Origin of the sequence: uncultured Jatrophihabitans sp., from assembly GCF_964252635.1 — a bacterium.
Taxonomy (GTDB): Bacteria; Actinomycetota; Actinomycetes; order Mycobacteriales; family Jatrophihabitantaceae; genus Jatrophihabitans.
This window is the reverse complement of sequence record NZ_CAXUNP010000008.1, coordinates 55,859-112,079: the sequence shown is the minus strand read 5'-3', so window position 1 is coordinate 112,079 and position 56,221 is coordinate 55,859. Positions and strand designations below refer to the sequence as shown.

Genomic DNA, 56,221 nt, shown 5'->3' with positions numbered 1-56,221 from the left:
TTCCACGTCACGCACGTGATCACCGCCGGCTCGCCGATCGGGCGCACCGCCGGGGAGCTGCCCCGCTCGGTCAAGGTGCTCGCCCTGGAGAACGCGCGCGACGTCGTCCCGCATCTCGACGGGACGGCCAACCCCGACCGGCCCAACGTCACGACCGTCACCTCGGCGAGGGGCGACGGCACCGTCGAAGGCGACCACTCCCTGGACACGGCCTACCACCGGGTGGCGCTCGACGCCCAGGCGAGCGGCAACGCCTCGGTCCGTGACTTCCTGGTCGGTGCCGACGACTACTTCCGCGGCACCCACGTCACGACCCACGTCTACCAGGTCGTGCGGCACTACTGAGCGCCTCGGCCCGGGCCGCGTGACCGATTCGCGGACTATCGCCTACCTTCCGAGGGACTTTCGGGCGTGTCGCACCACGAGTAACACTTGTCTCAGCCGTAACGTGGATGGTTTGATCGACACGACCGTGTTCCCCCGACACGGTCGGGTTGGCTGCTGAAGACAAGTACGCCGATCCTGTTGACTCGCGGCTCCCCCGGCCGCCGGCCGAACTGGATCACCGCTGATGTGCCCTGCTCCCCCGCGCGCCCGATCTGCGCGCCACGCTCTCCGTACCGCCGCCGTCGTGACCACCGTGCTCGCCACCGTGCTCACCGGCTCCGCCGTGGTCAGTCGACAGGTCAGTGCGTCCGCCGCCGCGCCGGCCCGGCAGGCGGCTGTTCCCGCCGGGTCGCCGACCGGTCATGTCGACGTCATGAACCGCACCGCCGGCGGCCTGTGGGTCAAGGGCTGGACCTTCGACCCCAGCGCACCGACGACGGCCAACGCCGCCTACGCCTGGGTGGACGGGCGCAACGTGCACTCCGGCGGCCCGGCCGCCAACAACCGGCCCGACGTCGCCGCCAAGTACCCCGCCGCCGGCCCGCTGCACGGGTTCAGCTGGCGCATCCCGGTACCCCAGGGCACGCACACCGTCTGCGTCCGGGCCGGCAACCTCGGGGCCGGTGGGCCCGTCACCCTGAAGTGCCGCACCACCGTGTTCAACTACGGACCCAAGGGGTCCTTCGAGTCGTTGACGACCACGCCCGGCAGCATGCGCCTGCGCGGCTGGGCCATCGACGGTGACGCCTGGACGACGCCGCTGACCCTGCAGCTGACCGTCGACGGCCGCGCGTCGACGATCGTGGCGGACAAGCCGCGGTCGGACATCGCCGCGAGCTACCCGAACACCGGAACCCTGCACGGCTTCGACGAGACCTACCGGGTCGCACAGGGCACGCACCGCGTCTGCGTGACGGCCCTCAACATCGGGTACGGGTCGAACGCGTCGTTCGGCTGCCGCACCCTCGTCGTCGACGACCGCCCGGTGGCCGCCCTGGACACCCTCGGCGAGTCCGGCGGCAAGCTGCAGATCCGCGGGTGGGCGTTCGACCGTGATCAGCCCACCGCGCCGCTGACCGTCTCGGTCGCCATCGACGCGGCCGCGCCGTTCACGCTCAAGGCCGACCTCGCACGCAGCGACGTGGCCATGGCCAACCGCGGGGTGGGGTCCGCGCACGGGTTCGCCACCGCCCGGGCCCTGGCCGAGGGCCGGCACACCGTCTGCGTGGTCGTGCGCAACGTCGGCTACGGCTCGGACCGCTCGCTCGGCTGCCGGTCGATCACCGTCGACTTCACCCCGAAGGCGTCACTGACCGCCCCGAAGCCGACCGCCACGGGCATGACGGTCGGCGGTTGGGCCTACGACCCCGACACCTCCCGGCCGGTGTCCACCCGCATCCTGCTCGACGGCCGCACGGTGACAACCGTCCTCGCGAACCGCAAGGGCAGCACGCGCAGCGGGCACAACTTCGCCGCCACGCTGGTCAGCCGGTCCGGCCGCCACACCGTCTGCGTCATCGCCGACAACCTGCTCTGGGGCACGCGCAACTCGAAGGCCTCGTGCCAGTCGACGTCGTTGGCCCTGTCGCCGCTCGGATCCTTCGAGTCGCTGACCCGTGCCCCCGGTACGGACGACCTGCTGGTCAAGGGCTGGGCCGGGGACCCGGACTCGTCCGCACCCACGACCGTCACCGTCACGGTCGACGGGCGCGCCGTCCCGGCCCTGCGTGCCGACGCCGCGCGCACGGACATCGCCCGCACGTACCCCTCGCTGGGGACGCACCGCGGGCTGTCGGCCGTGCTGGCGACCGACGACGGTGAGCACCGCGTGTGCCTGACCGCGAAGAACGTCGGGGGCGGCACCGATCGCAGCCTGGGCTGCCGGCTGATCTACGCGGTGCACCCGGTCGGTCCGTCGGCGCCCCGATCGGTCAAGGCGGTCCCCGGCTTCGGCGGCGCGACCGTCAGCTGGACGCCGCCGAGCTCCGACGGCGGCGCCCCGGTCACCAAGTACGTCGTCACCTCGTCCCCGGGCTCCGCGTCGGTCACCGTCGCGGCCGGTGCGACGTCCGCCGTGCTCGTCGGGTTGAAGTCGAACACGACGTACAGGTTCAGCGTCCGCGCGTCGAACGTCGCCGGCTCCGGGGTCCCCGCGGTGTCGGCCGCCATCCGCACCGCTGCCGGGCCTCCGGCCCAGCGCACGCCGGCGCCGGTCTCGACGAGCCGCTACATCCGCAACGTCCGCGGGTCGTCGGCCGCCGAGCTGGCCATGATGCGCAGGGAGGGCGCCACCGACGCCAAGAACAACCCCTCGGGCCACGGCTACATGGTGCTGCTCGACATCGGCGGCCAGGACTACTACGACAACGGCGTGGTCCTCAGCGCCACCACGCGCTTCGTGAGCAACCGTGATCTCGTCCGTGACGTCCAGGCCTACATGGACGGGTACGCGAGCGCGCAGCGCCCGAGTGCACCCGTGGTCGTCGCGATCGGCACGAACAACGACATGGACGTGTCCGCGGCGTCCGGTCGCCAGTGGGCCACGAACGTCGTCAACCCGCTCGTGTCCTACGCCCGACGGCACCTGGGCATGTCCGTCGCCGGCGCCAACGACATCGAGCCCGGCTTCCGCGCGTCCTACTCGGCGACCCGGAGCTGGCTGGGCGGTTACCTCAGCGCCACCAAGGCGCCGTTCGTCTTCAACGGCTCCGCCGACGGCTGCGCCTGGACGACGACGAACCGCCGGTGCAACAACGGCTGGACGATGGCCGGCCTGCACTACCTCGCCGCCGCCGCCGCGCCCACGCGGATGCTCAACCTGCCGCAGATCTACAACAACACCATGGCCGACCAGTGGAAATACATCTCGCTGACCGGCGTCGTCAACCACCTGCCGCGCATCAACTTCGCGGGCGTGCTCACCGAGTACACCGCCTGTGCGCAGTCCGGTGGTTGCGGCAGCATGGGTGGGCGCAGCGCCTGGTCCCGGATGTGGAACGACCTGCAGTCCGACTCCCGGTTGCGGGTGTCGAGCCTGCCCTACGCGACCGACCTGCGGGTCGACAGGTGACGCTCCGCCTGCTCGCCGGGGTTGCTGCCGCCGTGGCCGCGCTCGGCATGGTCGGGGCGTGCTCGTCGGCCGGTCCGGCGCCGGGGCGCTCGGGGCAGCCCAGCCAGGCCTCGTCGGCGGCGGTGTCGGCACCGGGCACGACGTCGGCCGCCGCGACGGACGCGACCCCGGCGCCGGGCACGACGCCGGCCCCCAGCGCCACGGCCTCGTCGGCACCGTCCGCGTCGTCGCCGCCCGCGGCCGGCGCGCCGGGCCCGCCGTCCGCGACGTCGAGCGGCCCGCGCTCGACCTGCCGGAGCCTGATGGTCCGGGTCATCCGCGGGTCGGCGGCACCGGGCTTCGAGTTCGCGGCGCTGCAGTTCGTGAACACCGGGCAGACGCGCTGCGTGCTCTACGGATACCCGCAGGTGCGCCTGCTGAGCGCGGGTGCGGTGATCGGCACCCCGTCACTGCCCGCGAGCACGGCGTCCTCGCGGTTCACCCTCGCCCCGGGTGCCGTCGCCGAGAGCCGGCTCAAGGACTACTCCTCGTGCCAGGCCTCGCTGTCGGACGAGATCCAGGTCGTCGCCCCGAACAGCTCGATCACCATCACCCGCCCCGGGCAGCTCCGCGCGTGCCGGTTGCGGGTGTCGGCCCTCGCCACCCCCGAGTAACCGCCGCGCGGATCGGGCCCGGCAGACTCACGCCCTGTGCGCGACGTGGACGAGCAGAGCGGTTCGTCCCGAGCGTTGCTCGTCGGCGCCCTCGGCCTGACCGGCCTCACGATGCGCGTGGGGGCCACCAGCATCGGGCCCGTGCTGCACGATCTGCAGCGCGACCTGCACGTGTCCGGCGGGGTCGCCGGGGTGCTGACGACCCTGCCCGTGCTCGCGTTCGCGTCCATGGGCGCCGTCACCCCACGGGTGGGTCGCCGCTTCGGGCAGCACCGTTCGCTCGCCGTCGCCCTCGGGCTCAGCGCGACCGGGCTCGCGCTGCGGCCGCTGGCCGGGTCCGCACTGGTGTTCGCGCTGCTGACGATGCTGGCCCTGTGCGGGGCCGCGGTCAGCAACGTCCTGATGCCCAGCCTGGTACGGCGCCACTTCGCGGCACGGGTCGGCCCGATGACCGCGGTCTACAGCACCGCCCTGGCCGTCGGCGCGACGTCGGCCGCGGCGCTCACCGTCCCCATCGGCGACGTGGCCGGCGGGTGGCGCGGCGCCCTGGCGGTGTGGGCGGTCCTCCCGGCGCTCGCGGTGCTGCCCTGGCTGGCCACGCTCGGTCGCGACCGACAGCCCACCGTGGACCCGGTCGGGACCTCGACGCTGTCGATGGGCGACCTCGCCCGCAGCCGGACCGCCTGGGCGCTGACCATCTTCTTCGGCGCGCAGTCCATGCAGGCCTACATCGCGTTCGGCTGGTTCGCCCGCTTCCTCGGTGACCACGACATCTCCGACGGCACCGCGGGGCTGATGGTCGCGCTGTTCTCGGCCGTCAGCATCCCGGTGTCGCTGCTGGCGCCCCGCGTGGCGCGCGACCGGCAGCGCGCCGTCATCATCGGGCTCTGCGTGACGACGCTGGTCGCGTACGCCGGCATGGCCGTCGCCCCGCACGACCTGGCCTGGGCGTGCATGGCGGTGGCCGGAATCGGCAGCGGCACGTTCCCCATGGCCCTGACCATCATCGGGCAGCGCAGTCGGTCGGCCACCGGGACGGCGTCGCTGTCGGCGTTCGTCCAGGTCATCGGCTACCTCATCGCCGGCACCGGGCCGTTCCTGTTCGGCGCCCTGTTCGGGGCGACCGGGTCGTGGGGGTTGCCGTTGACCGTGCTGTTCGTCGCAGCCGGCGTCACGCTCGTAATGTCGTGGCCGATCACCGCCGACCGGTTCGTCGACGACGAGGTGGCCGCCGGGCTCAGCGCCCGATGTCCTCGTTCCACAGCTGCGGATGCCGGGCGATGAAGTCGGTCATCATCCGTACACATCCCGGGTCGTCGAGCACCACGACCTCGACGCCGTTGTCGGCAAGCCATTCGTGGCCCCCGACGAACGTGCGGGCCTCCCCGACGACCACCCGCGAGATGCCGAACTGCCGCACCAGGCCGCTGCAGAACCAGCACGGCGACAGCGTGGTGACCATCGTCGTACCGCGGTAGCCCGGGCGTCGTCCGGCGTTGCGGAAGGCCGCGGTCTCGCCGTGCGCCGAGGGGTCACCGTCCTGCACCCTGCGGTTGTGCCCCCGGCCGAGCACCGTCCCGTCGGCATCGACCAGGGCGGCGCCGATCGGGATGCCGCCCTCGGCCAGACCCGCCTGCGCCTCCTCGACCGCAACGGCGAGCCAGTCCCGGTCGCTCACCGCGGCTCGGTCTCGAGCTGTGGCAGCTCGGCCGGACGCGACCGGCCCAGCCGGAACATGCCCCAGTAGAGCGCAGCGGCGATGAGGAAACCGGCCTCGAAGGTCAGATCGCCGAACGCCGGGTGGTTTCGTGGCAGCAGACCGGTGTAGTCGGTCTGGCTGGCGAACACGTAGATCGACACGACTGTGGCCACGACCATCGGGAACGCGCCGGGTTGCTCCGGTGAGCCGCGCCGGCTCGCGCCGATGATGGCCTCGTCCACCGACGTGCCGCGGCGCAACCAGCGGTCGGTCAGCACGACTCCGAGCCACGGCCCGATCCAGTAGGAGATGACCAACAGGAAGTTCTCGTAGTCCTCCCCGGCGTTGGACAGCCCGTGATGGGCGACGAAGTAGCCGATCACACCGAAGACCACGGCGACGAGACCACGGGCGAGGTGCGTGGGCAGCCGGATGCCGAGGGCGAGGAAGGAGATCGACCCCGAGTAGATGTTCAGGGCGTTGGCGGCCACCGCCCCGATGCAGATGCAGGCCAGCGTCAGCTTGCCCAGCCAGGTGGGCAGCAGGTCGGTGAGCGAGCTCGGCGCCACCTGGGTGCCGCCGGCGGTGACCACGGCCGAGCCCGTGACCTCCAGCAGCACGCACGACAGGAACACGCCGAGCCCGGCGTACATCCCGACGGCCCGCTTGGAGGAGGTCGGCGCCAGGTAACGCGTGTAGTCCGAGCCGTAGGGGTTCCAGCCTGCGGCGTAGCCGAAGGTCGCCCCGACCATGACGAGGAACCCGCCGATGCCCGCGTGGTGACCACCCGCGTTCGGGTGCGACTTCGACAGCGCCCACACGCAGGCGATGACGAACACGACGGTCAGCACCGGGAAGGCGAAGCGCTCGAAGGCGTGGATCAGGTTGTGGCCGAAGAACGCAATGACGAGTTGCGCGGCCACGACCAGCAGCAGGCAGACGGTCGCCGACAGGCGGTCGAACAGGGTGTGCAGCGCGAGCGCGCCACTGACACTGTTCACGGCGAACCACCCGATGCCGGCGACGAGCGAGTTCACGGTCGCCGGCACGTAGTTGCCGAAGAAGCCGAACGCGCTGCGACTGATGATCATCTGCGGCAGCCCGTGGCCGGGCCCCCACGACGACAGCACGCCGTGCGTCGCCGACCCCAACGCCGTGCCGAGCACGATCGCGGCGACCGACTGCCAGAACGTCAGCCCGAAGAACAGCGGGCCCAGGATGCCGACACCGAGCGTCGCGAACTCCATGTTGGGCGAGACCCACGTCCACAACAGGCTGCGGGGGCTGCCGTGCCGCTCGTCCAGGGGGATGAACTCGGCCCCACCGGGCTCGACGGCGACGACCTTGCGCCCGTAGTCGCGCGACGGGTCGGCGACGAACGGATCGATGCTGGCGACCATGCGATCACCCTGGCACACGCCCGTGTCACCGGTATTACGACCGTTCTGGCAGGCTGCCGGGCTATGACCCGCTGGTACCCGCTGGAGCCCACCGACGCCGAGTTCTTCACGACCGCCCAGCAGGTCCACCGGTACCAGCTGCACCTCGACGCCCCGCCGGGAACCGTGTGGGAGTCGCTGGCGTCCGACCGGTCGATGGCGGACTGGGGCCCTGCCGTCAAGACCGTCACCTGGCTCACACCGCGGCCCTTCGGCGTCGACACCGAACGCGAGGTCGTCCTGGCCGGAGGGCTGGCGCGCGTACGCGAACGCTTCACCCGCTGGGACGAGGGACGTGGGTACTCGTTCTCCGCCTACGAGGCGAGCTTTCCGATGCTGCGGCGCTTCGCGGAGGACTACGTCCTCGAGCCCGACGGCGACGGGACGTTGTTCACGTGGGTCGTCGCGATCGAGCCCAAGCCCAAGTTCGCGGTGCCGGTGCGGGTTCTCGGCCCGGTCAACAAGGTCGTCTTCGGGCGCATGGCCGCCGACGGCAGGAAGCTCTTCGCCCACGCCCGCTGAGCCGGCGCCCGGTTGAGTACCGGTACTCAGGTGCCGGACCTGCGCGCCCGACAGGGTTGGGGCATGACGAACTCACCGGCATCCAAGACCACGTCCGCCTTCTACATCCAGTCGATCGTCGCGTTCTCCGTCGCGCTCGGCGTCGTCGTCATCGGTGAGGTGTACCTCCCGGTGTCACCCTGGGTCCGGGCCTTCCTCGCCCTCGGCACCGTCTTCCTCGTCAGCGCCACCTTCAGCCTGGCCAAGTGCGTCCGCGACCAGCAGGAGAGCGAAACGGTGGTCAGCCGGATCGACCGGGCGCGCATCGAGCGGATGCTCGCCGACTACGACCCGTACCGCGCTCCGACGCTGCCGCAGGACCCCGCCGCCCCCGACGCCCAGCGCGGCGAGATGCAGCAGCCGCCCGCGCCGTCGTACCCCTCGTACCCCGTCCACTCGTCACTGCACGCCTGACCTCGACCCTCGTCCACCAGGCCCGGTCCGCACCCGCGGACCGGGCCTGCTTCGTCGCGTGGCATCTGGCGGCCCAGCCGTCGACGCAGGCACCATGCAGGCGTGTGGTTCCACCTCACCGACGATGCGATCGACCGTGCCGTCGATCGCATCGCCCGGGAGGTCTCGGAACCGCTACGCGTCCACCGGGCGCTCACCGAGTTCCGCAGCCCCAGCCGCACGATGACCTGCACGGTCGGTCGCGACCCCGACCGGAGAGGACAGCGGGGGCCGCAGTGGCAGACCGGCCGCGCGGTGATCACGCCCGGACACTTCGTGTTCCTCGCCGCGCCCGGTGGCTCTGCGCTGTATCGCCTCGACGTGCACGCCGTCGTCGAGACCGATGAGACACGGACCAGTGACGAGGAGGCGCCGGGCCCGCGCAGGCTCGCCGTCTGGAAGCTGCTGACCACCGACGGGACGCTGTACTGGGCGGCCCACAGGCGCGTGCTCACCGAGGCCACCGCCGTGCTGCGCGGTACGGGTCGGACCTGAACGTCGAGCCGGTGCTGCCGGGCAGTTCGCCTGCGGCCGTCGCCGATCAGCGCAGGGCGGCCCGGGACCAGTTCGGGGCGGATCCGCCCTTGATCACCCGGCGTGGCTGAGGGGACGAGCAGGCCGCCGCGGCGCGCTTGACGTAGATGCCGTCCACACTCGCCCAGGCGAGCGCGGTCCCGTCCGGCGACCACGTCGGCGAGGCGTGCCGCGCGTCGCCGTTCGTGTAGCAGGTGTACGTGGGGACCGACGGCGGGTTGCCGGTTCGGGCGCTGCCCGAGACGCGGTACCAGATGATGGCCGACGTCGTGCCGTAGCCGCGGATCTCGGCCAGCCAGCGTCCGTTGCGGGAGAGCTCGCCGTCGGCGAGATCGGTGCTCGGGAAGGTGTAGTCGCTGTCGTCGAACCAGTGCCGCGGCGCGGAGTTGATGTCGTGGATCATGACCTGCGACCCGGAGCCGCCGGTCTGCAGCGTGCGGGTGTTCGTGACCCACGACGGCGCCCGGTAGTAGGTCGACCGGCCGGCGCGGGCGTACCGCGTCGAGCGGGTGTAACCCGTCGTGTAACGCACGAGGCAGTCCGCGGCGACCGGGCAGCTGTAGCGCACGAAGGACCACGCGATACGCCTGCCGTCGGGAGAGATGGCGACGTCGTTGACCGCTCCGTCCATCGGTTCGCCGGCACTGTTCCAGAGCCGCGGCGGATTGATGGTGTTGAGGACCTTGCCGCGTTGGGTCATGCGGACGATGAGCGAGCCCCGGGCGGCGGCGATGACGCCGGCGTCGGACTCGGACGGCGAGTGGAAAGGACTGGTCCGTGTGCCGCCCCGGGTGACGGCACGAGCGTGACTGCCGTTGCCCGCCGCGATCCAGACGTTGTAGTTCTTGACGAAGACGATCGTCCCGGACGTGCCGGCGGCGGCCGCCGGGCGGGCGGGAGCCGCCGAGGCGGGAACGGTCGTGACGCCCGTTGCGGTAGCGAGCAGCGCGGCGGCTGCGGAGAGGGTGATGCGGGTCTTCATGGTGTGCTCCTGGTCGAGGTCGTGATGGGTGGTCGAGGTCGCGATGGGTGGTCGAGGTCGTGACGGGTGATCGGGGTGGTGCCGGGTCCTCGTGTGGGGCTCCGGCCGCCGGTCAGGGACGGGCGGTGCCGTGCACCTGGCGCGCGCGGCGGGCGTAGGCCCGTGGGCCGATGCGCGGGACCACGAAGCGGGGGACGGCCGGCGCGTGGCTGAGCATCGTGCGCAGGACGGCCGGGTCGCCCTCGTAGGCGAACATGCCGATCGCGAGGACGAGCGCCGGTTTGGACATCGACGCGGCGGCGGCTGCGCCGACGGCACCCCATTCGGCGTCGGTCAGCACACCGGCCGCGACGGGGAGCACGGCGCTCTCCTCGAGGTCGAGGTGCGCGGCGAGGAGGGCGTGCAGCCGTTCGAGGGTGAGCGCCAACGTCTCCCGCCGTTCGGCGTCCGGCGTCGCCGCCCATGCCTGGCGGGTGTAGGCGACCCGGTCCAGGGCGGCGTCGATGTCGGCGTGCTGGCTCTCCACCTGGTCCAGCACGGCCGCAGCCGCCGGAGCGCGTTCACGCAGCAGCGGCCAGAGCAGCTCGTCCTCTCCCTGGTGGTGGTGATGCAGCATGTCGCACACGAACGCCAGGTGCCGCTCCACGGCGGCGGCGCCCTTCGCCGAGCCCGGTGCGACGCGGCGGACCGCGGCCGGGGCGAGCCGGAACTCGCGCAGCATCGCGGTGTGGACGACGATCATGTCGCGGACGTCGACGAGCGGTGCCGCGGCGTCGTGAGGACAGACCCAGCGGGCCTCGTCGCTATTCCACCAGCAGGAGTTGGTGTGGGTGTGGACTGCGTCGGAGTGCGTTGTCGGTGTCATGGGATGAGCATCGAGATCTGCCGGCCTCGCGAACATCCCAGAAAGGTGGGTACTTCGCCGCGGGCGGCTAGCCTGCGTGCTGTGCAGCTCGACCTGCGGACCCGGCCTGCTCGGGTGCCGGTGACCGGCATCCGGCTGTCGCTGTGGCGAGCCGTCACCGTGTTCCGCGTCGCGGCGCTGCTCATCGATCTCGTGCTGATCGTGCGGTGGCAGCACCTGTACGAGCGCCCGAGCCTGGCGCTGGCGACCGGCGCGGCGATGATCGTCGTGACCCTGGCGGTCGGCACCGCTGCCGTGCGGGGTCAGGCCCACCGCAGCGGGTTGGTCGTCGCCGACGTGATCGCCACGGCGGGGCTGACCCTGCTCAGCATCCCGGTGCAGACCACGACGCAGCACCACGGCGGCATGATCACGCTGACCAGCATCTGGGCCGCCGGCCCGACCCTGGAGGCGGCGTTCGTCGCGGGTCCGCTCGGCGGGATCACGGCCGCGGTGCTGCAGTACCTCGTGACGGTCGTCGTGGCCGACAACGGTGCGGGCCGCACCCTGTACAGCGGCGTCCTGCTCGTGCTGGCCGGCACGGTGGTCGGCGTGGTGACCCGCCTGGCCGTCCGTGCCGAGGACGAGCTGCGCGTGGCGTCGGCCGCTCGGGCCGCGGTGGCCGAGAGGGAGCGCCTGACCCGCCAGATCCACGACGGCGTGCTGCAGGTGCTCGGTCTCGTGTCACGCACCGGGCACGACGCCGCACCGCCCTGGCCGGCCATCGCTGCCGCGGCCGCCGAGCAGGAGTCCGCGCTGCGCGGGTTGATCACGTCGCGGCCCGTCGACCCTGCCGTGGAGCCGGGCGCCGGGCCGGGCGTCGAGCTCGGCACGGCATTGCGGGCGCTGCGCTCCAGCCGAGTGACGATCTCGACGCCGGCCGACCCGGTGGATCTCGCTCCGACCGCGGCGGCCATGGTCGCCGACGCCGTCCGCGCGGCACTTCACAACGTCGACCAGCACGCCGGTCGGGACGCGCACGCCTGGGTGCTGCTCGAGGACATCGACGAGACGATTCGCGTCACGGTCCGCGACGACGGTGCCGGCATGCCCGAGGGTCGCCTCGCCGTCGCCGACGGGCAGGGCCGCATCGGGGTCAGCCGCGCCATCCGTGGCCGCATCGAGGACCTCGGTGGCACCTGCGAGATCGTGTCCGCGCCCGGCGAGGGCACCGAGATCGCCATGACCGTCCCCGCGACGGCGACCGCCCGATGACGCGCGACGACGGCCGTCCGACGACCCGCGTCATGGTCGTCGACGACCACCCCATCTGGCGCGACGCGCTGGAGCGTGACCTCGTCGAGGCGGGCTACGACGTCGTGGCCACCTGCGCCGACGGCGAGGCCGCGGTGCGGCTCGCGCCGGCCACCCGGCCGGATGTCGTGCTGATGGACCTGCAGCTCCCGGGCATGTCCGGGGTCGAGGCCGCTGCGGCGCTCGTCGCGGTCGACCCGTCCGTGCGCATCCTGATGTTCTCCTCCTCCGGGGAGGACGAGGACGTGCTGGCGGCGGTCAAGGTCGGCGCCCGCGGTTACCTCGTGAAGTCGGCGAGCCGCACCGACCTGCTCGCCGCCGTCGAGCGCACTGCGGCCGGCGAGGCCACGTTCTCCCCGGGTCTGGCGGCGCTGGTGCTGGGCGAGTACCGGCGCATCGGCCGTGACGAGCCGGCGGCGGCTGCCGTGCTGACCGACCGCGAGACGGAGGTCCTGCGGATGGTCTCGACGGGGCTGAGCGCCAAGCAGATCGCGAGCCGGCTCACGGTGTCGCACCGCACGGTGCAGAACCACATCCAGAACACCCTGCAGAAACTGCAGTTGCACAACCGCGTCGAGCTGACGCGGTGGGCCCTCGAACAGGGCATCACCGAGTAGGTCCCCGCCGGCTCTCGCCGAGAGCGCTTTCGCCCGGCACAGCACGTCCTGGGCCGTTACGGAACACAACGTGACCTACGACCGCACAGCGGCACTCAGTAGCACACCGACATAGGCCCGTCGATACGGTGTGGTATCCGTGCTCGGCTGGGTCCAGTGACAGCAGGCAACAGCAGGCAGTGCCAGTGATGGGAGCGAAGACAGAGTGGTCGACGTCGAATCCGAATTGGACCGTGCCGGTCTCACCAACCCCCACGTTCGCGAGTACGTGACGTACTGGGCGGGGGTGACCCAGCCCGACCGGATCGAGGTCGTGAGCGCCGCGGACGACGCGCGCCTGCTCGAGGAGTCGCTCGCCGCCGGCGAGCTCCTGCCTGCCGGCGACGGGCTGTACTACTCACGCAGCCACCCGAAGGACACCGCTCGCTCCGAGGAGCGCACGATCGTGGCCACGGCCGACCCGGCCGACAAGGGCGTCTACGACAACTGGCGCCCGTCGTCGGAGATGAAGCCACTGCTCGAGGGCCTCATGAAGGGCCAGTCGCAGGGCAAGACGATGTACGTGGTGCCCTACCTCATGGCGCCGCCCGGGTCGCCGCTGGAGGCCTACGCCGCCGGCGTCGAACTCACCGACAGCCGCAACGTCGTCACCCAGATGATCCGCATGGCGCGGGTCGGCGCGAACCACGTCGAGTCACTCGCCGACCCGGCGTCCTTCGTCCGCGGCGTGCACGTCACCGGTGACCTCGACATTCTGGGCCAGGGCACGCCCGACGACAAGCGTTACTTCGTCACCGTCGCCGACGAGCGGACGATCCTGCACTTCGGGTCGTCCTACGGCGGCAACGCCCTGCTCGGCAAGATTGCGCACGGTCTGCGTCAGGCCGCGTACGACGGGTGGAAGTCCGGGAAGTTCCTTGCCGAGCAGTTCATGCTGCTGGGCATCACCGACAAGCAGACCGGCAAGAAGTACCACATCTGCGGCGGGTTCCCGAGCGCGTCCGGCAAGACCAACCTGGCCATGATGCTGCCGCCCGAGGGCATGGGCGATCGCTACCACGTCGAGTTCTACGGCGACGACATCGCGTGGCTCCGCGTCGATCCGGCGGACGGCAAGATCTACGGCATGAACCCCGAGAACGGGGTGTTCGGCGTCGCGAAGGACACGAACGAGAAGACGAACCCGACGGCTATCGAGTCGGTGTTGCCCGGCACCGGTGCGATCTTCACCAACGTCGCCTACAACGAGAAGACGCACGGGGTCTGGTGGGAGGGCAAGACGCCGGACGCCCCGACCGACCTCGAGGGCTGGCGCGACTGGCAGGGCCGACTCGTCAGCGAGCGCGGTGACGACTCCCAGGGCGAGCCGTGGGCGCACCCGAACAGCCGGTTCACCACCACGCTGGCCAACGTCCCGAACGTGGCGCCGGACTTCGAGGAGCCCAGGGGCGTCCCGATCGACGCGATCATCTTCGGCGGCCGCACCAGCGACCGCGAGCCTCTGGTGCGCGCGATCACCGACGTCGCGGAGGGCGTGTACGACGGCCTCACCCTCGGCGCCGAGGCCACCTTCGCGGCGGAGGGTGTCGACGGGCAGCTGCGCTACGACCCGATGTCGATGCGCCCGTTCATGAGCTACCCCGAGGGCCCGTACGCGGCCCACTGGCTGAAGATCATCGGCGAGGCCACCGAGAAGCCGATCTTCGCGCACGTGAACTGGTTCCAGCGCAGCCCCGTCGACAAGCACTTCCTGTGGCCCGGGTACCGCGACAACCTGCGTCCGCTGCTCTGGCTCATCGCGCTCAAGAACGGCGACGTCACGGGCCGGCCGACCGCGGTCGGCATCCTCCCCACCGAGGACGAGCTGGACCTCGACGGTGTCGACATCACCCCCGAGGACCTGAACACGATCCTGACGATCGACGTCGAGCGGTGGAAGCAGGAGATGACGTTCCGCGAGGCGCACCTGCGCGAGTTCCCGAACCTGCCGGACGAGATCTGGGAGGCGCACCGTCGGGTGAGCAAGGCCCTCGACGAGAGCTGAGCACATCGCACGGCCGAGACGCACGCGTCCTCACCGGGAGAGCACGTCCTCACCCGGTGAGTGCAGCCTCGGCCTCCGGTGAGTCGTAGAAGCGCGCGAGCTGGCGGCGGACGAAGACCTCGAGGTCTCCGGACGCCGCCAGCGCTGTCAGGGCCCGCGGTCCGAAGCGGACGGCCTCCTCGACGAGGTCGGCACGCGTCACCCCGAACTCCTCGAGCAGAGCACTGAGCGGGTAGGCGCCGTAGGTGTCGAAGACGTAGTCGACGCCCAGCTCGATGAGCGCCGGAACGTAGGTTCCGTCGCGCAGCTCCATCCAGGTCTCGAAGACCAGCACGATGAGATCGATGAGGTCGGCGTCGTCGGTCGCGTCGAGCAGCTCGCGGATCGACCGGTCGGCGACCTGGTCCCACACCGAGAGCAACGCCTCCGCGAAGTCGTCGTCGTCGACACCGTCGGCCAGTCCCTGGCCCCACTGCTGCAGCAGCGTGGCCGCGACGTTCTCCGACAGCTCGCGGGCCCGCTGGTCGGCCTCGGTGAGCGCTCCGCCGGCCAGCCGGCCACCGACCCGCTCGCCCAGGGCCAGGGCTCGGTTGACGCCGGGGACGCGGCCGGCGATCCGGCGGTTGGTCGCCACCGGCCACAGCGCGATGGTGCGCAGGTAGTCGGCCAGCCAGACCTGCACCACCGGGCTCTCGGCGACGAGGGTGGCGACCCGGCGCCGCATCGGGCCGAACTCGGCGAGCTTGGCGACGAGCGCCTCGACCCGCGGACGCGGGAGCACCTGGTCCAGGCGCTGGTCGTTGGCCGGGTGCGTACGCAACCGCGACGCGATCTCGCCGGCGACGTCGGGGATGGCACCGGCCAGGAACACCTGCGTCGCGTACTTGACGGCCACCGCGGCGACGGACGAGCGGTCGATCACCTGGTCCAGGGTGAGGTCGTCGGCCCGGTCGACCGCCCAGTCGATCTCGCGACGGACCAGCTCGGTGAACCCGTCGCCGGTCAGCTCGCGCAGGACGAAACCGACGTGGGCATCCAGCAGGCGGTCCTGGGTTCGCATGACGCCATTGTCCTGCAGCGGCGTCACTGCGGCCGAATGCCCTTGTCACCGCCCGATCGCGGTCGGGTGCCCGTGCCAGCCGCGACCACCGGGTGACGAGCGAGGCGGGCACCCGTGCGCGGAGGCCCGGCGGCGGAGGCGGACGATGGACGTCATGAGCGAGCAGCACGACGGGGCGCAGCCGGCGAACCCTTTCGCGACCGCGTCGGTGCTGTTCGGCCTGGCCGCCCTGCTGCTGGGGGCGTTCATCCGCTTCGGCGCCGCCGTCGGCCTGGCCGCGCTCGTGCTCGGCGCGCTCGGGACCCTGCGTGCCGAGAAGACGGACGTGGGCCTCGCGGCGTCGCTGTTCGGGCTGGCGCTGGGGGTCATCGCGGTGCTCTGGACCGCGGTGTCGGTCGTCTCCGGGTCCTGACCGTCACGTCGTCAACTATTGTTCCTGGTACCCCCACAGGAAGAAGCGCGCACCACATGTCCGAGGCAGCCGAGGAGTCGCAGTCGCGTGCTGCGCTGTGGACCGAACTCACCGAGGCGCGGGCGCGGTTGCGCGAGCTCGAGGTCGCGAACGACACCACGCGGCGCATCGACATCGCGGTCGGCATGCTGATGGCCCGCCGCCGCTACTCCGAGGCGCAGGCCCGCGGTGCGCTGCAGCAGATGAGCCTGGGCAGCCAGCGGATGATCCGCGACATCGCCGAGGAGATCATCCGTACGGCATGACGTAGCGGCGTCCGCGGTCCGAGGCGGGCCACGGACGCCCTCCCGACGTCAGCGGTCGCGCGTCGGGTTCTCGGTGCCCTGACCGCCGGCGGGCTGTTCCTCGATGATCTGCTCCTCGACGACCGTCGCCTGCACGTCCTGCCCGCCGTCCGGCAACGGCGTCACGATCTCCTCGACCACGACGTAGCGGCGCAACCGCGGCCGGGCCCGATCGGTGGCATGCCGGCCCGCGGTGCCCTCGTCGGCCTCGCGAGCCCGCTCGCCCTCGTACCCGGCCGCCGCGCCGGCTGCGACGCCGGCCTCCTGGCCGCGATCGTCCTGTTCCGCCGCGGCGTGCCGCGAGCCCGAGTCGTCCCGCGAGCCCGTGTCCTCCCGTGCGTCCGTGTCCTCCCGCGAGCCCGGGTCCTCCCGCGAGCCCGGGTCCTCCCGTGCGTCCGTGCCGTCCCGTGCGCCCGTGCCGTCCCGTGACCCTGCGTCGTCCCGCGCACCCGTCCCCTGCGGAGCCGCGTCGGCACGGTCCTGGTCCCCGGATCCGGCCGCGCCGCCGACGTGCGCCGCGTAGTAGCGGTACAGCTCGTCGACGTCGCTCTCGTCCAGGTGCCCGTCGTCGTCCACGTTGGGCGCGCCCTTGACGACGTCCTTGTCGACCGCCAGCTGGAGGTCGTCGCCGTGCTGGGACGACCCGCGGACCGGTGCGAACGACTCCTTCGTGCCGAGCAGGCCGGTCTTCACCGTCACCCACTGCGGTTCGTCGGTCTCGTCGTCGAGGTAGACCTGACCGATCTTGCCGATCTTGTTGCCCTCGGGGTCGAGAGCGTGCTTGCCGACGAGGTTCTGCACGTTCTGGGTCATCACGGCCTTCCTTCGAGACGTCGGCCAGGCGGGTTGCCCGGCCGTCCTGGTGGCACCCCGGTGGCGGTCGAAGCTGCGGCCGGCGTCCGTACGTGCTCCCGATCCGGCAGCGGAGGCGGCCTGCGGAGTTCGGCTGACACCCTCGGCACGTGCTACCCGTGAACCGATCGAGCTACACCGACGCCGCCCGGCGAACACCACGCCGTCGTGTCGCGAACGGTCACCAGGTTGTCGTTTCCGACCTGCTTCGGACGCTGGACCCCGGGAAGGCCACGTAGCGGGAGGGCTACTCCTCCCCGACGAACGACGGCCCTCAACCAGAAAGGCCCGCTCATGACGCGCAACACGCTCGGCCCCGTCGGCCGCAGCAGACGAGGTGGGCCCCTCAACGGCCTGCTCCGAGGAGCGGCCGCAGGAGCCGCTGGAACGACTGCCCTCAACGCCACGACCTACCTGGACATGGCGATCCGGGGCCGGGGCACCAGCTCGGCGCCGGAGGACCTCGTGGAGAAGGGCGCCGGCAAGGCCGGCCTGCCGATCCCGGGTGACGGCGAGGAGCGCGACAACCGGTTGGCCGGGCTCGGCCCGCTGTCCGGCATCGCGGTCGGCACCGCCGTGGGCGCGGTCGCCGGTGGCCTGCACCGCGCGTTCGCGAATCGCGGACGGTCGGTACCTGCGCCGATTGCCGCGGTGCTCATCGGTGCTGCCGCGATGGCCCTGTCGGATGTCCCGCTCAAGGTGCTCGGCATCAGCGACCCAGTGGACTGGGCAGCGCCCGACTGGGCCGCCGACGCCGTCCCGCACCTGGTCTACGGCGCGGTCACCTACGCGACCATCCGCGCCACCGATGCCGACGCACCCTAAGCCGCGCCTCCTCGGCCACGCCGACACCAACGAAACCCATCGTTCGACGAAGGACGGACTTCCCGTGCCCAGCCCCACGCCCACGCCCTACAGCGACGACGTCGAGACCGAACTGCCCCACGAATCCGAGATCGTCGACGAGACGATCTCCACGATGAAGAACACGATGGCGCAGGGTTTCGAGGTGACCCGGCACGCCACGTCCGGCACGCACGCCAAGAGCCACGGGATCGTGACCGGCACGCTGCGCGTCCACCCGGACCTGCCCGCCGAGCTCGCGCAGGGCCTGTTCGCGGAGCCCGGCCAGTTCGAGGTCGTGGTCCGCTACGCCAGCGAACCGGGTGCCGTCGACCCCGACACCGCGCCGCGCGCCCGGGGCCTGGCCCTCAAAGTGCTCGACGTCCCGGGCGTGAAGCTCAAGCCGGGATGGACCAGTCAGGACTTCCTGTTCAACACCTGGCCCATCATCCCGCAGGGCGACGCCAGCACCTACCTCGACGTCATCAAGCAGCGCGACCAGCACTTCGGCCACCACCTGCGCACCGTGCTGGGTACGGCGGTGCAGCACCCGGTGGCGAAGGAGACCATCTTCGACCGCACGCCCAACATCCACCCGGTCGCCTTCACGTACTACTCCCAGTCGGCGTTCCGCTACGGCGACTACGTCGCCAAGTTCGCGATCGCGCCGGCCGACCCCGAGCAGCAGTCGCTTGCCGAGCGCACCGTCTCCAAGAGCGATCCGCCCGGCATCCTGCGTGACTGGGTGCAGGAGTTCTACCGCGCCCACACCGCCCGCTACGACTTCCAGGTGCAGGTGCAGACCGATCGGGACACGATGCCCGTCGAGGACGCCTCGGTCGAGTGGCCAGAGGCCGACAGCCCGTTCCGCACCGTGGCCTCCCTCGAACTGCCGGTGCAGGAGTCGTTCAGTCCGGCGCGACGCGTGTTCGCCGAGGACGTGATGTCCTGGCGGCCCTGGAACGGCCTCGCCGCCCACCGCCCCCTGGGTTCGCTCAACAGGTTGCGGCGCCGCGCCTACGACGAGCTCGGCGCGGTCCGGCGCATAGTTGCGGAATGCAGTCGCGCATGACCTTGCAATCGTTTCAGGAGCGTCGGCCATGACAGTGGAATGCGAGGAACAGGACAGTGTTCTAATCATGCGCATCGCCCGTGTCTCTAAACGCAATGCCATCAACGCCGTCACCACCCTCGCCCTGGACGCGGCAATGAACCAACTCGAAGACGACCATTCGCTCAGGGTCGGAATCCTGACCGGCGCGGGGGAGGTGTTCTCGGCCGGAACGGATCTGCGTACGGGTTCGGGTCCGGCGACGCCGCGCGGAGGTGAATACGGAGTCGTCCGTCGGAAGCGCACCAAGCCATTGGTGGCAGCCGTCGAGGGGCCAGCATTCGGTGGCGGGTTCGAGCTGGCGTTGGCGTGCGATCTGATCGTCGCCTCCCGTACGGCGCGGTTCGCCCTGCCGGAGACGCAACGGGGCGTCGTAGCAACGTCGGGCGCATTGTTCCGGGCGATGCGGGCGATGCCGTTGCACGTCGCCAAGGAGCTGCTCGTCGCCGGTGGCGAGCTGGATGCCGAACGTGGCTACCACCTGGGCTTCGTGAACCGGGTCAGCGCACCCGGCGAGGCCCTGACCGAAGCGCTCGCCCTGGCCCGGTCGGTCTGCCGGGGCGCGCCGAGCGCGGTGGCCGCGAGCCTGGCGGCCGTGCAGCAGCAGCTCGACGCGGCCGACGACCTGGGGTGGGCGGCCACCGCCACCGCCGTGGACGTCATCCGCGACCACCCCGAGGCCGCCGAGGGCATCGCGGCGTTCCTCGAGCGCCGGCCGCCCGCCTGGTTGTGAGCAACGACTCGCGGACCGCCGCCGCGCCGCACCCGAACCTCGATAAGGTCGCAGGCGTGACCGTCGAACTCGTCGAGGTCCGTGCCCGGATCTCGACGGACGTCGTGGGCCGTGACCGCGAACTGGACCTCGCTCTTGCTGCTGTCTCCGCCGGCCGGGACCTGCTCCTCGAAGGTCCACCCGGTACGAGCAAGACCACCCTGCTGAGCGCGATCACGGCGCAGTGGCACATCCCGCTGGTGTTCGTCGAGGGCAACGCGGACCTGACCCCCGCACGACTGGTCGGGCACCACAACCCGTCGCGGGTGCTGCGCGAGGACTACAGCGTGGACAACTTCGTCGACGGGCCGCTGCTGGATGCCATGCGCAGCGGGGGTTTCCTCTACATCGAGGAACTCAACCGCGCTCCCGAGGACTCGCTCAACACGCTGCTCACGGCCATGGCCGAACGCCGCATCACCATCCCGCGGGTCGGCACCGTGCACGCGCTGCCCACCTTCCGGGTCGTGGCGTCGATGAACCCCTTCGACAACATCGGCACCAGCCGGTTGTCGACCTCGATCCTTGACCGACTGTGCCGAATCGCGATCGGCTACCAGGACGCCGAGGCCGAGCGTCGGATCGTGGCCCTGCGCACCGCGGAACGCACCGCCAATCTCGACCCGCAGCTCGCCGAGCGGATGCGGCACGACGCCGTGGCCCTGACCCGGCGCACGCGCGAGTCCGAGGACATCCGGCAGGGCAGCAGCGTCCGAGGGGCGATCGACCTGATGCTCGTGGCGTCCGAGCTGGTGACGATGCGCGCGATCTCCGGTGACGACGACCGGTACGCCGAGACGTTCTACGACGCCCTCACCCTTGCCCTGTCCGGGCGCATCGTGCTCGAACAGACGCTGGACACCACCCCGGAGGCGGTGCTGCGGGTGCTGTGGGAGGACCACTTCCTGCTCGACCCGGCACGCGCCGCGCCCGGTTGAAGAGCCGTCGACGTCGACTCCCCCGTGCGGCGACGCGTGCCCACGACAACCCGGCCACGGCCTCTGACGCGTCGACCCAAGGTGCTGGATCGTGCCCCGTCGCTGTACCTACCGCCGGGTTCGGCCGGCGGCGGCGCGCCCGCGCTGGGGGCGCGCGGTCGCGGCCGTGAACGACCCGCGCCCGGAGCGCCGACGCAGTTTACCGACGAGGACGGGAACGTCCTGCACACCGACGACGGCGAGCCGGTCGACCCCGAGGTGCTCGCGCGGGTGCACCAGATCGCGGCCCGGCTCGCCCTGCCCCGACCGCGCCCGGTCCGACGGGCGCGTCGCGGCCCCGGCGCGCTGGTGTCCCGCCGTTTCACCGGCGTCGGTGACGAGTTGGACCTGGACGCCTCACTGGAACAACTGGCCGGCAACCCGGTGCCCGACGACGACGACCTCGTCGTCCGCGAGCGCGCCGGCACGCGTCGCTCGGTCGTGCTGGTGGTTGACGCGTCCGGCTCGATGCGCGGTGAGCGCATCCGCACCGCCGCGGCGACGGTGGGAGCCGTCGCCGGAGAACTCGCGCGCGACGACGTCGGCGTCGTCGCGTTCTGGTCGGACGCGGTGGTGCTCCAGGCTCTGGGCGCCCGACTCGACCTGGAGAGGCTGCTCGCCGACCTGCTCCGCCTTCCCGCGCGCGGCCTGACCAACGTCAGCCATCCGTTGGCGGTGGCCGCGAGCCAACTCGCGCGCGTCCCGAGGCACGACGCACGGGTGGTGCTGCTGTCTGACTGCGTGCACAACGCCGGCCCCGACCCGCGGACCGCCGCAGCGCGGCTGCCCCGGCTCGACGTGCTGTTCGACGCGACCGGCGAGTGCGACGAACAGCTCGGGCTCGACCTGGCGAGGGCCGGTCGAGGGCGACTCGTGCGGGTGACCGGGCATCGCGGTGTCGCACCGGCGCTGCGCACGATCTTCGAACAGTGAGCGCTGGCGGTGCAGCGCGCCGCTCATCGCTCGCGCCCGGCGGTCAGTCCTTCGGTACCGGCTTCGTCCAGAACGCGGCCAGCTGTGCGGCAGCGCCACCGATCCCTAGCCCGGCGGCGACCAACGCACGTCGGGCGGGGGTGCCGACCTCGTCCCACCCGAGCAACCGGTCGACGCTGAACCGGCCGCTGCCGAGTGCCGACAGGGCGATCGCGGCGGCGCTGAGGAAACCCACGTACTCCCAGCCCTCACCGGTGATGAAGTAGCCGTTCGGCTGGTGGACCGTGCGGTACGCGACGGACATCGTGCCGACGACGGCCGAGGCCGCCAGCGGAGTGGCCGCCCCGGCGAGGACCGCGGCACCCGCGCCGACCTCGACCGCGGCGCTGAGTTGCGCCTGCAACCGGGGCTCGCGGAACCCGATAGAGCCGAACCATCCGGCCGTCCCCTCGAGCGACTTCCCGTGCCGGACGCCGTGGGCGACGAACGTGCCGCCGACCGCGCAGCGCAGCACCAGCCTGGCCAGCTCGGCGGGGTCGGACGAAGACGAGCGGCGAGAACGACGAGACATGTCCCGACCCTAGTGCGCAGACACCGGCCGAGCGGCGTTCACTTCGCCACACCGGATCGCGCCTGCGGGTCAGGTGACCGCGGCGGCGCGGCGGGCGGTGTCGTGCATCGACACGTCGAGCAGGCTGCCGCGTTCCGAGGCGAGGGCGACCGCAACGGCGGCCGCGGCATGGACGCCGGCGAGCGGGTCGGCCAGGGCGTCCCCGGCGGGCACGGGACCTGCCCCGGTCCACGCGAGCAACCCGGCACCAACGGCGACGTCGTCGCCGAAACCGACCCGGTTCGCGTCCGCACCCTGCCGGCCGTACGCGGTCACGCTCGCCCAGATCGTCCCTGACGCGACATGCTCATGCGCGTCGATCCCGAGTCCGGCCAGCGCGCGGGGGCGGGAGCCCTCGATGACGACGTCCGCCGACGCGACCAGGGCGTGCAGCTCGGCGCGCTGCCGACGGAAGTCGAGCTGCACGAACTCGTGCCCGGCGTGCATCAGCCGGAAGAACGCCGGCGGGCCTAGACGGGCGCCGTCCGGTCGGTCCGAGCTCTCGACCTTCACGACGCGGGCACCGGCCATCCTGAGCAGGCGGGCGCACAGCGGGCCGGCCCAGAGCGCGGACAGGTCCACGATGGTCGGTCGGGACGACTGCTTCCTCGGACCACCGGGCGTCACCTCGACCGGGCGGCGACGCTCAGGCAGCGGCCGCGGTGGTACGACGGCCGCGGGCAGCTGCAGGTCGACGGCGCGCGCGAGGGCGTCCTGGACGGCGGTGTCGCGCAGCCAGCTGCGGACCGCGTCCCAGGGCGCGGTCACCGGGTCGGACCGCGTCAGCGCCGGCAGCACCTCACGGTCCCAGGCGCGCGCCAGCGACAGCCCGAACCATCCGTCTCGCGCAGGCAGACAGCGGAACGCGCCACCCGCCGAGAACGGGGCGTTGCGCTGCATGCCGCTGGTCCGGGCCCGCTCGCCGAGCACCTCGACACCGGGCAGCGGGGCACCGAGGTACGCCCCGGCCACGGCGAGGGCGGCCAGCGTCGCCGACGCTGCCTGGCCACAGACCTCGGGAGCGGGGCCGTCGCGGTACCCGGTGAGCCGATCGGCACCCGACAGCGCCCACAACCGGGATTCGTCCGTCGCCGGCACCTCGAGCACCCGCGGCCGGACGGCCAGGGGAACGGTGAGGTCGTCGTGCAGGCGCCGCGCCAGCTCAGCCGCGCTCATCGACCAGCCCCCAGGCGAGCGCGACGTCGACGCCGATCGACTCGCCGGACAGGTGCAGCCAGGCGCACCGCCACCGGCCCACCCGTCGGGTGATGCCGACGGTGCCGCCGGCACCCGGGACGAGCCCCATCCCCAGCTCCGGCAGCGCGAACCGCGCGTCGTCGCGGGCGACCACCCGCCCGGCGAAGGACGGGATCTCGACACCTGCGCCGATGCAGGCGCCGTGCAGCCTGACCTCCAGACGTGCGCCCAGCTCGTGGGCCCGCAGCGCGGCGCTGCGCTGCAGCCGGACCACGTGCGCGGCGCTCACGTCGGTGGAGGTGCCGAACTCGTTGAGGTCACCCCCGCTGCAGAAGGCCGGTCCGGCGCCCGTCAGCACCACCGTCGAGATGGTGCTGTCGGTCAGGGCCAGCTCGAACGCCTCGATCATGCCGTCACGAAGCTGCCGCGAGAACGCGTTGCGGCGTTCCGGCACCGACAGCCGCACGTGCAGCTCGTCACCGGCACGCGCGAGTTCGACGGCGTCGCCGTCGCGCGCCGGGACGGCTCGACGGGTGCGTCCAGCCAGCCAGCCGGCGAACTCTTCGCCGGCGAGCAACATCGAGTAGACCGCCGACTCCACGCTCAACCCCTCCCGGACCGGGAGCCGGGTCGTGGCCTCGACGAGTCGCCGCATGGCCAGCGCCGCCTTGGGCGACCCCGTCACCGCACCCTGCAGACGAGCGGCTGCCGCCGCCGGATCGGCAACCGTCACGAAGGTCCGCTCGGGCCGCGGATCCGTGGTCAGGGAGCACGCCAGGGCGTCGACGATGCCGCGGTGCGCCGGCGCGGGCGCGCGCGTGGCGACGCCGACGGCCACGACCTCGGCGCGGCGCAGGGCGTCCTCGACAGCAGCTGGGTCGTCGACGCGCGTGTCCAGGTCCACCAGCACGAAGGGGGCACTGGGCACTCCGGCGGTGTCGTGCCCGAGCGCCGACAGGTGATCACGCACCTCGTCGAGCCGCAGCGGCCTCGGCGGCTCAGCGGGCATGCACGACCTCGCCGTCGATCACGCAGTACCGGACGTGGCCCGCGTGCGGATCATCGAGGACGTCGTCGAGCCCACCGTCCAGCAGCACCAGGTCGGCCGCCGCGCCCACCGCCACCCGGCGCGGCGCGCCACCCGGGTCCGACGGGTCGGTGAGGTATCCGCGCAGCGCCGTCCGGGCGGCGACCCGCTCCGCCGGTGCGACCGCACGACCGGACGCGGAACGCCGCGCCACGGCGGACGCGACGGCGAACCACGGATCCGGGCTGCCGTACGGGGCGTCGCTCGAGCAGCCGACAGGCACACCCGCAGCCAGCAGGCTCGCGAACGGCCACAGGTGTTCGCGGTCCACGGCGTCGACGTCGTCGAGGTAGCGATCCCCGCGCAGGGCCGGCAGCGACGGCTGGGTGACCACGGTGAGGGCGAGGCGGGCAAGCACCTGACGCAGCTCGGGCGGCACGACGGCGGCGTGCTCGATGCGGTCGCCGGGCACCGTGCCGAGCTCCGTCAACGCGGCGAGCGTGAGCACGAGAGCCACGCGCGTCACGCAGTGCACGGCCACGGGCCGTGGCCGTGCGCGCTCGATCAGGGCGACCAGTTCGGCCGGCGACGGGAGCGCGTGGTCGCTCACCACGATCTTGCGTGGCGCGTCGGATGCCGGGTCGCCCAGCAGGACCGCCCGTTGGCGCAGGGCCGACGAGCGGAGCAGGGTGACGGCGCTGTCGTCGAGCTCCGGCGTGGCGTCGGTGATGCCGGTAATGCCGTAGGACGAGAGCTCCTCGGACACGGCCGAGACGTCCGGCGCCGGACCGGGGCCCACGCGTTGCCGCAGCCAGGCGTCGCAGCGCCACAGTCGTCCGGTCGCGACGCCGTCCGAGTCGCGCTCGACACCCTGCGGCTCACCGGGAACGGGTCGGTCCAATCCCACCTGCCTCAGGGCCGAGCTGTTCAGCACCCACAACGCACCGCTGCGGTGCTGCACCCGCACGGGCACGTCGCAACGGATGCGGTCGAGGACCTGCCGATCCAGCTCGCCGGCCACCGACTCGTGGAACCCCACGGCCCGCACCCATCCGCGCCTCGGCACAGCCCGGCGAAGGGCCGCTGCGAACGCGGTCGCCGTGCCGACCTCCGGCGGGCCGCAGGCCACCGAGTCCCTGGCCGCAGCCATGGCCAGCACGTGGCAGTGGTGGTCGTGCAGGCCCGGCAGCACCGCTCCGCCCGCCAGGTCGAGCTCTCGCGCCCCCGACGTGTGCGCAGCGGGACCGATGCCCGCGACCCGGCCCCCGCGAACCAGGACGTCGGTCCGGTCGACCCCCTCGACGGACACGTTGCGCAGGAGCAAGGGGGGCCGCACCGGGCCAGGGTAGGCGTCCGGCACCTGCGGGAGCACGCTATGGTGCCGATCGTCCGGGGGGCCCGCGAGGTCGGGTCGGTCAGGAGGGTCCGCCTCGGACAGGGTCCCCGCACAGCGCGAACTCGCGGAGCTCGCGGGCCGCCAGCCGCGGGAAGACCTCGGCACACCCGATCCGGCCCTGCGCGAGGGAGCCGGCCAGCTCGGCCGAGGCGGCGGGACCGAGATCACCCTCGATCCAGCTACCGGCCTGGTCCCAGGTCCTGAGGTAGCGCAGTACGCGGATGATGCCCGCCGCGCTGCTGCGGCCGGCCGGGTCGTCGACGGCGGGGATGACCGTCTGCTTGAGACGGTCGACCGCACCGTCGTAGAGCCAACTGCGCTCCGTCGCAGCCGGCGGCGGGGGCTCGGGGTCGGGGCACGACTGACCGAGGTTGACGGCCATGACGTCGATGAACATCCGCCTGTGCCGCAGCCGGTAGAACACGTTGCGACCGATGTTCGCCGTGGGGTCGCCGACGCGGTGCAGGCGGATGACCATGACCTTCCACAGCACCAGGGCCAGGTGGTAGTCGATGCGCGCCGCGACTGCGTCGGCCGGCTGCCCGCCTGCCGATCGTGCGAGTTCGCGGACGCCGGGTATGCCATCGAGACCGGCCCGCATGACCGTCCAGGCCAGGTCCTCGACCGGGTCCCCGGGGTGCGCGAGCTCCCAGTCGATCAGGCCGGTCACCGCGCCGTCGTGGTGCAGGAAGTTCCCGGTGCCGGCGTCGCCGTGCACGAGGACCGGGGCCTTGGCCACCATCGGCACCGACTCGCGCAACCAACGGTGACCGAACTCGAGCAACGGGTCGGGCGCCTGCGACGCGGACCGCATGACGCCTTCCCAGATGTCGAGTTCGTCGAGGATGCAGTCCGAGGTGGTGGCCGGTACCGGACGGCCGAAGAGCGCGCCTGCGGCATCACGGGGCGGCAGGCCCGCCGCGTGCAGTTCGCCCAGGCGGCCGAGGAAGTCCCGCAGGATCCGGTCCGTGGTGTCGGCGTCCAACCCCGTGAGGTCGGCGCGGCCCGGCAACGCGTCAGTCGCCATCATCGACCCGTCCGCGGACACCGCCCGCAGCCGCGGCGCGTGCACGCCCATGCCGTCCAGCGCCGCGTAGACCTGGGCCTCCCGCGCGAGGCTGTGCACCGGAGTCAGGTCCTCGCCGTTCTCGGCGCGTACCAACAGCCGCTCGTCGCTGTCGGAGCTCGACACGATCCACACCCGCCGGCTGTTGCCCGGTCGCAGGCCGGTCACGGTGCGCTCGGCCGGCCCGAGCGCCTGGGCCAGCCACGTCTCGACGTCGCTGTCGGAGCGTGCTCGCGGGGCATGCGCCGTCACTGCGCGGCGCCGTCGGGCCGCAGGAAGGTCGAGCGCCAGTCCGTGTGCGTCCACACGTCCTGGTCCTCTCCCCAGGCCGGACCACCGGCTCGGTCGAACTCGAGCAGGCTGATCGTGTTGGCCGAGGTCGGACGGGGATGAACCAGTCGACTCCGGGCGCGCGCGGTCTCGTCGATCGTGCGCCCGTCCTCGTCGACGGCCTCGATGTGGACGGTGGTCACCCAGTGCTCGACCGGATCGCGTTCCTCGGTCCGTCGCCCGGACGTGACCGGACGACACTCGCCGTCGCGGTACAGGAAGCCCCGCGTGATCGGGGCGACGCCGGCGACGCGTTCGGAGTAGACGAGGAACGCCTCGTCCTGGGTCGCGAGCCAGCAGTAGCTGAACCGCGGGGGGAACCGCTCCGATCGCAGCCCCCACGACCGGTCGCGCAGGGCGAAGCAGTCGACGACGTGTTCCTCGCCGGCCAGCGTCACGGTCCCGGTGACCCTGCCTGCCTGGTCGTAGTGGGCGCTGGAGAAGAACGGCGGCTCGTGCTGCTTGTGCCCGATGGCGGGCATGGTCGCGGCGAAGTCGAGGTCGAGGGTGAACCCGGCGTCCGCGTCGTCGTAGACCAGGCCGTACTGCTGCCCGGGCACCGTGGTGGTGATTGTCAGGGGGCTCGGGAAGTCCAGCGGGGACGCGTGCAGGCGTTCGGGACGGGTGGGAAGTGCCGTGTAGTGCGCGAAGTACGGCGACGTACGCGGCTGGGAGCCCGATCGGTCCCATACCCAGGCGCCGCCGGCCGAGGCTCTCTGGTTCGGACGGACGAGGGCGTAGAGCCAGCCACCGATGCCCTGCTCGGGGACGAAGAAGCAGAACCACCACGTCTCGGCCCACCAGGGGTGGGTGTCGTGATCGTGCAGGAAGTCGTCGGCAGGAACGAACGGCTCGTAGGTCGGCATGTCGTGGGTGCTCCTCAGGGTTGCCGGCAGGCGGTGCGTCAGCGCAGCGACGAGAACGCCGCGCGCAGCTCGTCGCCGAGCACCCCCGGCTGCTCGAGTCCGGGGAAGTGGCCGCCGCGTGCGAACTCGGTCCAGCGCACGATGTTGCTGTAGCGCTCGGCACGACTGCGCACGGGCAACGACGTGTCCTCGCCGAAGACGGCGACGGCGGTGGGCACGGTGCAGTACCCGCGTTGTGCCCATCCGTCCGGGCTGTGCATGGTCTCGTAGTAGAGCCGGGCCGACGAGCCGGCCGTTCCGGTGAGCCAGTACAGCATGACGTTGGTCAGCAGCAGGTCGCGCGGCACGGCCTCGTCCGGGCTCCGCCTCGCGGCCGTCCAACCGTGGAACTTCTCCACGATCCAGGCCAGCTGACCCAACGGTGAGTCGGTGAGCGCGTAGGACAGGGTCTGCGGCTTGGTGCCCTGCAGCGCGCCGTAGGCGGACTCCTCGCGGTCGAAGTGTTGCGCCCGCTGCGCGGACGCGCGCCAGCGCTCGCCGTCCGGCGGCGCCGCGTCCGGGGCGCCACGTGCCACGCCCCCGGCGGGCTCGGTCACGCAGATGCCCAGGACGTCGTCCGGGTGTCGCAGGGCGAGACTCCGGGTGACCCGGGACCCCCAGTCGCCGCCGTACGCGACGAAGGAGGCGTACCCGAGTCCGCGCATCAGCGCGTGCCACGCGTCGGCGACGCGCGGCGGGGTCCACCCGCGATCACGGGTGGGCCCGGAGAAGCCGTAGCCCGGCAGGGACGGTACGACCACGTGGAACGCGTCGCCGGGGTCGCCGCCGACGAGGGTCGGGTCGGCCAGCTCCGCAGCGATGCCGGTGAACTCCAGCACCGATCCGGGCCACCCGTGCGTCAGGATCAGCGGCAACGCACCCGGGTGCGGTGAGCGCAGGTGGACGAAGTAGACGTCGGCTCCGTCGAGCTCGGTGCGGAACTGCGGCAGGGCGTTGAACGCGGCCTCGGCGGCGCGCCAGTCGTAGTGCGTGCGCCAGTACTCCGCGAGCTCCTGCAGGTAGGTCACGGGAACGCCGTAGTCCCAGCCGACGTCGGCCAGTTCGTCGGGCCACCGGGTCTCGGCAAGCCGGCGCCGGAGTTGCTCGAGCTCGGACTCGGGGACGTCGACCCGGAATTCGGTGATGTCCAGCCCGGCGGGCACGGGACGGTTGCCGTCTCGGGCGGCGGGGTCCGGACGCCGGGTCATCACCAGCTGAGCGGCAGGGAGTCGACGCCGTACACGCCGTTGCCTGCGTGCTCGAGCACCTGGGCGCCCGGCGTCACCTGGTACTCCGGGATGCGGCGATGCCATTCCTCGAGGGCCACGACGAGCTCCCGGCGGGCCAGGTGCGACCCGAGGCAGCGGTGCGGGCCCGCACCGAACGCGAGGTTCGCGAACGACGGTCGGTCGATGTCGACGGTGGTTGCGTCCTGGAACACGTCCTCGTCACGACTCGCGAACGCCAACGGCATGCTCACCATGTCGCCGGCCTTCATCGGGCAGCCGTGGAAGTCGACGTCCCGCGCCACCTTGCGCCCGACCCGCACGATGGCGTGGGCGCGGAGCATCTCCTCGACCGCGCCGGGGATGCGGTTCGGATCCTCGACCAGGGCCCGGCGGTCACGATCGTGGGTGGCCAGGTGGTGCAGCATGAACGAGAGCTGCGACGCGACCGTGTCGAGGCCGGCCATGAAGAGCAGCAGCAGGCACGAGAGCACGTCGTCGTCGCTGACCGGTCGGCCGTCGATCTGCCAGTCGAGCGACGCACTGATGATGTCGTCGGCCCGACGCGACGGGTCCGCACGCCGTTCGGCGATGAGCGACGAGAACATGGCCGTCACCTCGTTCATGGCCGTCATCATCTGCGAGTAGTCGGGGTCGGTCTCGCTGTCGAAGTGCAGGATCTTGTCCTCCCACGCCATGAACCGGGACAGCTCGCTGACCGGCAGGCCGATGATCTGCAGGAAGATCGTGGTGGGGAACCTGGCCGCGAAGTCGGCGACGAATTCGCACCGGCCGCCGTCGACGAGGCCGTCGACGAGCGTCGTGCACATCTCGCGGACCGGGGTCTCGAGCTTCGCGGTGCGGCCGGGCGAGAACCAGCCGCCGAGCAGCCGGCGCCATTTCGTGTGCCCGGGCGGGTCGAGCATGATCGGAATCCACCGGAACGGCGGATCCGGCATGGTGGGCACGGTGGCCACGCTCGAGAACGTCTCCGGATGCTGCAACGCCTCGACGATCAGGTCGTTGCGGGCCAGGACCCAGTAGCCCTGGGCCTCGTCGGAGCGGAACACCCGGTGCTCACGGCGCAGCTCGTCGAGCTGCGCGAAGAAGGACTCACCCGGCGTCGCCACCGGCGAGAACTCGAAGCGCACGACAGGACAGGTGGCGCCCTGCTCGGACTGCGTCACAGCTACCTCCTCACCCGGGGTCGCGTCGCCCGGACCCACCTGCTCGGGACTTGCGCCGGGGCGCTCAGGCGTCGAGCACGGTGATGGCCCGCTCCGGGCAGGCCGCTGCGCCGTGCCGCGCCGCGTCGGCCCGGTCGTCAGGGACGTCGACGACGCCGTTCAGCGCCGTGTAGCCGTCGTCGTCGATCGGGTAGACGTCCGGCGCGGTGGCGTTGCACCGGGCGTGGCCGGTGCACTTGGCCTGGTCGACGGAGATACGGAGCATGTGCGAGTGCCTTTCCGCGGGGAGCCGGCGACGATTTCCCTAACTTGTCTAACCTAGTGATCGCACACAGCGCAAGCAACGGGCTCTCGGCGCGCGTCCCGACCGCGGCGCGGTGGTGCGCCGGCCCGCAGCGGACGGAGGAGCTCATGACGTGTTCGGTCAACGGGCGGTCGGCGGTGGCGCGGCGGTGACCGGCATGCTCCGGTGGTACGCCGACGCGGTCGGCGAGCCGGCGAACGTGCTGGCGTTGCGGACCGTCGACGTCCCCGAGCCCGGCCCGGGCCAGCTCCTGGTGAAGGTGGCCGGTGCGGCGCTGGGGTTCCCGGACGTACTGCTGTGCCGCGGCGCCTACCAGGTGCCCCAGCAGGTGCCGTTCACCCCGGGGGCGGAGGTGGCGGGGATCGTCGTGGGTGGCGACACGTCCGGGCGGGCGGCAACCGGTGTCGGGCTCGGCACCCGGGTCGCGGCGGTGCTGCCGGGCGGTGTCGGCGCGCTGGCCCAGTTCGCGGTCGTCGACCGGGACAGCGCCTTCCCCGTGCCCGCCGCCCTGAACGACGCGCAGGCGGCCGCCCTCACCTCCGCCTACACGACGGCCTGGTTCGGGTTGCACGAACGAGGTCACCTGGCCGCGCGCGAGACCCTCGTCGTGACCGCAGCGGCCGGCGGTGTCGGCAGCGCGGCCGTGCAACTCGGGCTAGCGGCTGGAGCGCGCGTCATCGGCGTCGTCCGCGGCGCGCACAAGGTGCAGGTCGCACGAGGGCTCGGTGCCCACCTCGTGATCGACTCGACGCGCGGGACGGTCTCCGAACGGGTGCTGGTCGAGACCGGCGGTCGCGGTGCGGACGTCGTCTTCGACCCGGTCGGTGGGGACACGTACGTCGACGCGCAGCGCTACCTGGCGTTCGGGGCGCGGTACCTGGTGGTGGGGTTCGCCGCGGGCGCCATCGCGACAGCGCGGCTCAACCGCCCGCTGCTCGGGAGCTGGTCGATCGTGGGGGTCAACGTCGGGCTGCACGTGCAGCGCGAGCCCGACCACGTGCGCGCGGCGCTGGAGCGGATCGGCGAGATGTGTGCCGCCGGCGTCGTGCGGCCGCTCGTCGGCGACGTCGTGCCCATGGCCCGGGCGGCGACACGGCTGCAGGACGTCGGCAACGGTGCGACGACGGGCCGGATCGTCGTCGACCCCTGGCACTGAGGACGCTGGCGCTCAGTCGAGCAGTTCGGTGATGCGGCGGTCGTGCGACCAGGGGCTCTGCATCTCGGCGACCACACGCATGTGCTCGGCCCAGAACCGCTCGGCCTGTTCGGCGTCACCCGCCTCGATGAGGTCGACCAGCCGGCGGTGCGCCTTGAGGCTCTTGCGCGACCACGACGCGCGGTCCGGTGCGGAGGACATCGCCATCGCCGCGTCCTTCGCGCTGATGTACTGCAGGCTCTCGGTGATGATGTCCATCGTGGCGTTGCCGGCCATCCCGATCAGGACGGAGTGGAACCGCCAGGACACCCGGGCGAACGCGTTGTGGTCGTCGAGGACGCGCTCCTCCTCCGAGAGCACCTCGCGCAGCACGGCCACGGCATCCGCGGACGCTGCCTGCGCCGCCATCCGCGCCGCCGTCGGCTCGTAGATCGTGCGGAACTGGACCACGTCGGCGAGCGTGGCCTCGCGCAGGATCAGCTGGATCGCGACGGCCCGCGCCACGACGTCCACCTCGGGGTGGACGACCACCGGTCCCTTGTGGGATCCACGGCGCACCACGATCAGGTTCTGCGCCTCGAGCAGGCGCAACGCCTCGCGCAGCGTCGGGCGCGAGACCGCGTACTGCTCCATGAGGGTCGACTCACCCAGCAGGGACTCGCCGGGAGACAGCTCACCGCCGAGGATGCGCGCCCGCAGCTCGGCGGCGATGATCTCCGCGAGCTTCGGCACCCGATGCGGTCGCAGCGCCTCGGCGGCCGAGTCGGGGTGCGAGCCCGACGCGGAATCGGACCGGGCTGGCGACATGCGATCTCCTGGCACTCGACGACACCTCCCCCCGGTCAGCTTATGGGTCGGCCTGCGGATCTCCCGTGCACCCGGCGACGCGGGGCTCCGTCGTCGCACCCGTGCGGCCAATGAGTAAACTGATTGTGCTTTTGTCTCCGGCGTGAAGGCTGACTGCCATGACCCTCAGTGCGACGATCCGCGATCGGCTCACGCTGCCGGCCGTCTGCGCGCCGATGTACACGGTCACGGGGCCGGAACTCGTCCATGCGGCCTGCGCCGCGGGCGTTCTGGGCGTGCTGCCGTTCAGCAACGCCGGCGACGAGAACACCTTCGAGCAGTGGCTGACCGAGATCGACGACGCCCTCACCGAGCTGCAGGAGGCCGAGCCGCGCCGACGGGTCGCCCCGACAGGCGTCAACCTGCGCATGCAGCTCCCCGCTGAGGTCATCGAGCGCACACTGGCCCTGTGCGCCCGTCGCGGCGTACGCGTGATCATCACCGCCGGCGGCGATCCGGCGGACATGGCCGCCCGGGTGCACGAGCACGGACTCGAGATCTGGCATGACGTCACCTCCCTGCGGTTCGCCGAGAAGGCGATCGCCGCCGGGGTCGACGGCCTGACCTGCATCGGTGCCGGCGGCGGTGGCCACTCGGGACCGATCGGCCATCTCGTTCTCGTTCCCAGGATCCGCGCCATGTTCGACGGCACGATCACGATGGCCGGCTCGGTGTCGACCGGCGCGGCGATCCGTGCCGCCGAGATCCTCGGTGCGGACCTCGCCTACATGGGCACCCGTTTCATCGCGACCGAGGAGTCGCGGGCCTCGGCCGACTACAAGCGCCTCATCCTCGAGGGCACCTCGTCGGACCTGCGGTTCACCGCGGACATCGCGGGCGTGCCCGCGAACTGGATGGTCGAGTCCATGCGGCTCGCCGGTCTCGACCCGCAGGCCCTGCCGACGCCGACCGGGAGCGGGCGCTCGTACGGCCACCTGCCCGACACCGCGCGCCCCTGGAAGACCGTGTGGTCCGCCGGCCAGGGCATCGACCTGATCGACGACCTGCCCACCGTCGCCGACCTCGTCGCGCGCCTGCGCGCCGACTACGTGACCGCGTGCCGGACACCGGACATGAGCGACGTCGCCGCCGATCCGGTGGTCGCGAGCCGAGCGCAGCCCGCACCGTTGGGCTGACACGTCACACGCGGGCCAGGAACTCCGTGATGGCCCCGCCGAAGGCGTCGTTGTCGTCGCCGGCGACCATGTGTCCCGTCCCGCCGACATCGACGAAGCCGGCGTGCGGCACCAGCTCCAGGAAGTCCCGGACCCCCTCCTCGCTGAGCACGTCCGACTGGCGACCCCGTACGAGCAGCGTGGGCACCGAGATCCGACGCGCCGCCGAGCGCAGCATGTCGACGTCCACCTGACGCGACGGCTCGTCGGCGTCGGCACGCATCATGCGGGGATCCCAGTGCCAGTACCAGCGCCCGTCGTCGCGACGGCGCACGTTCTTGCGCAACCCGTCGGTGCTGGTCGGCCGCGGTCGATGCGGGTTGTAGGCCGCGACGGCATCGGCCACCTCGTCGAGGTCGGCGAATCCGGTCTCGGCGTGGCGCCGCATGAACTCGCCGATGCGTCGCGTGCCGTCCCGCTCGATGCGGGGTGCGACGTCGACGAGGACGAGGCCACGCGCCGCGACCCGCCCCGTCCCCACCGCCACCAACGACATCAGGCCACCCAGCGAGGCCCCGATGAGGACGGGCGACGGGTACCGCTGCGCCGCGGCGACGACGTCGCCCACCAATACGTCCATCGAGTAGTCCCCGTCGGGGGCCCACGTGCTGTCGCCGTGCCCACGGGTGTCGACGGACACCGCCGTCCAACCCGCCCGGGCGACGTGCTCGGCCGTGGCCTTCCACGAGTGACGGGTCTGCCCGCCGCCGTGCCACAGCAGGACCACGCCTCGCGCGTCGGGCACCCGGTACTCGTCCGTGACGAGCGCGACGGGGCCGTTCCCGATGGTCACCGTCGACAGCGCGGGGGCGGGGCTCACCGCGTCGGAGTGAAGATCTGCGGCAGGCCGAGTACCCGTTCGGCGATCGTGTTGCGCTGGATCTCGGCGGTGCCGGTTCCGATGGTCGCCGCGCGGCTGCGCAGGTAGTTGCGTACCCACCGGCCGCCCTGCACCGCCCCGGAGTCGGCGTCGAGCAGCACCGCGTCGGGGCCGAGCAGCTCCATCGCGAGCTCGTACAGGCCCTGTTCGAGCAGGCTCTGGTAGAGGCGGGACGTCGAGGACGCGGCGCCCGGCTCGCCGGTCCGGCGGATCTGGTCGATGGTGCGCTGTGCCGTCAGTTGCATGATGCGCACCCGGATCTCGAACGCCGCGACCCGGTCGCGGGCCGTCTCGTCGGCCAGTGCTCCGCGGTCCTGCAACAACGTCACCAGCTCGTCCCAGGCGCGGCGGAACAGCGCCGCCTGGCTCAGGGCCCGGGTGGCGCGCTCGTGGCCCAGACTGGCCCGCGCCACACCCCATCCGCCGTCCTGCTCGCCGATCCGGTTGTCGACCGGCACCCGGACGTCGTCGAAGAAGATCTCGCAGAAGTGCGAGCCGCCGGACAGGTCGCGGATCGGCCGGACCGTGATGCCGGACGTCGTGAGGTCGATGAGCAGGTAGGTGATGCCCGCGGAACGCGACTGCTGGGTTCCCGTCCGGACGAGTGCGAACAGCCAGTCCGCGACGTCGGCGTTGCTGCTCCAGACCTTCTGGCCGTTCACGACATAGGCGTCGCCGTCGAGGCGGGCGGTCGTGCGCAGGGCCGGCAGGTCGGAGCCGGCCTCGGGTTCGGAGAATCCCTGGGCCCAGACCTCGTCGGCGCGCAGCATGGGTTGCAGGAAGCGCTCGCGCTGGGCCGGGGTGCCGAAGGTCAGGATGGTCGGGCCCGCGATGCTCGGACCGTTGCCGGGATGGCCGGGCACCCGTGCCCGGGCGAGCTCCTGGTAGTACACGATCTGCTCGTCCAGACCGAGGTCGCAGCCCCCGTACTCGCGGGGCCACGACGGGCCGGCGAAGCCGTGGTCGAACAGGGTGGCGGCCCAGTCCTGCTGCCACCGGGTCCGGGCCCCGCGGTCGCCCTTCGGGCTGCGGCCCGGGTGCTCGGCGGAGAGGAACGCACGGAGCCTCGCGCGGAAAGCGTCGACCGGCGCGCCGTCGCGCGTGTCCGGGGCGGCGGCAGGCTCGGCAACCACGGCGGCGGTCTCGGTGTGCGGCGAGGTCATCGTCAGAGTCCCATCAGGTCGGCGAGGGTCCGCCGGTGGTCGCGCGGCGTTCCGTAGAGCAGCTGATCGGAGCGCGCGCGCCGGACGTGCAGGTGCGCGTCGTGCTCCCAGGTGAAGCCGATACCGCCGTGGAGTTGGATCGTCTCCTGGGCGATGTGCACGTACGTCTCGCTGCACCACGCCGCGGCCGCGGCGGCGGAGCCCGGCTCGCCGTCGCCGTCCGCGAGCGAGTCCCGAAGGTGGTAGGCGATCGAGCGGGCCGCCTCCAGCTCGACCAGCATGTCGGCGCACCGGTGCTTGACGGCCTGGAAGGAACCGATGGGCGCGCCGAACTGGTGGCGGGTCTTGGCGTAGTCGACGATCATCTCGAGGCAGCGGGCCGCGCCGCCCACCTGCTCGCACGCGACCGCCGCCTGCTGCACGGTCCGGGCCCGTTCCATCAGCGCCGCGCCCCGGCCGAGAACGGTCGACGCCGCACCGTCGAACCGGACGGCGGCGATCGGCCGGGTGGGGTCGAGGGCGTTCAGCGCCTGCACGCTGACGCCAGAGGTGTCGGCGTCGACAACGAGCAGCATCTCGTCGTCCGGCGAGCCGGGGTCGGTGGCGGCCAGCACGAAGACGTCGGCGTGTGCGCCGTCGGGGACGTGACCGGCCCGGCCGTGCACCAGCCCCTCCCCGGTCACGACCAGCCCGGCGCCGAACCACGGCGCCGCGATCGTGCGTCCGCCCGCGAGCCCGGGCAGCAGCGCCGCCCTGGGCTCGCCCTCGTCACCGGCCAGCACGGCCGCGGCGGCGACCGCCGAGGACAGCAAGGGCACGGGGGCCAGCGCGGCTCCGAACTCCTCGAGCACCACCCCGAGTTCGCGGAACGAGTGACCCGCACCCCCGAGCTCCTCCGGGATCCCGATCCCGGTCAGGCCGAGGGAGTCGGACAGCGACCGCCAGGCCCGCGTGTCGAAGGTGCCCTTCTCCCCGGCCGTGCGCACGGCGGACATCGGCAGATTCGAGCGGAGAAAGTCCTGGACGACGGCGCGGAGCTGTGCGATCTCGTCGCCGGACGCCGTCATCTGGTACCTCTGTCTGTCGTCAGCCACCTAGTTATAACAGTGTCCTGTTTAGCAGCAACCGCGCGCCGGCGTCACGCCCGGGCGAGCAGCCGCGCAGGCGTCTCGCGGACGAACTCGGTCAGCAGACGCTCGTCGACCCCCTCGGCCCACAGGGCCTCGAGGTACCCGCGCAGCCCGGGCGCCGGACGCGGGGCGTCGGTCGTCCAGCCGTAGTCGGTCGAGAGCACCACGCGGCGCGGGTCGAGCGCACCGAGTGCACCGACCACCGCATCGAACACCGCGGGGACGCCGACGCAGCTGTGCGCGGAGAACTCGATGACGGCGCCGAGCTCGGCGAGCGCGACGCAGTCGGGCGTCGTGAACTCGGGCCCCACCCCGCGCTGCATCGCGTGGGTGACGACGACCTTCCCGCGGTGCGCGAACTCCCGCGTGACCGCGAACTGTTCCGCTGCGGAGATGTGCCCGGTGGCGAGGACCGCGTCGTGGTCGGAGACGAGCGCCATGATCTCGAGCACCTCGGGCCGCAGCCGGCCGTCGGCGTCGACGGTGCGGATGCCCGCGCCCCGGACGCGACGCAGGAACGGGTTGTTGTCGGCCGCCGAGATCGTCGGCAGCCACACGACGCGCGCGCCCGCGTTCAACGCGACCTCGACCGCCGCCGGGTTGAGACCGCCCACGTGCGTGTCGCAGCAGATGCCGCCGACGACCTGCAGGCCCGGGACGAGCTGACCGACCGTGCGCGCTAGCGTCGCCGTCGGGAACTCGTGACCCTTGAGCACGATGGCCGACATACCCGCCGCCAGCGCGTCGCGTGCCGCCTCGAGCGGGTCGACGGAGTGCGGCGTCCCGACTGCACGCTCGATCAGGGGCTCCGGGCCGAAGTGGCAGTGCAGGTCGACGGCGCCGTCGACGACGACACCCGTGGGCGCGCCGCGGGTCAGCGCAACCGCCAATCCGGCCGCTCGAAGGTGGCGCGATCGACCTGGGCCTGCCCGATCGGGTTGCCCAGCTGGGTGTACATGAGTCCGGTGGCCTGGGCGCCGGTTCGCGTCATGTCCAGCGACTGCCAGATCGCCCGCACGGTGCCCTGCGTGGCGACGCTCGGCTTGGCGGCGATGATCGCCGCGAGCTCGGCCGCACGCTCCCGCAGCGTCGCGTCCGGCGTGATCTCCGAGACGAGTCCGATCTCGAGCGCCCGCCGGGCCGACATACGTTCGTCCAGGCCGACCAGCGCCCACCGCAGCACCTCACCGAGCGGGACGCGACGGGCCAGCCCGATCGGTTCGAGCGCCGACGTCATGCCGTAGCTGACGTGCGGGTCGAAGAAGGTCGCCGACTCGTCGCAGATCACGACGTCCGCCTCGTTGAGCCAGTAGAAGGCGCCGCCCGCGCACATACCGTTGACGGCGAGCACCATCGGTTTCCAGCAGTCGTTGGCCTTCGGCCCCAGATGGGTACCCGGGTCGTCCCAGATCCAGAGGTTCGGCGGCTTGTCGATGCCCCGGGCGACGTCCACGCCGGTGCAGAAGGCCCGCTCACCGTTCGCCCGGACGACCGACACGTGCACGTCGTCGTCGCGCCGCACGCGGCGCCAGACGTCGGCGAACTCCTCGCACATCTGCTGGTTGAACGCGTTCAGGCGCTGGGGACGGTCGAGGGTGACCGTCGCGACGTGGTCCGCGACCTCGAACTCGATCGTCTCGTAGCTCATCGGGTGCCCTCCCGCTTGAGGCCGAAGCGGCCGCCGGCGCGGGCGCGGAAGTCCGGTCCGACCCGGGTCGGGACGCGGTAGGCCTCGTCGGCCAACCCCTCGGCAAGGGTCATGCCGTCGGTGCGGACCAGAACGCGCTTGTGCTCGCGATGGCTGAACCACGAGCCGGCCACGATCGTCGCGGTGAGGCCGTCGACGGCGGCATCGAGCTCCGCATCGGGAACGCACACGCTCGCCAGGCCCATCGCCTCGGCCTCGCGGCCCGAGTACCGCCTCGCGGTGAACATCATCTCGCGCGCCTTGTGGGGACCGACGCGCCGCGGCAGACGCTGCGTCATGCCCCATCCCGCCACCAGCGCGAAGGACGCGTGCGTGTCGGCGAACCGCGCGGACTCGGAAGCCACGATCAGGTCGGCGGCCAGCGCGAGTTCGAGGCCGCCGGTGACGCAGTGGCCGTGCACCGCGGCGACGGTAGGTTGCGGCAGCGTGGCCAGTTTCTCGATGACCGACGCCTGGAAGTTGTGCCGCGGCGCCTTGGTCGGCCGTGAGATGTCGGCCCCGGCAGAGAAGCAACTGCCCGCTCCGCGCACCACCACGGCCCCGACCTCGTCGACGCGGGCAGCGATGTCGTCGAGGCGGTCGTCCAGCGCGCGGAACACGTCGATGTCCAGCGCGTTCCGCTTGTCGGGTCGGTTCAGCACGAGCGTCGCCACCCCGTCCCGCTCGCTGCAGAGCAGCACCGATGTCATCGTGTCCTCCCGATCGTGGCCGGCACCAGTATCCACCTGCCGACGCGGCCCAGCCGGCCGTCAAATAGTTGATATAGCATACTGATTCCAGCGAACGGAGGCCTACTGTGGGGGCGAGCGACATGGGCGCAGCGAGCACCTTCCGTGACGAACGCGAGGCGCTGCGCGACAGCGTGCGCGCGTTCCTGACGAAGTACTCCAGCGAGGCGCAGGTGCGTGCCGCCATGGCCACGGCCGCGGGTTCCGACCCTGCGGTGTGGCGCCGGATGGCGCAGGACCTCGGACTGCAGGGCCTTGCCGTGCCCGCCGGCTTCGGTGGGAGCGGGTTCGGTGCGACCGAGCTGCAGGTCGTCCTGGAGGAGATGGGCCGCGCGCTGCTCTGCTCGCCGTTCTTCTCCTCCGCCGTGCTCGCCACCAATGTGTTGCTGGCCTCGGACGACACCGAGCTCTGCCAGGACGTGCTTCCCGGTCTGTGCGACGGCAACCGGGTCGCGACCGTGGCCGCCACGGGCGACAGCGGGAGCTGGCAGGCCGACGATGTGTGGGACGCCTCGGCCGGTCCCGCGGGTGACGGATGGACCGTGACCGGCCGCAAGAACTTCGTCCCGGACGCCATGGTGGCCGACCTGCTCGTCGTGGCCGCGCGGTGCGAGGCCGGTCCCACCCTGTTCGTCGTCGAGGCCACCCAGCCCGGGGTCGAACGCTCCACGCTCACCACGCTGGACGAGACGCGCAAGCAGGGCACGGTGCAGTTCGCGTCGGTCCCGGCGCGGATCGTCGGCCGGCCGGGCCGGGGCGCGGAGATCCTCGAGCGGGCCCTGGTCCGCAGCGCGGTCGCGCTGGCCGCCGAGCAGGTGGGCGGGGCCCGCCGCGCGCTCGAGCTCGCCGTCGACTACGCCAAGGTGCGCGAGCAGTTCGGCCGGGTCATCGGCTCGTTCCAGGCGGTCAAGCAGAAGTGCGCGGACATGCTCCTGGCCGTCGAGGCGGCCACCTCGGCGTCGCGGGCGGCGGCGGAGGCCGTCGACGCGGGCGGGGACGACACGGTGGCGCTGGCGCATCTGGCCCTGGGTCTCGCGAGCGAGGCCTACGTGCACGCGACGACCGAGAGCATCGAGGTGCACGGCGGCATCGGGTTCACCTGGGAGGCGTCCGCCCACCTCTACTACAAGCGGGCACTCGCCGGTGCCGCCCTGCTGGGGTCGCCTGCCTCGCACCGGTCGGCGATGCTCGCGGCGATGGGCCGGTGAGCGCGGTGCCGACGAACGACCGGGACCTGCTCGAGCTGGCCCACACCTCGGAGGAGCGCGCTTTCGCTGTGGACGCCCTGCAGTTCCTCGCCAGGCACGCGACCCGGCGTACCGACGCGACGGTGCGGTGGGGCGTGGGTGAGGAGCAGCTGGCCCTGTTCCACGAGTCCTCCGGGGAGGCGGAGCTCGCCGAGGCCGAGGCGGCCCGCGCCTGGCAGGCCCGGCGCTGGGAAGCCGGGTTCGGCTGGATCACCGGGCCGGTGCGGCACGGCGGCCGCGGCCTGACCGACACCTTCGACAGCCTGTACCGGATGCTCGAGGCGGCCTTCGACATCGTCGACATGAATCCGCTGCGCATCGGGCTCGGCACCGTCCAGTCCTGCCTGCGCCACCACGGCAACGACGACCAGCTCGCCGAGTTCGCCGTGCCGCTGATGCGGGGCGACACCATCGCCTGCCAGCTCTTCTCCGAGCCCGGGGCCGGGTCCGACCTCGCCGGTGTGCGCACCCGCGCCACCCGGACCGACGGCGGGTGGCGCGTCGACGGGCAGAAGGTATGGACGTCGAACGGCAACTTCGCCGACATCGGCCTGGCGCTGGTGCGCACCGACCCCGACGTCGCCAAGCACCGCGGTCTGACCATGATGATCGTGCCGATGGACACGCCCGGCGTCGAGGTGCGCAAGCTGCGCCAGATGACGGGTGGGGCGAGCTTCTGCGAGGTGTTCCTCGACGCCGTGTTCGTGCCCGACCGGCTGTGCATCGGCGAGCCCGGCACCGGCTGGTCGGTCACGACGAACACCCTGGCCCACGAACGGCGCGTCACCGGTGACCGCTCCCACGAACTGGTCGCGCGGGCGACCGAACTGCTCTGGCTGCTCGCCTGCCGGGTGCACCGCGACGCCGACCCGCTCGTCCGCGACGCGTGGGCCAGGGTCTACACCGGTGTCCGGGCCGCCCGCTTCCAGCAGCAGCGGATGCAGGAGACCCCCGCCGAGGACCTGACGGGCAGCGAGCGCGCGATGGACAAGCTGCTGCTGGTCAACAACCTGCGGGCGATCGGCGACCTGGCCCGCGAGCTGCTCGGCGCGTCCTTCGTCGCGGACACCGGCGCGTGGGGCACCTACAACTGGAACAAGTGGCTCATGGGCGCCCTGGGTTACCGCATCGCAGGAGGTACGGACGAAGTCGTGCGCAACCTGCTGGGCGAGCAGGTGCTCGGCCTGCCCCGCGAGCCGAAACCGCGCACCACGTGACCCCGCGCGTCGTCTGCGTCACCGGGGCCTCGCAAGGTGTGGGTCTCGCGGCCGCCGTCGCCTTCGCGAAGGCCGGCGACATCGTGGTCGCGACCTCGCGGGACGCGACCGCCGCGAGGGCTGCGGTTCGCGCGCTGGACGCCTCGATCGACGTGCGACCGCTCGACGTCACCGACCAGGACTCGGTGGACGCGTTCGCCGCCTACGTGACCGATCGCCACGGGCGGGTGGACGTCGTGGTGAACAACGCCGGCCGCGGGTTCCTCGGCAGCACGCCACAGCTGGGCCTGGACCACTTCCAGGACAGCCTGGAGGTCAACTTCCTGGGCGCTATGCGTGTCACCAAGTCGTTCCTGCCGCTCATGCGCCGCCGGCGCTCCGGTCACCTCATCGCCGTGTCCAGCATCGGCGGGGCCGTGGGGCAACCCTTCCGCGACGCCTACTGCGCCGCCAAGTTCGCCCTCGAGGGCGCGTACGAATCGATGCACCCGGTCCTCGCCCGGTTCGGCATCCGGGTGAGCATCGTCGAGCCCGGCCCGGTCAGTTCGGGGTTCACCGCCCGCGCCGTGCAGCTCGACCCGGGTGCGGACACCGAGCTGGCCGCCCTCCAGCGGCGCTACCAGGCCGCGGCCGCCGCGGCACGGGGCCAGTCCGCAGAGGACGCGGCAGCGGCCGTGCTCGCCTGTGCCGACCACGACGACCCGCCGCTGCGTGCGCAGACCTCTCGTTTCGCGACCCGCCTCGTCGGGCTCAAGCTCGCCGACGTCGACGGGCGGGCCGTCAGCGCCATGACCGGGAGCTGGTTGGCCGGCAACCCGGACGCGTCGGACGGCCGCTGACCGGACCGCTCAGGCCGGCGGCACCCGCTGGTCGCGCAACCGGCGCCGGCTGGCCTTGCCCGCGTTGTCGCGCAGCGGACCGTCGACCTGTTCCCAGGTGTCGGGCACCCGCACCCCGGGGAAACGTTCGCGCAGCATGCATTCGAGGTCGGTGACGTCGACCCCGCCGGGCGCGTCGATCAGGGCGTGCACCCGCTCGACGCCGTCCCGACCAGGCAGGCCGATCACGACCGCGGACCGGACCGCGTGGTGGAACTCGAGGGCCCCCTCGACGGGCAGCGGGATCACCGGCCCCTCCGCAGCGCCGATGATGTCCTTCGTCCGGTCCAGCAGGTAGAGATAACCGTCCCCGTCGAGCCGGCCGGAGTCGCCGAAGTTCTCCCAGCCGCCGTCCAGGGACTCGGGCGCGCCCTGCAGGTAATGGAAGTTGCGCCGACCGGTCAGGTCACGGATGTAGACGAGCCCGGGCTCGCCGGCCGGTAGTCGACGGCCGGCCGCGGAGAAGATCGCGATCTCGCAGCCCGGTGCGGCGCGCCCCACCGAACCGGGCCGGGCGAGCCACTCGGCGCCGTCGATCCACGTGCTGCCACGTGCGTCGCTCGCCCCGTAGCTCTCGGCGATGCGCTCGGGCCCCAACCACTCGATCCATGCCCGCTTGACCCACTCGGCCACCGCTCCCGAGTACTGGGTGACGCAGCGCAGTGACGAGACGTCGTAGCCGGTCCGCACCTGCGCGGGCAGCTTGACGGTCGCGACCATCGACGGCTGGGTCATGGCGGTCCAGTCCACCCGGAAGCGTTCGACGAGACCCAGCATCGTCTCGGCGTCGAACCGGTGCATGAGCACCTGGTGGCACCCGAGGGCGAGGGCCGCCGTACTCGCCACGAAACCCGTCCCGTCGCAGACGTCGAGCGGTACGACGTGCGTGCCGCCCGGCCGCAGGCCGTAGTGCCACGGACGGGCGGGGTTCACGATCGCCGGCACGTCGACGGCGATGAGCTTGGCCGGGCCCGTGCTGCCGCCGCTGGAGCCAATGCGCAGTCGGGGGGACACCGGCACCTCCGGCAGCGGCCCCGACGCGCCCGGGCGGAACAGGTCGTCGAGCGAGCAGGTGCGGACACCGCTCCAGTCGGCGCGGTACCCGGCCGGGAAGCCGACGGCGAGCTCCGCGCCCGATCGCGCGACCAGGTCGATCATCTCGTCACGCTGCTTGCGCGGATGCAGCGCGAGCGGCACCGCGCCCACGCGCCAGACCGCGAAGATCGCCATGAGCAGTTCGGCGGAGTTCGTCGCCGACAGGGCCACCACGGCGCCCGGCCCGACCTCGGCCTCGAGCAACCGCAGCGCGCACAGGTCGACGAGCTCGTCCACGCGCGCACGGCTCAGGGTGCGCCGGCCGTCCGTGATCGCCGCGCGCTCGGGGTCCTCGCGGGCGCGGTCCCGTAGCGCGTCGGACAGGGCGACCGCGGGCACGCCGTCCTACCCGTCGACCGTTGCGCCGAGCCGGGCGAACTCGTCGTCGGTTAGGCGGATCCACGCTGCGTCGATGTTGACGTCGAGATGTCCCGCGCTCGTGGTGCCGGGTATCGGCAGGACGACCGGGGACCGCTGGAGCAGCCAGGCGATGGTCACCTGCTGGGCGGTCGCCCCGTGCGCCGTTGCAATGCTCTCGGCGATCCGCATCCGTTGTTCGTCGCGCACGATGGGGTGCCAGGGGATGAAGACGATGCCGAGTCGCTCGCACATCCGGAGCAGCTCCTCCGACGACCGGTCACCGGCGTTGTAGCGGTTCTGCACCGACACGATCCGGCAGATCGACCGGGCCTCGTCGAGTTGCTCCGGGGACACGTTCGAGATCCCGATGTGTCGGATCTTGCCCTGCTGCTGCAGCTCGACGAGCGCGCCGAGACTGTCGGCGAGCGGGACGACGGGATCCGGGGTGTGCAGCTGGTAGAGGTCGATGCGCTCCACCCCGAGCCGGGCCAGGCTCCTCTCGCACTCGCTGATGAGGTGGTCGGGGTGACCGCTGGCCGGCAGCCGTTGCTCGCCCGGCGCCAGGCTGCGGGTTTCATACCCGGACTTCGTGCCGACGACGACGTCCAACGGGTAGGGCCGCAACGCCTCGGCGATGAGCTCCTCCGACCGGCCCAGGCCGTAGATGTTGGCCGTGTCGATGAAGGTGACCCCGCGTTCGACCGCCCGGCGGATCAGCGCGTGCGCGGCCTCGCGACTGCGCTCACCGTCGGCGGAGCGCGTAAGCGCCAGCCGCATCGACCCGAACCCCAGCCGTTGCACGCGGAGATCGCCGATGTCGACCGTGCCCGCCGGCGACGAGGTCAACCGGGGCACCTGCGGCGAGGTCGACCGGGGCGTCCGCGACGGATCGGTCACGGAGCCGCCGCCCTCGTCCCCACGGTCGGCTCACCCGGTTCGCGCACGAGGTCGGCGGATGGGACGGCCAGCGCCAGCGCCTCCAGCGCGGCTTCCCGGTGCAGGCCGAACCGCACGACGTCGACCGCGCTCGTCAGGTGCCGGGCCGCCGAGAACAGCGCGACCCCGACCACGACGTCGTCGCGCAGGTACAGCACGACGCTCTTCTTGACGTTGCCGTCCGGGGGCCGGGTGACGTGGGTCGCGTCCGCGAGTTCCGGCCGTCCCACGACCTGGATCTTGAGCCCGAACTGGTCGGTCCAGAAGTAGTGGGGCCCGTCCGCCGGCGCGGCCGCCCCCACGATGTCCGCAGCGACCGCCGCGGCCTGGGTCCGCGCGTTCGTCCAGTGCTCCGTCCGGACCGTGGTGCCCGTCGCGCCGTCCGGCCAGGCCGCGACGTCGCCGATGGCGTAGGCGTTCGGGACCGCGAGCGCGCGACCGCGGTCGTCGCAATGGATGCCCTGAGGATCGTCGACCCCAAGCCACGAACACTGCGGCTGCGACCCGATGCCGACCACCACGGTGTCGGCTCGCACGGACGCCGAGCCGGTGACCGTCGAGAGCCGGATCGTCACGGCGTCGGCCCTGGGTTCGATCGCCTGCACCGTGACTCCGCCGCGGAAATCGACCCCGGCGGCGTCGAGGACCTCGCGCAGCAGCAGCGCGGCGTCGGCACCGAGCACCCGTTGCATGGGAAGCACCGTGGCCTCGAGCACGACGACGTCGCAGCCGAGCGTGCGGGCCGCGGACGCCACCTCGGCGCCGATGAACCCGCCGCCGACCACCGCCAGGGTGCCGCCGCGGCGCAGCCGCCCGGCCAGCCACTCCGCGTCGTCGACCGTCCGCAGGGTTCCCACCGCCGGGTGTTCGGGTTGGCCCGGCAGTGCACGCGGTCGCACCCCGGTCGCCACGATCAACCGGTCGGCCGAGACCGAGGACCCGTCGGCGAGAGCGAGATCGCGGCCGTTCCAGCCGGTCGCTGCCGACCCGAGCCTCACCTCAATGCCCAGGCCGTCGAGCTGGGCGGCCGACAGCAGCTCCACCTCGGAGGGCGACCTCGTCCCCAGCAGCACCTGTTTGGACAGCGGCGGCCGGTCGTAGGGCAGGTGCGATTCGGCCCCCACGAGCGTGATGCGACCGGCGAACCCCAGCGCCCGCAGCTGCTCGGCCGCGTGGCAGCCCCCGACGGACGCGCCCGCGATGACGACGCGGTGCACGGCAGACGCTGCGCGCGCGCCGCCCGGCTCAGTGGCCATGCGCCGCCTCCGCCCGCTGTCCGGCCCCGTTGACCGCCCGGGCCAGCAGGTGCGGAGGGCCGAGCTCGAGACGCAGGGCCTCGAGCCGCATGGTGTGCACGTGCATCCCGAATTCCCGGGCGAAGCTGCGCGCACCGCCGAGCTGCACGAGGTCCACGGTGAGGGCAGCCGCCGTCTGGTGGGCGTACTGCGCTGCCAGAGCGAGCGCGCGCGGCGCGCGGGTCCAGGCCGCCTCACGCACCAGCCACCGGACGGCCTCGGTGCTCACCGCCGCCTCGGAGAAGCGGTGGCGCAAAGCCTGCAGGGCAGACAGCGGCTTGCCGAACTGGACCCGGGTCCTGAGGTGCTCCGCGGTGCGGGCGACCGCCGCCGCGGCGACCCCCGCCACCTCAGCCGTACGGACGGCGACGACGGCCTCGTGCCAGCGTGAGCTGTCGAGCTCGGCCACGGTCCGCGCACCGGTCACGTCGAGCCGTGCGTAGGGGTAACCGAAACCGCTGCGCACCGGTTCCACCACGGCCCGCTCAAGATCGACGAGGCGCACCTGCCCGCCGTCGGTGACCACTGCGTGCGCGGCGGTCGCGCCGAACCGGGCGAGTCCCGTGGGTCCCAACACGGTGACGCTGCCGCCGGGCAGGGCGGCGTCGGACGCGGCAGCGGCGGCAAGGGTGGTACCGACGGTCGTGGCGGTGCCGAGTTCGGCGAGCCGATCGGCGACGAGCACGCGGTCGAGCAGGTCGAGACCGGGCTCGGCGAGCATGGCGGCGCTCACGGTCGCGTCCAGGGCGGTGTCCGCCCCGTTGACCGCCGAGACGTCGAACGCGCGGTCCCGTCCGGAGTCGGCCACCGCGGCGTCGACCAGTTCCAGCAGCGCACGCCGACGGTCGTCAAGATCGAAGTCCATGTCAGCGGCCCGACCCGAGCCGGATGCGCGCGATCTGGTTCAGCTGGACCTCGACACTGCCGCCACCGAGGCCCGCGATCATGGCCGTCTTGAGCTGTCCGTGGCCGACCGAACCGGCGACCAGGGACTCCTCGCCACCCAGGTCGGCGGCCAGCTCGGCCACCGCGCGCTCGCACCGCACGATCGCGACCCGGGCGAGGCTGACCACGAGATCCTCGGGGCGGCCCTTCACCCGTGCGTCGATGGCCTGATACACGAGGATGCGCGCGGCCGCGCAGGCGGACCGCGCTGCTGCGAGCCGCATCCCGAATCCGTCCTGCCCCCACCACCCCTCGGCCTCGGCCTGCGCGGCGATGCGCTCGGTGACCAGAGCCGCGCGTGCGTAGCGCGGGCCGCCGATGCGCTCGTGGGCCAGCGCCGACCGGATGACCGCCCAGCCCTCGTTCTCGGCGCCGAGACGGCAGGACTCCGGCACGCGCACGTCGGCGAACGTCAACCGGTTGTACTCGTGGATCTCGAGCACACTGGGGATGACCTCCCTGCGGAAGCCGGGGGTCGAGGTCGGCACCAGGAAGATCGAGATCCCGGCCGTGCCGGACGACTGCGGATCGGTCCGGGCGAGGACGAAGCAGTACTCGGCGTCCTGGGCGTAGGAGGTCCACACCTTCTGACCGTTGATCACGTAGCTGTCGCCGTCGCGCTCGGCGGTCGTGGACAGCGCGGCAAGGTCGGTGCCGGCGCCGGTCTCGGAGAACCCCTGGCACCAGGTGACGTCGCCGCCGGCGATGCGTTTGAGGTGCAGGTCCTTCTGCTCGTCCGTACCCGACGTGAAGATGGCCGGACCGATCCAGTTGACGTTCATGTACTGCGACCCACGCGGCTCGCCGGCGGCCCACAGCTCCTCGCCGGACACGATGAACTGCCACGGTGACGCGTCGTTGCCGCCGTACTCGTGCGGCCAGTGGGAGGCGAACAAGCCTGCGTCGGCGAGCGCCGCGGAGAAGCTCATCGTGAAGTCCGTGGCGACGTGTTCGCCGGGTATCAGCAACGCCCACTCGGCGGGCAGACGCTCGTCGATGAAGCGGCGCAACCGCGCGCGGAACGCGAGTTCCGTGTCACTCCACCCGAACTCCACCGGCACTCCCAACCTCGACGATCCAGCCCGCTCATATCTACCTTATTAAACTATCTCCGCCAAGGCCCGGCGCCCGGTCGGAGCTGCCGGTGCCGGCGTCATACCGGCCCGGCATCGGGCCGGCCCGGTGTGTCTGCTGCCGGCCAGCCGAGACCGTCGAGACCGAGATAGGCGGCGTGCGCGTCACGCTCGCCGGTCGTCGAGTGCGCGATGAGCTCGACCCGGTTCGCGTCCGGGTCGGTGACGAAGGCGATGCGGGTCAGGCCGTCGGCGAACCCGACCTGGAAACGCGACCGCACCTCGCCGCCGTGGGCCACGGCAGCCGTCGCCACGGCGTCGACGTCGTCCACGACCAGGCTGATGTGGGCGTACCCGACGTCGGCGGCCGGACGCGGCGCCGACCTTGCTGGCCCCGGCGGCTCGTAACACAGCAACTCGACCAGCACGTCGCCACGGCGCAGGAACACCCCACGGAACTCCAGCGCGGCACTCTCCATCAGGGCCGCGACCCGACGACCTGCCGAGCGGTAGACCGGGCCGGGCCGGAACTCGAGCGCCTGCGTGTAGAACGCCTGTGCCCGTTCGAGGTCCGCGACCGACACGGCCAGGTGCGAGTAACCGGACATCGTCATCGATCCTTCGTGTCGATCAGCCGAGCAGCAGCTCGGCCGCTTTCTCCGCCAGCCCGACCACGCCCTCGGACGACACCGAACGGAAGTCGAGCACGACGCTGGCGCAACCCACCGAGCCGTACTCGTCCACGAGATCGCCGAGACCGGCCAGATCGTCCGGGGTCAGCGCGAGGCGGACGGTGCGGGTCACGCGTCGACCGGCCCGCTCGTCGATCTGCTCGGCCTTGGCCTGCAGGTCCGCCGGGGTGAGGTCGTGTGGGTGCCACACGTCGGCGTACGCCGCGGCACGGCGGATCGCGGGCGGCGAGTCGCCGCCCACCCAGATCGGCACGCGCGGCTGTACGGGTGTCGGCTCGAACTCGATGTGCCGGAAGTCGAAGAAATCACCGTGGTACTCGACCTCACCGCCCGCCCAGCAGGCCCGCATGACCTCGATGGACTCGTTGGTCACCCGGCCGCGCGCCTCGTAGCGATCGGCGACGCCGAGGGCGCGGAACTCCGAACGGCTCCACCCCGTGCCCACGCCGAGGTCGACGCGGCCGCCGCTAAACACGTCGATCGACGCGACCATCTTCGCGGTGAGTACCGCGTCGCGGTGCGGCAGCACCAGGACCCCGGTTCCCAGGCGCACGGACGAGGTCTGCGCGGCAACCCAGGTCATCGCCACCAGCGGGTCCAGCCAGTACGCGCCGTACGTGCCGGCCATGGCACGCACGCCGACGACGTGGTCGGTGAACCACAGCGACTCGTACCCCCACGATTCGGCCCGGGCGGGCAGGGTCGACAGCACGGCCGCTCCCCCGGGCTCGTTGCTGGGCAGGACCAGACCGATGTGGCGATCAGCATCACGACGCACCAGGCACTCCGGACGGTAGAAGGGATCGGTAGAGCCGCTCGTCGTGCCAGCCGGGCGAGCCGAGCAGCAGTTCGTTGGTCTTGGCCCGACGCAGGAACAGGTGCAGGTCGTGTTCCCAGCTGAACCCGACGCCGCCGTGGATCTGCAGCGCGTGCGTGGCGACGAAGCTGGCCGCGCGCCCGACCCACGACGAGGCGACGCCCACCGAACGACCGCCGGCCTCGGAGCCGTCGAGCGCGTCGGCGGCCTCCCGCGTGGCCACCCGGCATCCTTCGGTCTCGACCAGCATGTCCGCCATCCGGTGCTTGAGCGCCTGGAAGCTGCCGATCGCGCGGCCGAACTGCTCGCGTTGGCCGGAGTAGGTGACGGTCATGTCGAGCAGCCGACGTGCAACGCCTGTGCTCTCGGCACACTGCAGGACGACGCCGACGTCGAACAGGCGCCGCCCGGCGCCGGCCGGCAGGCCGAGGTCGCGGTAGGCGACCCCGTCCACCGACACCGTCGCGTAACGCCGCGTCAGGTCCATGGTTGGCGTGGCGGTCACCCGGCACGCGGCGAGCTCGACGAGGGCGAGGCTCGGCGACGAATCCACGTCGCGGACGAACGGCAGCAGCAGGTGGGTCGACGACGGCGCGTCCGGCACCAGCTCGACGTGCCCGTGCAGCGTGCCGCCGCGCTGGTCCACCGTCGACGGGCTGTCCGGCTCGAATCCGCCCCACGTCAGGACGGCCTGACCGGCCACGACGGCGTCCAGCAGGTCCTGCACGGCCCCTGGTTCACCGTGCCGGCCGATCACGTGCGACGCGGCGAGGGTCTGCAAGAGCGGCCCGGGCTGCAGGGCACGGCCGAGCTCGACGCCGACCACGGCCAGCATCGACACGGTGCCGTCGAGCCCGCCCGCTGCGCCGGGCACCGCGAGCGCAGTCCAGCCGAGCTCGGCGGCGAGCTTCCAGAAGTCGGGGTCGAAGCCGGTCTCGGACTCGGAGGTGAGACGTAACCGGGCCGAGGTCGTGTGGCGGGCCAGGACGTCGCGACACGCGTCGCGCAGCGCGACCTCGTCGTCGCTCGGTAGGCGCATCAGCTCATCCCTTCGGTAGCCCGAGTCCGCGCTCGGCGATCACGTTGCGCATGACCTCGTTGGAGCCGGCCGAGATCGTGAACCCGCGCGCCCAGAGGAAGGCGTCCTGGAACAGCCCGCCGGCCACCGCCTGCGGCGAACCCTCGGTGAGCACGCCCCGCGCGCCCATCGCGTCGAGCGCGTACGTATTGATGTCGAGGTTGGTCTCGCTGAACAGCACCTTGACGACCGGGGCGTCGTAGACCGTCGTGTGGCCGGCGGCGTCCTTGAGCACGCCCTCCAGCCCGAGCAGGTCGGCCACCGACGATCGCGCGTACAACCGGCCGAGCTCGCGACGTGCTTCGGCATCGGCGCCGACCGGCCCGTCGTCGGCGCTGAGCTCGACCAGACGACGCACCCGGTCGGTGGCGCTGTCCTCGCGCAGGCTCTGTCCCCGTTCGTGTGCCAGGGCGGTGCGGGCGATCGCCCAGCCCTCGCCCGGCTGCCCGATCAGCGCGTCGGCCGGCAACCGGACGTCGTCCAGGAAGACCTCGTTGAAGTCGCTGGAGCCCGTCATCTCGCGCAACGGGCGCACGGTCACACCCGCGGCCCGCATGTCGACGACGAAGGCGCTGATGCCCGCGTGCTTGCCCGCGGCGGGATCCGTTCGCGCGAGCAGGAAGCCGAAGTCCGCGACGTGGGCGTGCGTGGTCCACACCTTCTGGCCGTTCACGACCCACTCGTCGCCCACCCGGATCGCGGAGGTCCGCAGCGCGGCGAGGTCGCTGCCGGCGCCCGGCTCGCTGAACAGCTGACACCACAGGTCGTCGAAGGAGCGGATGCGCGGCAGGTGGTGCTCCTTCTGCGTGGGGCTGCCGTAGTCGAAGAGCGCACCGCAGACGAGGTTCCACGCACCCACCGGTCGGGGCAGCTTCGCGGCGGCGAGTTCCTGGTCGACGACGTACTCGCGCAGCGGGTCCGCCCGGCCCTCGCCGCCCCACTCCACCGGCCAGTCGCTGCCGAGCAGGCCCTCCGTGAACAGCGAGGCACACCACTGCCGGTAGCGCGGCATGGTCTCTACGTCCGGGCTACGCGTTCCCGCCAGCCTGGGCAGCTCGGGGCGATGGTTCGCGATGTGCGCGCGCACGCGCGTGCGGAACTGCTCGAGATCCGGGGAGAAGGTCAAGCCTGCCACGTCGCATCGCCAATCATCGTTAACTAAGTCACCCGATGGTAGGCCAACCGGCGCTTCGTTGATACCGTCGGGCGGACCCGGTGAGCCCGGACCCCGCGGAAGGTGGTCGACCAGCCATGGCCGTTCTCCGGTCCCCCGCAGCCCGCGCCGAGAGCGAGCTCCCCTACCTCGACGTCGATTCCGAGGCGTTCCGCGCCGACGCCGCGGCCGTGCTGCGCGAGGCCCGCGCCGGCGACCGGTTCCTCTTCAGCCGTCGCGGTATCGAGGTGCTGGCGCACGCGGACGTGCAGGCTTTGCTCGCCGACCCCCGCCTCGAGACACAGGACGCCCACGTCTACCGCCGGTACGGCGCCCAGCCGATGCTGTCCTCGTTCGCCGAGCACGGCCTGCTGGTGGCCCTGCACGGCGAGAAGCACGATCGCATCCGGCGGGTGTTCCTTGCCGCCTTCCGCGCCCGGATCGTGAACGACGCGCGGCCGATGATGCGCGAGGTCGCCCGCAACCTCGTCGCGGCCCTGCCCGACGGCGCAGCGCCGATCGACTTCGTCGAGGCGTTCAGCAGCCCTTTCCCGATGACCGTCCTGTGCCGGATGATCGGCATCCCCGTCGCCGACATCCCGGCCTTCTCCGCCGCGGCGACCACACTGCACCTGCTCGCCGCCACACCGATCGAACCCGGCTTCCCCGAGATCGAGAGGGCGCTGTCCACCCTGCGCGAGTACTGCCTCGCCCTGGTCGACGCGCGCACGCGCGACCCCCAGGACGACATCATCAGCGGCCTGATCCAGGCGCAGGTCACGCAGGGCCGGATCAGTGACGACGAGCTGGCCTGGAACGTCGCCAACCTGATCTTCGCGGGCCAGGACACCACTCGGTACCAGCTCGCCTCGGCCGTCCGGGCCGTGGTTGCCGAGGACGGCATGTGGGAGCGCATGCACGCCGAACCCGAACTCGTCGAGCAGGTCGCCGAGGAGACCCTGCGGGTGCAACCCGTGGTCAACTTCGTCGTACGCGTGGCCCAGGAGGATTTCGAGTTCGGCGGCGACGACGGCGTTCACATCGGCCGGGGCCGCCGGGTGATCCTCAACGTGCAGGCTGCCTCGCGCGACCCCGAGCACTTCGGTGCGCCCCAGCAGTTCTGTCCGCGCGGCACCGGACGTCACGACGAGTCCTTCGACGTGCCGTTCGGACTGGGCGATCACTACTGTCTGGGCGCCGGTCTCGCGCGCGCCGAGGTGCAGGAGGCCCTGGGCGTGCTGTCCCAGGAGCTCACCGACGTCGAGGTCGTCGACGCTCCCCGGATGACCGCCCCGGCCGCGATGCTCTACGGGCCCGAGGATCTGCAGATCACCTTCGCGCGCCGTGCGTGAGCCCGTTGCCGCAGGCGAGACCGAGTCCCGGCCCGGGCTCGTCCAGGCGATCCTCGATCGCGCCCGCGACAGCCCCGACGCGGCCCTGCACTTCGTCGCGCTCGACGGCACGGCCGAGCACGTCACGCTGCGCCGCTTCGTCGAGGAGTCGCTGCAGCTGGCCGCGGCGCTACGGGGTCAGGGGCTGATCAGCGGTGACGTCGTGGCGACCCGCGGCGGCAACTCCCGAAGCCACAGCCGCGCCGTCGTCGCAGGGATCCTCGCCGGGGTAACCGTGCTGCCGCTCGTGTCCATCCTGGGCGACGCCGACGTCGAGCAGATCCTGACGCTGTCCGGGACGCGGTTGCTGCTGTCCGACCGCCGCGGCCCGAAGCACCCGCTCACCCACCATCTGGCCGCGCTCGCGCGCAGCGGCCGTCCGCCGGTGGCCCTGTCGGAGCCCGGCGACCCGATCGCGAACGTCCTGGATCTCGATCGGGACGGGCCGCCCTGGAGCGCCGACCGGTTCCCGTCCGATCAGCGTGCTCCAGCCTTCCTGCTCTACACGTCCGGAACGACCGGGGTTCCGAAGGGCGTGCTGCACGGCCATGCGTCCATCCTGGCCGAGGTGATCGACTGGGGCACCGCCGTCGACGTGTTGCACGGCGGTCATGTCTTCAACGCATTCCCGCTTGGCCACGTGGCCGGTCTCGACAGTCTGCTGGTGGCCCTGTGCCTCGGCCGCGAGCTCACGATGCTGGCCGCGTGGGACGCTGCCGTGGCCGCCGACGCCCTCGAGCGTTACGGGGCGACGGGCGGCGGGTCGTCCCCGTTCTACGCGACGACGCTGTTCGACGAGTTCGACGCCCGGAACACGACCCGCACGACCCTGGTCTCCCTGCAGTCCGGTGGCGGGGTGGTGGGCGCCCAGCTCGTGCGGCGGGCCGAGAGGTACGGCATCTCGATGGTCCGCGCCTACGGGTCGACCGAGCACCCGTCGGCCACGAGCTGCCGTACCTTCGAGACCCTCGACGAACGTGCGGAGACCGACGGTCGCCCGACCGGCGACACCGAGATCCGGATCGTCGACGAGGCCGGCGCCGAGGTGCCGGACGGTCGCGACGGCGAGGTCTGGCTGCGCGGTTCCGAACAGTTCCTCGGCTACCTGTCGGGCGACCGCTCGCACCTGCCCGGCGACGGGTGGTTCCGCACCGGCGACCTGGGTCGGATGGTGGACGGCCGGCTGACCATCACCGGACGGATGAAGGACATCGTGATCCGGGGCGGCGAGAACATCTCGGTGTTCGAGGTGGAGCGGCTGCTGAGCAGCTGCCCGGGCGTCCTGGAGGCCGCGGTCGTCGGCGTGCCCGACGACCGCTACGGCGAGCGCGTGTACGCCTTCGTCGTCCGTAGCGAGAACGGGCCGCAGGTCGATCTGGCGAGCGTGCGGGCGCACTTCGCCGAGCTCGGCGTCGCGCGCTACAAGACACCCGAGTGGGTCGAGGAGGTTGCCGGTTTCCCGCGCAGCAGCCTGGGCAAGGTCCAGAAACATCTGCTCGTGCCGGCCGGGGACTGACGCGTCGCATACGGGGCCACCCGGTCGACCGCATGCCGATGCGGCGTGGGCTCCGGCGTAGCGCGTCGACTCAGGAGTCGACGTCCAGCCGCCCGTCCCGCGCGACCCGGCCGAGCAGGCCCAGATCCAGGCCTACCTCGGCGGCGACCTGTTCGCACGCGGCGACGTCCTTGCGGATGAACGACCGGGTCTCGTCCGCGTAGTGCTGCGGGGACTCGAACTCCCGCATGTACTCGATGGCGCGGGTGCCCCCGCTCGAGGCCGCGAACACCTCGTAGACCGAGGCCAGCGGGATCCCTGCCTGTTGTGCCACGTCGGTGACCTCGAGGCCGAGCTGCACGTTGGCGGCGAACAGGACGTTGTTGAGCAGTTTGAGCAGCAGCGCGGACCCGAGCTCGCCCGTACGGATCACGGGGTCCGCGTAGGACCGCACGACCGGCTCGACGATGTCGACGGCACCCGGCGCACCACCCAGCATCACCGTCAAGGACGCCGCGAGGATGTGCTCCTGGGTGCCGCTGAAGGGCGCGTCGACGACCTGCGCGTCACGGCCCTGCGCGGCGAGAGCCTCGGCGAACCGCCGGAGGGTCGCC

The 56,221-nt window shown here is 72.1% G+C and carries 56 protein-coding genes (2 of these 56 cut by a window edge); 24 read left to right on the top strand and 32 right to left on the bottom strand.

Translation table 11 applies throughout. From position 1 onward, the window contains the following. The 4 genes from ACFFCA_RS05775 to ACFFCA_RS05760 all read left to right on the top strand — a co-directional run. Positions 1–345 carry the final stretch of a hypothetical protein gene (locus ACFFCA_RS05775; protein ID WP_375482709.1) on the top strand. 951 nt of this gene lie to the left of the window's left edge, so only the last 345 of its 1,296 coding nucleotides appear in the window; its start codon lies off the left edge, out of view; it ends in the stop codon at positions 343–345. Between the two features lie 286 nt (positions 346–631). After that, positions 632–3,457 carry a fibronectin type III domain-containing protein gene (locus ACFFCA_RS05770; RefSeq protein WP_375482707.1) on the top strand — a complete coding sequence of 942 codons (2,826 nt, stop codon included), beginning with the start codon at positions 632–634 and terminating at the stop codon, positions 3,455–3,457. Continuing rightward, on the top strand, positions 3,454–4,110 hold the full coding sequence (locus ACFFCA_RS05765) for a DUF4232 domain-containing protein (protein ID WP_375482705.1): 657 nt from the start codon (positions 3,454–3,456) through the stop codon (positions 4,108–4,110). Before ACFFCA_RS05770 ends, ACFFCA_RS05765 begins: the two co-directional genes overlap by 4 nt. Positions 4,111–4,146: 36 nt before the next feature. Beyond that, positions 4,147–5,394, top strand: a complete 1,248-nt coding sequence (locus tag ACFFCA_RS05760) for an MFS transporter (protein WP_375482703.1) — start codon at positions 4,147–4,149, stop codon at positions 5,392–5,394. Here the strand turns inward: ACFFCA_RS05760 and ACFFCA_RS05755 are convergent. Together ACFFCA_RS05755 and ACFFCA_RS05750 are read right to left on the bottom strand one after the other, a co-directional pair. Next, positions 5,348–5,788, bottom strand: a complete 441-nt coding sequence (locus ACFFCA_RS05755) for a nucleoside deaminase (RefSeq protein ID WP_375482701.1) — start codon at positions 5,786–5,788, stop codon at positions 5,348–5,350. The two genes, ACFFCA_RS05760 and ACFFCA_RS05755, sit on opposite strands and share 47 nt — an antisense overlap. Beyond that, positions 5,785–7,209, bottom strand: a complete 1,425-nt coding sequence (locus ACFFCA_RS05750; protein ID WP_375482699.1) for a purine-cytosine permease family protein — start codon at positions 7,207–7,209, stop codon at positions 5,785–5,787. The genes ACFFCA_RS05755 and ACFFCA_RS05750 overlap by 4 nt, the downstream gene beginning before the upstream one ends. Before the next feature lie 63 nt (positions 7,210–7,272). Between ACFFCA_RS05750 and ACFFCA_RS05745 the strand changes: the two genes are divergently transcribed. The 3 genes from ACFFCA_RS05745 (at position 7,273) to ACFFCA_RS05735 (ending at position 8,757) form a co-directional block, all read left to right on the top strand. Continuing rightward, a complete protein-coding gene (locus ACFFCA_RS05745; RefSeq protein ID WP_375482697.1) occupies positions 7,273–7,770 on the top strand; it encodes an SRPBCC family protein in 498 nt (165 codons plus the stop codon). A gap of 63 nt (positions 7,771–7,833) precedes the next feature. Beyond that, a complete protein-coding gene (locus ACFFCA_RS05740) occupies positions 7,834–8,223 on the top strand; it encodes a YiaA/YiaB family inner membrane protein (RefSeq protein WP_375482695.1) in 390 nt (129 codons plus the stop codon). A 102-nt stretch (positions 8,224–8,325) separates the two neighbouring features. Then, positions 8,326–8,757 carry a hypothetical protein gene (locus ACFFCA_RS05735; protein ID WP_375482693.1) on the top strand — a complete coding sequence of 144 codons (432 nt, stop codon included), beginning with the start codon at positions 8,326–8,328 and terminating at the stop codon, positions 8,755–8,757. Between the two features lie 46 nt (positions 8,758–8,803). Here ACFFCA_RS05735 and ACFFCA_RS05730 read toward each other — a convergent pair whose 3' ends face one another. Together ACFFCA_RS05730 and ACFFCA_RS05725 are read right to left on the bottom strand one after the other, a co-directional pair. Next, positions 8,804–9,778 carry a hypothetical protein gene (locus tag ACFFCA_RS05730; RefSeq protein WP_375482692.1) on the bottom strand — a complete coding sequence of 325 codons (975 nt, stop codon included), beginning with the start codon at positions 9,776–9,778 and terminating at the stop codon, positions 8,804–8,806. 112 nt (positions 9,779–9,890) lie between these two features. Continuing rightward, positions 9,891–10,643 carry a hemerythrin domain-containing protein gene (locus tag ACFFCA_RS05725; RefSeq protein ID WP_375482690.1) on the bottom strand — a complete coding sequence of 251 codons (753 nt, stop codon included), beginning with the start codon at positions 10,641–10,643 and terminating at the stop codon, positions 9,891–9,893. Between the two features lie 81 nt (positions 10,644–10,724). Here ACFFCA_RS05725 and macS point away from each other — a divergent pair, with 81 nt between their 5' ends. The 3 genes from macS (at position 10,725) to ACFFCA_RS05710 (ending at position 14,597) form a co-directional block, all read left to right on the top strand. After that, on the top strand, positions 10,725–11,897 hold the full coding sequence (gene macS, locus ACFFCA_RS05720; RefSeq protein ID WP_375482688.1) for a MacS family sensor histidine kinase: 1,173 nt from the start codon (positions 10,725–10,727) through the stop codon (positions 11,895–11,897). Next, positions 11,894–12,553, top strand: coding sequence for a response regulator (locus ACFFCA_RS05715; protein ID WP_375482686.1), 660 nt, complete (start codon positions 11,894–11,896; stop codon positions 12,551–12,553). Before macS ends, ACFFCA_RS05715 begins: the two co-directional genes overlap by 4 nt. A 205-nt stretch (positions 12,554–12,758) precedes the next feature. Next, positions 12,759–14,597 carry a phosphoenolpyruvate carboxykinase (GTP) gene (locus tag ACFFCA_RS05710; protein WP_375482684.1) on the top strand — a complete coding sequence of 613 codons (1,839 nt, stop codon included), beginning with the start codon at positions 12,759–12,761 and terminating at the stop codon, positions 14,595–14,597. Between the two features lie 49 nt (positions 14,598–14,646). Here the strand turns inward: ACFFCA_RS05710 and ACFFCA_RS05705 are convergent, their stop codons facing one another. Further along, a complete protein-coding gene (locus ACFFCA_RS05705; protein WP_375482683.1) occupies positions 14,647–15,657 on the bottom strand; it encodes a hypothetical protein in 1,011 nt (336 codons plus the stop codon). A gap of 154 nt (positions 15,658–15,811) precedes the next feature. Between ACFFCA_RS05705 and ACFFCA_RS05700 the strand changes: the two genes are divergently transcribed. Both ACFFCA_RS05700 and ACFFCA_RS05695 read left to right on the top strand, forming a co-directional pair. Continuing rightward, positions 15,812–16,069 (top strand): hypothetical protein, encoded by a 258-nt coding sequence (locus tag ACFFCA_RS05700; protein WP_375482681.1) that lies wholly within the window; start codon positions 15,812–15,814, stop codon positions 16,067–16,069. 56 nt (positions 16,070–16,125) lie between these two features. Then, positions 16,126–16,374: an ANTAR domain-containing protein gene (locus ACFFCA_RS05695; protein ID WP_375482679.1), complete on the top strand. Its 249-nt coding sequence runs from the start codon at positions 16,126–16,128 to the stop codon at positions 16,372–16,374. A gap of 48 nt (positions 16,375–16,422) precedes the next feature. Here the strand turns inward: ACFFCA_RS05695 and ACFFCA_RS05690 are convergent, their stop codons facing one another. Beyond that, positions 16,423–17,226 carry a PRC-barrel domain-containing protein gene (locus ACFFCA_RS05690; protein ID WP_375482677.1) on the bottom strand — a complete coding sequence of 268 codons (804 nt, stop codon included), beginning with the start codon at positions 17,224–17,226 and terminating at the stop codon, positions 16,423–16,425. A 333-nt stretch (positions 17,227–17,559) separates the two neighbouring features. Between ACFFCA_RS05690 and ACFFCA_RS05685 the strand changes: the two genes are divergently transcribed. From ACFFCA_RS05685 to ACFFCA_RS05665, 5 genes are all read left to right on the top strand, one after another. Next, positions 17,560–18,090 (top strand): hypothetical protein, encoded by a 531-nt coding sequence (locus ACFFCA_RS05685; protein ID WP_375482675.1) that lies wholly within the window; start codon positions 17,560–17,562, stop codon positions 18,088–18,090. A gap of 64 nt (positions 18,091–18,154) precedes the next feature. Next, a complete protein-coding gene (locus tag ACFFCA_RS05680) occupies positions 18,155–19,180 on the top strand; it encodes a catalase family protein (protein WP_375482673.1) in 1,026 nt (341 codons plus the stop codon). Between the two features lie 28 nt (positions 19,181–19,208). Further along, positions 19,209–19,952 carry an enoyl-CoA hydratase-related protein gene (locus ACFFCA_RS05675; protein WP_375482671.1) on the top strand — a complete coding sequence of 248 codons (744 nt, stop codon included), beginning with the start codon at positions 19,209–19,211 and terminating at the stop codon, positions 19,950–19,952. Positions 19,953–20,008: 56 nt separating this feature from the next. Further along, complete coding sequence (locus tag ACFFCA_RS05670; protein WP_375482669.1) at positions 20,009–20,929, top strand: AAA family ATPase; 921 nt, start codon at positions 20,009–20,011, stop codon at positions 20,927–20,929. 81 nt (positions 20,930–21,010) lie between these two features. Beyond that, positions 21,011–21,901, top strand: coding sequence for a VWA domain-containing protein (locus ACFFCA_RS05665; protein WP_375482667.1), 891 nt, complete (start codon positions 21,011–21,013; stop codon positions 21,899–21,901). Positions 21,902–21,944: 43 nt separating this feature from the next. Here the strand turns inward: ACFFCA_RS05665 and ACFFCA_RS05660 are convergent, their stop codons facing one another. The 9 genes from ACFFCA_RS05660 to ACFFCA_RS05620 all read right to left on the bottom strand — a co-directional run bounded on the left by ACFFCA_RS05660 (position 21,945) and on the right by ACFFCA_RS05620 (position 31,110). After that, the gene (locus ACFFCA_RS05660; protein ID WP_375482665.1) at positions 21,945–22,472 is read right to left on the bottom strand and encodes a DoxX family protein; all 528 of its coding nucleotides are present in this window, start codon (positions 22,470–22,472) and stop codon (positions 21,945–21,947) included. A gap of 69 nt (positions 22,473–22,541) precedes the next feature. Next, positions 22,542–23,687 (bottom strand): CoA transferase, encoded by a 1,146-nt coding sequence (locus ACFFCA_RS05655; RefSeq protein ID WP_375482663.1) that lies wholly within the window; start codon positions 23,685–23,687, stop codon positions 22,542–22,544. After that, a complete protein-coding gene (locus ACFFCA_RS05650; protein WP_375482661.1) occupies positions 23,674–24,717 on the bottom strand; it encodes an enoyl-CoA hydratase/isomerase family protein in 1,044 nt (347 codons plus the stop codon). The genes ACFFCA_RS05655 and ACFFCA_RS05650 overlap by 14 nt, the downstream gene beginning before the upstream one ends. Beyond that, positions 24,707–26,071, bottom strand: a complete 1,365-nt coding sequence (locus ACFFCA_RS05645; protein WP_375482659.1) for an amidohydrolase family protein — start codon at positions 26,069–26,071, stop codon at positions 24,707–24,709. Before ACFFCA_RS05645 ends, ACFFCA_RS05650 begins: the two co-directional genes overlap by 11 nt. Positions 26,072–26,150: 79 nt before the next feature. After that, entirely contained in the window at positions 26,151–27,449 is a 1,299-nt protein-coding gene (locus ACFFCA_RS05640; protein WP_375482657.1) for a phosphotransferase family protein, read from the bottom strand. Then, positions 27,446–28,393, bottom strand: a complete 948-nt coding sequence (locus ACFFCA_RS05635; protein ID WP_375482655.1) for a hypothetical protein — start codon at positions 28,391–28,393, stop codon at positions 27,446–27,448. The genes ACFFCA_RS05640 and ACFFCA_RS05635 overlap by 4 nt, the downstream gene beginning before the upstream one ends. Positions 28,394–28,431: 38 nt before the next feature. Continuing rightward, the gene (locus ACFFCA_RS05630; RefSeq protein ID WP_375482653.1) at positions 28,432–29,640 is read right to left on the bottom strand and encodes an epoxide hydrolase family protein; all 1,209 of its coding nucleotides are present in this window, start codon (positions 29,638–29,640) and stop codon (positions 28,432–28,434) included. Continuing rightward, complete coding sequence (locus ACFFCA_RS05625) at positions 29,640–30,845, bottom strand: cytochrome P450 (protein WP_375482651.1); 1,206 nt, start codon at positions 30,843–30,845, stop codon at positions 29,640–29,642. The genes ACFFCA_RS05630 and ACFFCA_RS05625 overlap by 1 nt, the downstream gene beginning before the upstream one ends. Before the next feature lie 64 nt (positions 30,846–30,909). Next, positions 30,910–31,110, bottom strand: a complete 201-nt coding sequence (locus ACFFCA_RS05620) for a ferredoxin (RefSeq protein WP_375482649.1) — start codon at positions 31,108–31,110, stop codon at positions 30,910–30,912. A 151-nt stretch (positions 31,111–31,261) separates the two neighbouring features. On the opposite strand from ACFFCA_RS05620, the gene ACFFCA_RS05615 reads away from it, so the two are divergent. Further along, the gene (locus ACFFCA_RS05615) at positions 31,262–32,305 is read left to right on the top strand and encodes an NADPH:quinone oxidoreductase family protein (RefSeq protein WP_375482647.1); all 1,044 of its coding nucleotides are present in this window, start codon (positions 31,262–31,264) and stop codon (positions 32,303–32,305) included. A 12-nt stretch (positions 32,306–32,317) separates the two neighbouring features. Here the strand turns inward: ACFFCA_RS05615 and ACFFCA_RS05610 are convergent, their stop codons facing one another. Then, a complete protein-coding gene (locus tag ACFFCA_RS05610) occupies positions 32,318–33,112 on the bottom strand; it encodes a FadR/GntR family transcriptional regulator (RefSeq protein ID WP_375482645.1) in 795 nt (264 codons plus the stop codon). 158 nt (positions 33,113–33,270) lie between these two features. Here ACFFCA_RS05610 and ACFFCA_RS05605 point away from each other — a divergent pair, with 158 nt between their 5' ends. After that, positions 33,271–34,287 (top strand): NAD(P)H-dependent flavin oxidoreductase, encoded by a 1,017-nt coding sequence (locus tag ACFFCA_RS05605; protein WP_375482643.1) that lies wholly within the window; start codon positions 33,271–33,273, stop codon positions 34,285–34,287. A gap of 4 nt (positions 34,288–34,291) precedes the next feature. On the opposite strand, the gene ACFFCA_RS05600 is transcribed toward ACFFCA_RS05605, so the two are convergent. The 6 genes from ACFFCA_RS05600 to ACFFCA_RS05575 are packed head-to-tail and all read right to left on the bottom strand — an operon-like array spanning position 34,292 to position 39,896. Further along, a complete protein-coding gene (locus ACFFCA_RS05600) occupies positions 34,292–35,146 on the bottom strand; it encodes an alpha/beta fold hydrolase (protein WP_375482641.1) in 855 nt (284 codons plus the stop codon). Then, positions 35,143–36,369, bottom strand: coding sequence for an acyl-CoA dehydrogenase family protein (locus ACFFCA_RS05595; RefSeq protein ID WP_375482639.1), 1,227 nt, complete (start codon positions 36,367–36,369; stop codon positions 35,143–35,145). Before ACFFCA_RS05595 ends, ACFFCA_RS05600 begins: the two co-directional genes overlap by 4 nt. A 2-nt stretch (positions 36,370–36,371) precedes the next feature. Further along, entirely contained in the window at positions 36,372–37,463 is a 1,092-nt protein-coding gene (locus tag ACFFCA_RS05590; RefSeq protein WP_375482637.1) for an acyl-CoA dehydrogenase family protein, read from the bottom strand. A 44-nt stretch (positions 37,464–37,507) separates the two neighbouring features. Further along, the gene (locus ACFFCA_RS05585) at positions 37,508–38,389 is read right to left on the bottom strand and encodes a DUF6282 family protein (RefSeq protein WP_375482635.1); all 882 of its coding nucleotides are present in this window, start codon (positions 38,387–38,389) and stop codon (positions 37,508–37,510) included. Beyond that, entirely contained in the window at positions 38,374–39,147 is a 774-nt protein-coding gene (locus tag ACFFCA_RS05580) for an enoyl-CoA hydratase/isomerase family protein (RefSeq protein WP_375482633.1), read from the bottom strand. Before ACFFCA_RS05580 ends, ACFFCA_RS05585 begins: the two co-directional genes overlap by 16 nt. Further along, positions 39,144–39,896 carry an enoyl-CoA hydratase/isomerase family protein gene (locus tag ACFFCA_RS05575; RefSeq protein WP_375482631.1) on the bottom strand — a complete coding sequence of 251 codons (753 nt, stop codon included), beginning with the start codon at positions 39,894–39,896 and terminating at the stop codon, positions 39,144–39,146. Before ACFFCA_RS05575 ends, ACFFCA_RS05580 begins: the two co-directional genes overlap by 4 nt. A gap of 122 nt (positions 39,897–40,018) precedes the next feature. On the opposite strand from ACFFCA_RS05575, the gene ACFFCA_RS05570 reads away from it, so the two are divergent. The 3 genes from ACFFCA_RS05570 to ACFFCA_RS05560 are packed head-to-tail and all read left to right on the top strand — an operon-like array spanning position 40,019 to position 43,238. Further along, positions 40,019–41,143 (top strand): acyl-CoA dehydrogenase family protein, encoded by a 1,125-nt coding sequence (locus tag ACFFCA_RS05570; protein WP_375482629.1) that lies wholly within the window; start codon positions 40,019–40,021, stop codon positions 41,141–41,143. Further along, on the top strand, positions 41,140–42,399 hold the full coding sequence (locus tag ACFFCA_RS05565; RefSeq protein WP_375482627.1) for an acyl-CoA dehydrogenase family protein: 1,260 nt from the start codon (positions 41,140–41,142) through the stop codon (positions 42,397–42,399). Before ACFFCA_RS05570 ends, ACFFCA_RS05565 begins: the two co-directional genes overlap by 4 nt. Next, on the top strand, positions 42,396–43,238 hold the full coding sequence (locus tag ACFFCA_RS05560) for an SDR family NAD(P)-dependent oxidoreductase (RefSeq protein WP_375482625.1): 843 nt from the start codon (positions 42,396–42,398) through the stop codon (positions 43,236–43,238). The genes ACFFCA_RS05565 and ACFFCA_RS05560 overlap by 4 nt, the downstream gene beginning before the upstream one ends. 9 nt (positions 43,239–43,247) lie before the next feature. On the opposite strand, the gene ACFFCA_RS05555 is transcribed toward ACFFCA_RS05560, so the two are convergent. The 9 genes from ACFFCA_RS05555 to ACFFCA_RS05515 all read right to left on the bottom strand — a co-directional run bounded on the left by ACFFCA_RS05555 (position 43,248) and on the right by ACFFCA_RS05515 (position 52,694). After that, a complete protein-coding gene (locus ACFFCA_RS05555) occupies positions 43,248–44,711 on the bottom strand; it encodes an AMP-binding protein (protein WP_375482623.1) in 1,464 nt (487 codons plus the stop codon). Between the two features lie 6 nt (positions 44,712–44,717). Next, positions 44,718–45,587: an aldo/keto reductase gene (locus ACFFCA_RS05550; RefSeq protein ID WP_375482725.1), complete on the bottom strand. Its 870-nt coding sequence runs from the start codon at positions 45,585–45,587 to the stop codon at positions 44,718–44,720. A 38-nt stretch (positions 45,588–45,625) separates the two neighbouring features. Beyond that, a complete protein-coding gene (locus tag ACFFCA_RS05545) occupies positions 45,626–46,924 on the bottom strand; it encodes an NAD(P)/FAD-dependent oxidoreductase (protein WP_375482622.1) in 1,299 nt (432 codons plus the stop codon). Beyond that, on the bottom strand, positions 46,914–47,828 hold the full coding sequence (locus ACFFCA_RS05540) for an acyl-CoA dehydrogenase family protein (RefSeq protein ID WP_375482620.1): 915 nt from the start codon (positions 47,826–47,828) through the stop codon (positions 46,914–46,916). Before ACFFCA_RS05540 ends, ACFFCA_RS05545 begins: the two co-directional genes overlap by 11 nt. A gap of 1 nt (position 47,829) precedes the next feature. Next, a complete protein-coding gene (locus tag ACFFCA_RS05535) occupies positions 47,830–48,963 on the bottom strand; it encodes an acyl-CoA dehydrogenase family protein (RefSeq protein WP_375482618.1) in 1,134 nt (377 codons plus the stop codon). A 98-nt stretch (positions 48,964–49,061) separates the two neighbouring features. Then, entirely contained in the window at positions 49,062–49,595 is a 534-nt protein-coding gene (locus ACFFCA_RS05530) for a VOC family protein (RefSeq protein WP_375482616.1), read from the bottom strand. Between the two features lie 16 nt (positions 49,596–49,611). After that, positions 49,612–50,451 carry a TIGR03619 family F420-dependent LLM class oxidoreductase gene (locus ACFFCA_RS05525; protein WP_375482614.1) on the bottom strand — a complete coding sequence of 280 codons (840 nt, stop codon included), beginning with the start codon at positions 50,449–50,451 and terminating at the stop codon, positions 49,612–49,614. Continuing rightward, entirely contained in the window at positions 50,441–51,529 is a 1,089-nt protein-coding gene (locus tag ACFFCA_RS05520) for an acyl-CoA dehydrogenase family protein (RefSeq protein ID WP_375482612.1), read from the bottom strand. Before ACFFCA_RS05520 ends, ACFFCA_RS05525 begins: the two co-directional genes overlap by 11 nt. 4 nt (positions 51,530–51,533) lie before the next feature. Then, positions 51,534–52,694: an acyl-CoA dehydrogenase family protein gene (locus ACFFCA_RS05515; RefSeq protein ID WP_375482610.1), complete on the bottom strand. Its 1,161-nt coding sequence runs from the start codon at positions 52,692–52,694 to the stop codon at positions 51,534–51,536. A gap of 125 nt (positions 52,695–52,819) precedes the next feature. Here ACFFCA_RS05515 and ACFFCA_RS05510 point away from each other — a divergent pair, with 125 nt between their 5' ends. Next, positions 52,820–54,073: a cytochrome P450 gene (locus ACFFCA_RS05510; protein WP_375482608.1), complete on the top strand. Its 1,254-nt coding sequence runs from the start codon at positions 52,820–52,822 to the stop codon at positions 54,071–54,073. After that, on the top strand, positions 54,066–55,628 hold the full coding sequence (locus ACFFCA_RS05505; RefSeq protein WP_375482606.1) for a class I adenylate-forming enzyme family protein: 1,563 nt from the start codon (positions 54,066–54,068) through the stop codon (positions 55,626–55,628). Before ACFFCA_RS05510 ends, ACFFCA_RS05505 begins: the two co-directional genes overlap by 8 nt. Positions 55,629–55,698: 70 nt before the next feature. On the opposite strand, the gene ACFFCA_RS05500 is transcribed toward ACFFCA_RS05505, so the two are convergent. Beyond that, positions 55,699–56,221 carry the 3' portion of an NAD(P)-dependent oxidoreductase gene (locus tag ACFFCA_RS05500; protein ID WP_375482604.1) on the bottom strand. Its footprint extends 335 nt past the window's final position, so only the last 523 of its 858 coding nucleotides appear in the window; its start codon lies off the right edge, out of view — the gene reads right to left on this strand; the stop codon is at positions 55,699–55,701.

What these genes read in the sequence shown, in the direction of transcription:
- ACFFCA_RS05620 (WP_375482649.1), bottom strand. Translation starts at nt 31,110, where the DNA reads ATGCTCCGTATCTCCGTCGACCAGGCCAAGTGCACCGGCCACGCCCGG.
- ACFFCA_RS05630 (WP_375482653.1), bottom strand. Translation starts at nt 29,640, where the DNA reads ATGACCCGGCGTCCGGACCCCGCCGCCCGAGACGGCAACCGTCCCGTG.
- ACFFCA_RS05660 (WP_375482665.1), bottom strand. Translation starts at nt 22,472, where the DNA reads ATGTCTCGTCGTTCTCGCCGCTCGTCTTCGTCCGACCCCGCCGAGCTG.
- ACFFCA_RS05715 (WP_375482686.1), top strand. Translation starts at nt 11,894, where the DNA reads ATGACGCGCGACGACGGCCGTCCGACGACCCGCGTCATGGTCGTCGAC.
- ACFFCA_RS05655 (WP_375482663.1), bottom strand. Translation starts at nt 23,687, where the DNA reads ATGAGCGCGGCTGAGCTGGCGCGGCGCCTGCACGACGACCTCACCGTT.
- ACFFCA_RS05650 (WP_375482661.1), bottom strand. Translation starts at nt 24,717, where the DNA reads ATGCCCGCTGAGCCGCCGAGGCCGCTGCGGCTCGACGAGGTGCGTGAT.
- ACFFCA_RS05530 (WP_375482616.1), bottom strand. Translation starts at nt 49,595, where the DNA reads ATGACGATGTCCGGTTACTCGCACCTGGCCGTGTCGGTCGCGGACCTC.
- ACFFCA_RS05705 (WP_375482683.1), bottom strand. Translation starts at nt 15,657, where the DNA reads ATGCGAACCCAGGACCGCCTGCTGGATGCCCACGTCGGTTTCGTCCTG.
- ACFFCA_RS05570 (WP_375482629.1), top strand. Translation starts at nt 40,019, where the DNA reads ATGGGCGCAGCGAGCACCTTCCGTGACGAACGCGAGGCGCTGCGCGAC.
- ACFFCA_RS05610 (WP_375482645.1), bottom strand. Translation starts at nt 33,112, where the DNA reads ATGTCGCCAGCCCGGTCCGATTCCGCGTCGGGCTCGCACCCCGACTCG.
- ACFFCA_RS05700 (WP_375482681.1), top strand. Translation starts at nt 15,812, where the DNA reads ATGAGCGAGCAGCACGACGGGGCGCAGCCGGCGAACCCTTTCGCGACC.
- ACFFCA_RS05540 (WP_375482620.1), bottom strand. Translation starts at nt 47,828, where the DNA reads ATGGACTTCGATCTTGACGACCGTCGGCGTGCGCTGCTGGAACTGGTC.
- ACFFCA_RS05730 (WP_375482692.1), bottom strand. Translation starts at nt 9,778, where the DNA reads ATGAAGACCCGCATCACCCTCTCCGCAGCCGCCGCGCTGCTCGCTACC.
- ACFFCA_RS05725 (WP_375482690.1), bottom strand. Translation starts at nt 10,643, where the DNA reads ATGACACCGACAACGCACTCCGACGCAGTCCACACCCACACCAACTCC.
- ACFFCA_RS05685 (WP_375482675.1), top strand. Translation starts at nt 17,560, where the DNA reads ATGACGCGCAACACGCTCGGCCCCGTCGGCCGCAGCAGACGAGGTGGG.
- ACFFCA_RS05545 (WP_375482622.1), bottom strand. Translation starts at nt 46,924, where the DNA reads ATGGCCACTGAGCCGGGCGGCGCGCGCGCAGCGTCTGCCGTGCACCGC.
- ACFFCA_RS05510 (WP_375482608.1), top strand. Translation starts at nt 52,820, where the DNA reads ATGGCCGTTCTCCGGTCCCCCGCAGCCCGCGCCGAGAGCGAGCTCCCC.
- ACFFCA_RS05595 (WP_375482639.1), bottom strand. Translation starts at nt 36,369, where the DNA reads ATGACCTCGCCGCACACCGAGACCGCCGCCGTGGTTGCCGAGCCTGCC.
- ACFFCA_RS05745 (WP_375482697.1), top strand. Translation starts at nt 7,273, where the DNA reads ATGACCCGCTGGTACCCGCTGGAGCCCACCGACGCCGAGTTCTTCACG.
- ACFFCA_RS05750 (WP_375482699.1), bottom strand. Translation starts at nt 7,209, where the DNA reads ATGGTCGCCAGCATCGATCCGTTCGTCGCCGACCCGTCGCGCGACTAC.
- ACFFCA_RS05605 (WP_375482643.1), top strand. Translation starts at nt 33,271, where the DNA reads ATGACCCTCAGTGCGACGATCCGCGATCGGCTCACGCTGCCGGCCGTC.
- ACFFCA_RS05520 (WP_375482612.1), bottom strand. Translation starts at nt 51,529, where the DNA reads ATGCGCCTACCGAGCGACGACGAGGTCGCGCTGCGCGACGCGTGTCGC.
- ACFFCA_RS05580 (WP_375482633.1), bottom strand. Translation starts at nt 39,147, where the DNA reads ATGAGCTACGAGACGATCGAGTTCGAGGTCGCGGACCACGTCGCGACG.
- ACFFCA_RS05690 (WP_375482677.1), bottom strand. Translation starts at nt 17,226, where the DNA reads ATGACCCAGAACGTGCAGAACCTCGTCGGCAAGCACGCTCTCGACCCC.
- ACFFCA_RS05695 (WP_375482679.1), top strand. Translation starts at nt 16,126, where the DNA reads ATGTCCGAGGCAGCCGAGGAGTCGCAGTCGCGTGCTGCGCTGTGGACC.
- ACFFCA_RS05635 (WP_375482655.1), bottom strand. Translation starts at nt 28,393, where the DNA reads ATGCCGACCTACGAGCCGTTCGTTCCTGCCGACGACTTCCTGCACGAT.
- ACFFCA_RS05575 (WP_375482631.1), bottom strand. Translation starts at nt 39,896, where the DNA reads ATGACATCGGTGCTGCTCTGCAGCGAGCGGGACGGGGTGGCGACGCTC.
- ACFFCA_RS05740 (WP_375482695.1), top strand. Translation starts at nt 7,834, where the DNA reads ATGACGAACTCACCGGCATCCAAGACCACGTCCGCCTTCTACATCCAG.
- ACFFCA_RS05675 (WP_375482671.1), top strand. Translation starts at nt 19,209, where the DNA reads ATGACAGTGGAATGCGAGGAACAGGACAGTGTTCTAATCATGCGCATC.